Origin of the sequence: Corynebacterium sp. CCUG 65737, from assembly GCF_024454115.1 — a bacterium.
GTDB lineage: Bacteria > Actinomycetota > Actinomycetes > Mycobacteriales > Mycobacteriaceae > Corynebacterium > Corynebacterium genitalium.
Genome location: NZ_JAGPZB010000009.1, coordinates 1 through 57,170 on the forward strand (window position 1 = coordinate 1; position 57,170 = coordinate 57,170).

A 57,170-nucleotide genomic window follows, 5' to 3' on the forward strand; every position below is an offset into this window, starting at 1 on the left:
ACATGGTGGTAGATTACCTTTCTTCCCAGCCCAACCGGGCTGGATATCAGGTGTCCACCAAAAAGGGGTCAGGTCCCAGGGTCTTTGCGTTGTTGCTCACCGACAAAACGAAGACGACCCCCCTCTTCAAGAACACTGAATTTACGAGGAGTGTTTTGATCAAATTCGAAAGAAGTGAGCTCGACGTTGTCCGGAAGATCGATCCACAGATTGGCTTGGGATAAACGCTTTACGGCAACCGTTTTTCCTTGCGCACTCATGACAGTGGGAAAAGCGACTGAACCGGGGTCAATTACGTACTCGAATTCCTCGCCAACCTGCACAGTGTCAGGTGCGGTTGCTTTGAAAGCGAGTGCAAAGTCATTACCGAGATCAAGGGAGGTTCTTGCAAATGCAGCGCTACCCTTCGGTTGAACATAGCAAGCAAGCGGCAGATTAACGTCAGTCGTCGTCGCCTCCTGAGCAACGGCGGAGGGAACAACCAGCGCAGATACCGCGATGGCTCCCGAGGTGAAGCCGGCGAGCGCGCGGCGGAGGTTCATCTTCATTGTGTCTCCATGTGGGAAAAGGCGAACGCCGGGCGCAACGACCGCGTTGAGCGAGGCGAACGGGAAAATGACAGGCAGTCCATAGACAGCGGTTTGACAGTTAACCGCAAGGACTTTCCTGACTATATCACCAACACGGAAACTAAATTGGCCGAGTCGGAAAACCAGGCACATGACACCGAACACACGGGTTCCATGCCTAATAAGTGGGGCCAGCGGGGCTCGAACCCGCGACCAACGGATTATGAGTCCGCGGCTCTAACCGACTGAGCTATAGCCCCTCGCAGCGAGTCAGTATATCCGCGCGCGCTCAGCCCAATGAAACCGGGCACCACACTACCGAACGAAGCCGAAAAGCGCGTACTTACTGGCGATTTGTCACTGTGAACACCTACGGGCTAAAGTAGCAAAACGTTGCACAGCAGCATTCCCGCATAGCTCAGTTGGCAGAGCATTCGACTGTTAATCGAAGGGTCACTGGTTCGAGCCCAGTTGCGGGAGCAGATTAACCCAGCACAGGAATGCGCTGGGTTTCGTCGTTAAGCGAAAGCCTCGCTCTCGACGAACAACTGCGAGCAGGTAGACTCGGGCGCATGATTCAGTTCGTCGTCGGAGCAGCAGCCGGGTACGTGTTTGGCACGAAGGCGGGGCGCAAGCGATACCACCAGATCGTCGACACCACCCAGAAAGTGGTCAATTCGCCTGTGACGCAGCAGGTTGTCCGCTCGACGCGCAAAGCCATCGCGAATCAGCTCGACCCGGAGCCGCGTATGCGCGAGGTGAAGGATCTCAAGCGCGGCAAGAAGAGCACCGGGCCGGAGCTCGAGCACGAGATTTACGAACCCGACGAGGATTAGAGCCTAAACCAGCCCCGCGACAATCCCGTCGAGGATGTCTTTTTCGCTGATCACGAAAGACACGGCTCCGTGCGCTTCGAACGCGGTCATCATCTGCTCGACGATGACAGACCCGGACCCGATGACGTCGGCACGCCCGGGGTGCACCACGGGGTTCGCCGCACGTTCCTTCGCTGTCACTGACCGCAGCCATCCGGTGACTTCCCGCATCCGCGCAAACGGGATGTCGGACATGTGGATCCGCTCGGGATCGTAGGAATCAAGGTCCTGCGCCAGCGCGCTGAGCGTGGTGAATGTTCCCGCGCACCCCACAAACGTCGCAGCCTGCGCGACAGGCACGGTCTCCGCGGCCTCCGCCATTTGCTTATCGACGTACCCCCGCGCCTCACTCGTCTCCTCCCCCGTCGGCGGATCACTGCGCAGGATGCGCTCCGTCAACCTGACGCAGCCCATTTGGGTGGAGTAAGCACCGAGGATCTCCCCCGCTGCGGTACCGACAATGAACTCAGTCGAACCGCCGCCTAAGTCGATGACGCAGAACGGGCCGCGGTCAGAATCAATGTCGAGGGTCGCGCCCGTGAACGACAGGTCCGCTTCCTCTTCCCCGCTGATGACTTCGGCTTGGGCGCCGTCTTGTATGCGGCCGAGAAGCTCGGCGGTCATGCCGAAAAAGTCGTCACGGTTGGACGCATCGCGGGTCGCGGAGGTGGCCACCATACGCACGGCGGATACGCCTTCAGCCTCCATGCGGTCGACGTACGCGGCGAGAGCCTCGCGCGTGCGCTCAATGGCTTCGGGAGCGAGGCGACCGGTGGCGTCCACCCCCTGCCCGAGACGGACGATGGTGTTTTCGCGGGTGATTTCCCGAAGCGCACCGTCCTCCTCGATGGCACCGATAAGCAAACGGATGGAGTTCGTGCCGCAGTCCACAGCCGCGACGGTTTTCCCGGCCGTCATGCCAGGCCCTCCCCTGCTTCCTCGAGCGTGATGCCGAGATCGTCCAATGTCGGCCAGTCTTCCGGGATCGCGGTGCCGCGCATGTTGCCGTGCTCGGCTGCGAGAGCGACCGCTTCCGTGCCCAGGCGGACGCGGCCTGGCCCCTCTGCCAGCGCGTAGGCGATCAGGACGTGCAGGCACTTCACCCGGTCCGGCATGCCACCACCGGAGAAGTCGGTGCCGAGGTCCTCGATGGCGTTGCGTTCGGCCAGGTAGTGCTCGTGGGCGGCACGGTAGTCCGCCTTGAGGTCTGGGTCGGTGCCCAGACGGGATTCCATCCACTTCATCACCTGCGCGACCTCCAGGCGGGAAGCCTCAGCGGTCAGGCGTGGGTCGGTGAGGTAGTACAGGGTGGGGAACGGGGTGCCGTCGTCAAGCTTGGGCGCGGTCTTGACCACAGCCGGTTGGCCGTCGGGCGTGCGGTACGCGATGGCTAGTACGCCGCGCGGCTCGCGCCCGAGCTGGCGGGCGACAATCTCTAGGTCTTCCCTCATGGACGCTATTGTTCCACAGGTGCTTCAGCCGGCTCGGCCGGTGGTTCCTCGGGCGCAGGTGCCGGTGGCTCTTCGGGTGCCGGAGGCTCTTCAGGCGCGCCCTCGGTCTCGGGTTGCTTTCCCGGGATCTCGCGGAGCGAATCCCATATCACGGTGTGCCACGGGGTGTCCGGGTCAATCTCGTCACCGCGCGACGTTGTGATTGCATCCGACTGCATGCGCGGGTCGATGATGCGCCACGCCGTCTCACCGGGCGCCATCATGCCTAGGCGTCGGCGGGCTTCCTGTTCAACGTAAGCGGGATCGTTGTAACGATCGATTTTCTCTTCGAGCTCAGTTTTTTGCTGCTTCTTCGATTCGATCGACGCTTCCAACCGGGCGATCTCTTCGCGGCCGCTGTAGTAGTTGCGCAGGGGCACCGCGATAGCAATCAGCACGATCAGCACCACGGTGATCAGGACGGCCACGCCGACAATGTCGCCTTTGAGCATCTCCATGCGGCGCGGTTTCTTCGCGCGCGCCTTGGCCCGTGCGGCATCACGGCTGGCAACCGGCACCGTCCGTGGTAGACGGTGCGGGGCGCGGCGTGCGCTGCGCTCGTTCGCGCGTTCAGGGGTGCGCTGCGGGTCACGCTGCGTTCTACCGCCGCGTGCGTTACGCTGCGCCGCGTCGCGCCCTGAGTCGCGTGGGGATCGTGTGGCCATAGTGAATACGAAGTGTACTCGCGCCCACCCCACGACCCCGCGCGACGCGCTGCGGGGCAACGCTCAGAACATTGCCCCGGAAACGAACGCTACTTGTTGTAGCGCGGGAAAGCGTTGCGGCCGGCGTACACAGCAGCCGGGCCGAGCTCTTCCTCAATGCGGATGAGGCGGTTGTACTTCGCCACACGCTCAGAGCGGGCCGGAGCACCAGTCTTGATCTGGCCGCAAGACAGCGCGACAGCCAGGTCGGCGATGGTGGTGTCCTCGGTCTCGCCGGAGCGGTGGGACATCATGGTGGCGTAGCGGTTGCGGTGCGCCAGCTCGACAGCGTCGAAGGTCTCGGTCAGGGTGCCGATCTGGTTGACCTTCACCAGCAGAGCGTTCGCAGCGTTCTGCTCAATGCCCTTGGCCAGGCGGTCGGGGTTGGTGACAAAGAAGTCATCGCCAACGATCTGCACCTTGTCGCCCAGCTCCTCGGTGAGCTTGACGTAACCGTCCCAGTCATTCTCATCCAGCGGGTCCTCGATGGAGACGATCGGGTACGCCTCAACGAGCTCAGCGTAGACCTTGGCCATTTCCTCCGCGGAGTGCTGGCCGCCCTCGAAGTTGTAGGAGCCATTCTCGAAGAATTCGGAAGAAGCGACATCGAGAGCCAGGGCGATGTCGGCACCCGGCTTGTAGCCAGCCTTCTCGATCGCTGCGACGATCAGATCGAGAGCGGCGCGGGTGGAGTCGACCGAGGGGGCGAAGCCGCCCTCATCGCCCAGGCCGGTGGACAGGCCCTTGTCCTTGATCACGGACTTCAGAGCGTGGTAGACCTCTGCACCCTGACGCAGCGCCTCGGTGAAGGTGTCGGCACCGATCGGGGCGATCATGAACTCTTGGACATCCACGCCAGAGTCCGCGTGTGCGCCACCGTTGAGGATGTTCATCATCGGCACCGGCAGGACGTGCGCGTTCGGGCCGCCGATGTAGCGGTACAGCGGCAGGCCAGCGGAGTCAGCAGCAGCCTTGGCATTCGCCATGGAGACACCCAGGATCGCGTTAGCACCGAGGTTCTTCTTGTTGTCGGAGCCGTCCAGCTCAATCATGGCCAAGTCAAGGACGCGCTGGTCATCCGCCTCAATGCCGGCAATGGCATCCGCGATGGTTTCGTTGACGTTGGTCACGGCGTTCTGGACGCCCTTGCCGCCGTAGCGGTCGCCGCCGTCGCGAAGCTCGTGCGCCTCGTGCTCACCGGTGGACGCGCCGGAGGGCACCGCAGCAATGCCGTGGGAACCGTCGTCGAGGAAGACCTCAACCTCAACGGTCGGGTTGCCGCGCGAGTCCATGATTTCACGTGCGTACGTCAGCATGATGTCAGCCACTGAAAATCTCCTTCGAATCAGAGGTGGGATTGTCCGCCCCCGATTCTTCCAGAAAAACTGCCCCGCCGTCTGCGCTCGCGACTATCGGTGCGCGGGCTGGTCCAGCGCGTAGTTCGCGGCGGCGTCGCGGACGCGGATGACGTAATCGTTGGAGTGGTTGTACCCCAAGATCGCCGCCTGCCAGTCCTCCGGCGCGGACAGGTCGCGCCCGCCAAAGCAGAGCAGGTTGGCGGCGGTCAGCGCTGCATCGTCGATCTGTTGCGGGTCGGCGTAGCCGTCGCCGTTGGCATCGCGGCTATAGCGGGACCAGGACTCGGGAATAAACTGCATCGGGCCGACCGCACGGTCATACTCAGTGTCGTTGTCGTAGTGGCCACCGTCAGTGTCGTCGATACGCGCGAAGCCTTCGCTACCGTCCAGGGCGGGACCGATGATGGCGGGGTCGGCGACACCGCTCTCGTTCAGCCGGGCCGGGTCGAACATCCGGCCCGTATAGGTGCCATGGCGCGTTTCGACCCAGCCGATACCGGCAAGGGTGTTCCAGTGCAGGTTGCAGCTCGGCCACGACTCACGGGCAATAAGTTCAGCGTTGCCGTAAGCGCGCACTGCCTGGGGGTCGATGCCGGTGGACTCGGCAATCGGGGCGGCCCACTCAGCGAGGAGGTCAGAGGTTCGGCCGGGGCCGTGGACGTCGATAAGCGGCGGCGATTGCGCTGCTGCGGGCGGGAGGTCCGTAGGCACCGGTTGACGTTGCTGCTGGGACACCGGGTTGCCCATGCTGCTGAACAGCCAGAAAACGATCGCGATGATGAGTACAATCGCCATCACCACGCCCAGAACCGCACCGCACCCTCCGGCACGCCCGTTTTGCCGAGTCGGCGGCGGGGATTTCGGGGCGTAGTAGCGGGGCGCAGTCACGATCGAACACTCTACCGCGCGGGCTCACCAATCCTTGCATCCCCAAAGAACTGCCAAGAAAAGTGCCCCTGCAGCAACAGTTTCCTCTTCCGTCACTGCGCGCGACGTCCCTCCAACGGCCGCATTGGTGACCAGCCGCTAGCGCATCGCTTAACGACGGCTACCCCCGCCCGTAATCTCTCGCTTCTTTCCTTCGGCCCACAACCGGACCTGTTCAGCTTTAGCCACGGTGCCGGTGCTGCCGTTGAACAGATAGGGCGCACGGCTCTTCATCTTGTCCACGAACGCCTGCGCGACATCAGCGAAAGAGAAAGCTCCACGCTGGTTTGCGATCTCAGCGTGGAAGAGCACCTGGAGAAGCAGGTCAGAGAGCTCCTTCTTCATCTCCTCGTCACCCTGCTCTGTGCGTACAGCATCCGCGAACTCGGCCGATTCCTGCTCAAGGTACTCCAGCAACGACTCATGGGTTTGGCCCATTTCCCACTCTCCGCGGGTGCGCGCCGCGCGCATGACCCGCTGCGCCTGATACACCGGATCCAACAGCGAGGACACCTGCACGAGTTCCTCGCCCGCCTCCACGCGTTCTTGCACAACGGGATCGTGGAGATCGGTCGTGACCAGCCACCCTTGCCCCTCGGCATCCTCCCCGCGAACGAGGTCACCGAAGTTCCACCGGGCCGCAATGGGCACCTCGTCAGTGAAGATGACAGGACCCTTCACCCGGCCGGCGACACCGATGGAGATCATGTCCGGCCATCGAGGATCCAAAACCAGAACGCTCATAAGGCTATATATTAGCGGGGAGAGACGTTTTCAGACTCATCCGCGGAAGGCGCGGTCGTTGAGCTCCCGGCGCGCTTGCTCCAGCGCGACCAGGTCAGAGAACAAGGCGTTGTACGCCATCTCATCATCGCTCGGCCGCATACGCTGCAGCTGCGACTTCAGCTGCGCGATCTGGTTACCCACCCTGACCTCCTGGAGACGGGAGAGCACAGAGTCGGCGTAAGCGCTCGGGTCCGCCGCATGAATTTCTTCGACCGCGAGCTCAGAGACGAAGTTTCGGCCGGTCACATCGGCCATTTCTGCGGCGACATTCGCGATCCACGCTGGGCCGGCACTCTCTGAAGCGCCAGCATTGGCCGCTCCGCCCACCTTGGCCATGGCGTCGCGGACGGCCCGGTACGCCGGATCGGTGAATGCGTCTGGGTTGATGCCGTCGAAGTAGCTGCCGGCAGCACCCGGATACTGCAGCGCCACCTTGATAGCCTCACGCTGTGCCCACAGGCGCGGGTCCTCCGGGTTAGGCACCTGGAAGGCGGGAGCACCCGGCGCGCCGGAGCCGCCATCGGAAGCTGCGGGGGTCGCGTTCTCCCACGCAGAACGCTTGTTGCCCTTATTCGACGGGTTCTTCGCTTCCTGGCGGACCTGGCGGATCACTTCATTCGGGTCCGGCCAACCGACCCATCCTGCGAGCTGGCGGGCGTACTCGGTTTGTAGTGGGGTGTCGCGGATCTGGGCGACGACGGGGACGGTACGCCGCAAAGCTTGCAGGCGCCCCTCCGGAGTATCCAGCGAGTAGTCCTTGAGCAGCGATTCAATGACGAACTCGAACATGGGAACGCGGCTGGCCACCAGGTTGCGCACCGCGGAATCCCCCTTGGCCATGCGCAGATCGCACGGGTCCATGCCCTCCGGAGCGACGGCGACAAAGGACTGGCCGGTGAACTGTTGGTCGCCCTCGAAGGCGCGCATGGCGGCTTTCTGGCCGGCCTCATCACCGTCGAAGGTGTAGATGAGCTCGCCACGAAAGTAATTGTCGTCCAGCATGAGACGGCGGATGATGCTCATGTGGTCCTTACCGAAGGCCGTGCCGCACGCAGCGACAGCGGTGGTGATGCCGGCGGCGTGCATCGCCATGACATCGGTGTAGCCCTCGACCACGACGCACTGGTGGCCTTGTGCGATGTTCTTTTTCGCTAAATCGAGGCCGAAAAGCACCTTGGACTTGTGATAGAGCATCGTGTCCTGGGTGTTCATGTACTTGCCCATATTGTCGTCATCGAACAACTTGCGGGCACCGAAACCGATGACGTTACCGGCGACATCCTTGATCGGCCACAGCAGGCGGCGGCGGAACTTGTCGATGGGACCGCGGCGCCCCATCGTGGACAAGCCCGCCTCTTGCAACTCCTGGGCGTCAAACCCCTTGCGCAGCAGGTGCTTGGTCAACGTGTCCCAGCCGTCCGGGGCGTAGCCGCATTCGAAGTGGTAAATGGTGTCTTTGTCGAAGCCGCGGTCGAGCAGGAACCGTCGCCCAGGCTCAGCCTCCGGAGTCTCCAACTGCTCGCGGTAGAACTCGTGCGCAGACTTGTTGGCGGCGAGCAAACGTGCGCGGGTACCGGGCTTCACATCGCGCGCACCGGTGGATCCGCCCTGGTAATTGATGTGGTAGCCGATCTCCTCCGCGACCGCCTCGACTGCTTCAGGGAAAGAGAGCTGCTCCATCTCCATCATGAAGGAGAAGACATCGCCGCCTTTGCCCGTGGAGAAACAGTGGTAGTAACCGCGGGCGGGGCGTACATGGAACGACGGGGTCTTCTCATCCTTGAAGGGCGACAAGCCTTTCAGAGAGTCATGCCCGGCAGGCTTGAGCTGAACGTACTCCCCCACGATGTCCGCGATGTTGGCGCGCTCACGGATAGCCTCGATGTCACTATCCGGAATTCTGCCCCTAGCCATGGCGCATATAGTACCTGCGCACCCGGACACGCGGAATAGCGCTGGATTGGGCGGGGCAATGCGCCGTCGTAAAGCATGCGGAGCATCCTGCACACGAGTGCGTAGGACCCATCCCGAACTGAGTCGCACCTGCCGCACTTCTCCCACAAGTTTCAAACGCCTCAAGTGGCGCATGTTGTTGAGTTCGGGATGAACTCTAGCCCTCACTAACCGACACCCCACCTTGCTCAGGATGCGGGCAGGGCGCCTAGCGGAGAGCGGCGTGAACACTCACAATCAATGTATGGGGAACATCGGGGATGAACAGCCGCGCAATCTTCTCGGTTCTGAGCGCGCCGATCGAGCGGCTGAGCTACGCCACCGTCTCTACCAAGAGCTCAGTGCCACGAGTCTCTATTGGTCAGGCAACGGGGCCCATCAAGACGCTGTAGCGAATCGGCCGCTGTCCCTCGTCGCGGATAAAGCACTCGTTGATCAGGCCTGGTTTCGCGGTTTACCAACCCATGAGAAGGAAACCGTGCGCGGCGCCGCTGCTGTTCTGGCGACGCGGAAAGCCGTCTTGGTCGGCCGGTGGGCCGCAGCACAACACGGTATGTGGACTCCGACGCCCGGCGGCGGGCCCGTGGACCTTGTGCTCCCTTCTGGCTCGGTGCCTCCGAAATCCAAATGGCCACAGTTGACCCGCTACCACCAGTTCCCGATCAAAGACGACGACATTGTCGAGCTTGACGGTGTCCGCACAACCACACCTCTACGCACGAGCATTGATCTCCGCCGTCTCGAAGGCCGGGTGGGAGGGTTTCTTGCCGTCACTGCCCTGCTCAATAGCGGCATCCCTCTCAAGGAGATCGTCGCTTACAACCAATCTTTCGAGGATCCCCTCCCCCGAAACCACCACCTCCCTGTCTCCGCAGACTGGGATCCACCGCGGTTCTCCGACTTTGGAACCTGCCTGGCCTACGCGTGGATAGCCGAGGACGGCATGTGGGTGCGGAGCAACGTTGATCTGGGAGAGGGGTGGACCGCGCCCATCGTCGTTGATAGCCGCCTCATTGTGCTTATCGACGACGATCCCCTCCGCATACCCGCCAGCAACTGGACCACAGCTCCAATCCCCTCACCCCAAGAACCCCATTTATGCGCTACCGCACGGGGCTATCGGATCATCTTCTTTACCACCGACCAAGTCACGCGCAGCAAGACAGGGTTTATCAGCCGGATTCGTAGTGAAAAGCTCAGGTACGGAGGTGGCACACCCTAAATGCGATTCGTGGGCAGCCGTAGGCGGGACCAGTGTTAAAGGAGTGATCCAGTTCGGGATGGGTCCTACCGCTGCCCCCCACCGACCCATGCCTAGGTGAAGAAGCCGGCGAGGCCGTCGGCCTTCTTTGCTGTGCGCTCCAAACGCGACTCCGTCATCGAGGCGATCTGGTCGATGATGACGCGCTGGCGCTGCGCATCGGTGGAGGCGTCAGCCCACCAAGCGGCGAACATCGTGTCCAGGGTGCCCGGCGCGCCCGCCAGCAGGTAGTCATAAACGCGGGTGATGCGGTCGCGCTGCCTGTCCTGCCGCGCAATGTGGGCGGGCATATCCATCACGTAGAGCACGGCGACGGTCTTGAGCAGACGGACCTCTGCCTCCGGTTCAGGCGGGATGACCAATTCCCCGTGCATGCGCCCCAGTTTCGCGCCCTCGGGCTTCGCCGCGAGCGTCGCGGAAACCACCGCACCGACATAGCGGCCGACCAGCTCCGATGTCATCCGCTTCAAATTCACGTACCCCTGGAGTGAGTAGTCGAAGTCGGCAGCTTCGCAGACGGTGGGGAGCGATCGGAGGCGGGCTGCGGCGTCGATAAGCTCCTCGGCCGTACCGCCAAACGCCGCCGCGCCCTTCTGCGCGAGCGCGGCCAGCTCCACGAGATCCCACAGCACCTTGAGCGTAATGCGTCCGGACAGAATGCCGTCTTCGACATCGTGGACGCTGTAGGCGATGTCATCGGAGCAGTCCATGACCTGCGCTTCCATCGGCGGGCGGTCGTCGACGTGGCCTTCACGCAGCCACGCGAGGATCTCCGCGTCCTCGTCGTAGGCGCCGTACTTCCTGTTCACGGTGCCGTCCGGGTTTGTCCGCGTGCGCGGGTACTTGCAGGCTGCATCTAGGGCGGCGCGGGTGAGGTTGAGGCCGTGGGATGTGCCGTCGATAAGCAATTTGGGCTCAAGGCGCGTGAGAATGCGCAGCGTTTGTGCGTTGCCCTCAAAACCGCCGCAGCCGTGCGCGAGCGCGTTGAGCGCGACTTCGCCGTTGTGCCCGTACGGCGGGTGGCCGATGTCGTGCGTGAGTCCCGCCATTTCGCACAGGTCTGGGTTGAGGCCCAAGCCGGAGCCGATTCCGCGGGCGATCTGCGCGACTTCAAGCGAGTGCGTCAGCCGGGTACGTGGGGTGTCGCCGTCACGCGGGCCGACAACCTGCGTCTTGTCAGCGAGCCGGCGCAGGGCCGCGGAGTGAAGCACACGGGCCCGGTCCCGCGAGAACGCGTCGCGAGAGTCCACACTCTCGGCGAGCTGCGAGCCTTTCTCCCCCTCCGTGACGCGCCTGGCGGTGTCGGCAGATTCATACTGGTAAGCCATCGCTCACGAGCCTAGACGCGGTCTTACGCTTTCGCGGACGGACAACGGCGTGTCTGGCACCAACCGCGCTACCCTAGTGGGCATGACTCCGCGTAACTTCCCGCGTTCCATCCGCATCGCCCTTGCTGTGCCTGCGCTTGCCGGCGCCGCCGCTTTCTCTGCTGCACCGCTGGCGTACGCTGCGTTCAGCGGTGACGAGCAGGTGCTCGCGCAGACAGCGACTGCGCTGTCCCCGACCGGTTTGTCCGAGAACGTCACTGACGACGCCGGGGTGCTCAGCGGCGCCGAGAAGCAGCAGATCGAATCGGCGATCCAGCAGTTGAAGCAGGACAAGCAGCTCAACGCGTATGTCGTCTACATGGACTCCTTCGGTGGCCAGGACCCCGCCGAGTGGGTGCGCGAAGCCATCACGGACAAGGGCCCGAACACGGCCGTTTTGGCGATCGCCACCGACGGCAAGTTCAACGTCAACGGGGGCAGCCAGTGGGACAGCAGTGATATCGACGCCATGTACGATGCCGCCTACAGCCAGCTCACCAGCAAGAACTACGGCGCGGCCGGTTTGGACGCGATCAATGCCGTGAACGGCTCCTCCGACGGCGAGGGCGCAGCGCTCGTTGCTGGTGGCCTGGGTGCGGCAGCTCTCGCCGGCGGCGGCTTCTACATGTACGGCCGCAACAAGAACAACAAGCGCGACCGGAAGCAGCTTGAGTCCGCTAGGGCCCTGGCCCCGGGCGACACCGAATCGCTCGGCCGCTTACCTACGCACACCCTGGAGGAACTCGCGCACGATGCGCTCGTCCAGACCGACGAGTCCATTCGCTTGGGCAAGGAAGAGCTCGAGATCGCTTCCGCAGAGTTCGGCGCCGACCGTGTTCGCCCCTTCACCTCCGCCATGAACCAGGCCACGTCTGATCTGCAGCGCGCATTCAACACCCACCAGCGGCTTGGCGACGCTATCCCGGAGACCGAGCCGGAAAAGCGCGCGATGCTCATCGACATCATCTCCTCCTGCGGCCAAGCCGAAGAAGCGCTCAAGGCCAAGGCGGAGGAGTTCCAGGAAATGCGCGGCGTGCTCATGAAGGCCAATGAGGAAGTGGACGCGATCTTCCAGCGCGCTGTCGATTTGCGCGCCCGCATTGAGCCGGCCCGTGCGACGCTGAGCGACCTGCAGTCGCGTTACGACGAGCAACTGCTCTCCTCCATCACCCAGAACGTCGACATCGCCCAAGGTTCGATTCAGGAAGCGGAGGGCCAGCTCGAGCAGGCGCGTGGACTTGCCGCGCAGCCTGCCGGCCAGCAAGGCGCGCTCATTGACATTCTCCGCGGCGCCCAGCACGCGGTCGAGGTCGCCGACACCAACCTGCGGGCCATCGAACACGCAGAGGCAAATATCTCCACCGCCCGCACGAACCTGCCCGCACTGATCCAGGAGATCCAAGACGAGCTGCAGGAGATTGAGCGACTCAAGCAGCAGACGAATCAGGGCGCGCGTATCGACGTCCGCGCCCTCGACGCCGTCTCCTCCCGCGCCCGCGAAGCACTCTCCCAGATGGGCAACCGCCCCGAGACAGACCCGTTGGCGCTGTACACCGAGCTCACCCACCTCGACGCCGACATTGACGAGCAGATCGACCAGGCCCGTGGTGTCGCCTCCGACCAGCAGCGCCGCCTGCAGCTTCTGGACCAGCAGCTCCAGGTAGCCAGCGCGCAAATCCAAGGTGCGGAAGACCTGATCAACTCCCGCGGACGCATCATTCGCTCCCGTGCCCGCACCTTGCTTGCGGAGGCAAAGCGCCAGTACGCCGAGGCACTCAACCGCCGCACTCAGGACACGAAGAACGCGATCGAGTTTGCGCGCGCCGCAACCGACTCCGCTCGCCGGGCCGTCAACGCCGCGAACGACGACATCACCTCCTACCGCAACCAGCAGACCACCCAGTCCATGAACACCATGGCCAACGCAATCATCTGGGGGTCCATCCTCGGTGGAGGCGGCGGTGGCGGCTTCGGTGGAGGAGGCTTCGGCGGTGGCGGCGGTGGCTTCTCCGGAGGCGGAGGCGGCGGTTTTGCCGGCGGCATGGGCGGTCGCGGCGGCAGCTTCTAGCTCGCTGCAACGACCGAAGCCGAAGCTTGTACGACAGCCCCGCTTCAGAGCAGGGGCATGGTGAGCGGGGAAGGACTCGGATCCATCCCGAACTCAACCTCACCAGACACTTAGGCCACGCCAGCTGCACGCCCCGTGAAGCGCTAAAAGCCCGGGGCAAGTGTGTCAGGTGGTGCTCTTGTGACTGAGTTCGGGATGAACGCTAGCTTTCGCTGACTCAGTACAGCGTGCGGCGGGCTGGCGTGTCTATCAGCGTCAACGCCCACGTGAGAAACACCAGATCCGCAAACGGCATGTCACGGGTCTGAGTGACGGCGAGGTCGAGGCCATTCTTCGGTGAGGTGGTGGCGCAGGGGGCGCCAGAGACGTCGATAAGCGTGCGGGTTTTAGAGAACGCACCGCCCCGCTCGAGCGTGTACGTGCGTGAACCGCAGCGCGCGGTCAGGGTTCCCACGCCGATACCCCGCGTGCGGACCGAGAACTTCTCCCCCGTGTCGCGCACCTCACCGGTGACCTTCCAGCTCATTGCCCCGGCCGAGTGCTTGACTTCGATGCTGACGTCGTCAGCAGACAAGGTGCCAGTCCCGGGATCGTAGAGGGCCAGGGGCGCACCGGTTTCGCTGAGCAGCGAATCCCCACGCCACGTTGCAGTGATCATGGAATGAGCAGCCAGACTGCGACGACGAAGACGCTCAAGAACACCATGAGCCCGATCAGCGCCGTCGTGTTGACCATTTTCCGATACTCAAGCACCAGGCGCGACACCCATGCCAGCCCGACGATGTGGTCCAGCGGCAAAGCCGTTTGGCTGTCCGGGTCAGCTGGGCTCGACGGGTGGGCAAGTTCGCTCGAGGTGTCGAACTCCAACACCGACCGGCGCACGCCATTGTGATCGGAGGTGAATTGGGCGACCTTGTTGCCGTTTACGTCGTCGATGATCCAGTTCTTCGACGACTCGGCAATGAGCGTGTACGGCTCGCCGCCGATCATCACCGGGATCTGCTTATCGCGCTTGAGCGACGCCGGGGCCGACACGATCTCTTGGCCAGTCTCCGCGACGGTCGCCTTAGCTCCTGCTTCGGGGGTGGAGATGAGGGTCCAGGTGGAGCCGTCGGAAAGCGTGGCGCTGTCGTGCGTGAACTCCGCGAGCGTCTCCGGGCCTGCCTCTGCGAGCAGCTTCGGGGCGTCCCTGTCCGTGCGATCCCAGCTGACGTAGTGCATTAGCACCCCACCAGGCGGGCGGCGAGGTAGCTTTCCAGCTCGTCGAGCGGCACGCGCTCCTGCTCCATCGTGTCGCGCTCGCGCACTGTCACGGCCTTGTCCTCGAGCGAATCGAAGTCGAACGTGACGCAGAACGGGGTACCAATCTCATCTTGACGGCGGTAGCGGCGGCCAATCGCACCGGAGGTGTCGTAATCAATGCTCCAGTGCTGGCGCAGCGCCGCCGCGAGTTCCTCTGCCGGGCCGGAAAGCTCCGGCTTCTTCGACAGCGGCAGCACTGCGACCTTGATCGGCGACAAGCGCCGGTCGAGCTTCAGAACGACACGCTTATCGACGCCGCCCTTCGCGTTCGGTGCCTCATCCTCGTGGTAGGCATCAATCAGGAAGGCCATCATTGCGCGGCCCAAACCAGCAGCGGGCTCGATGCAGTACGGGATCCACCGCTCGCCGGATTCCTGGTCGAAGAAGGACAGGTCTTCGCCCGATGCTTCCGCGTGCGTCTTCAGGTCGTAGTCGGTGCGGTTGGCCACACCTTCAAGCTCGCCCCACTTAGAGCCCTGGAAACCGAATGCGTACTCCAAGTCGACCGTGCGCTTGGAGTAGTGGGACAGCTTCTCCTGCGGGTGCTCGTACAGGCGCAGGTTCTCCGGGTTGATGCCCAGGTCGATGTACCACTGGTGGCGGGTATCGATCCAGTACTGGTGCCACTGCTCGTCTTCGCCCGGTTTGACGAAGAACTCCATCTCCATCTGCTCGAACTCGCGGGTGCGGAAGATGAAGTTGCCCGGGGTGATCTCGTTGCGGAAGGACTTACCCACGTTGGCAATGCCGAACGGCGGCTTCATGCGTGCCGACGTCATGACGTTCTTGAAGTTCACAAAGATGCCCTGAGCTGTCTCTGGGCGCATGTAGTGCAGGCCCTCTTTATCGTCGACGGGTCCAAGGTAGGTCTTCATCAAACCGGAGAACGCGCGCGGCTCCGTCCAGTTGCCGGGCTGGCCCGTCTCCGGATCGTTGATGTCAGCCAGGCCGTTAGCCGGCGGGTGGCCGTGCTTCTCTTCGTAGGCCTCCAGCAAGTGGTCTGCGCGGTAACGCTTGTGCGTGTGCAGCGACTCCACCAACGGGTCCGTGAAGACCTCGACGTGGCCGGAGGCGACCCACACCTGCGGCGGCAGGATGATCGAGGTATCCACGCCGACAACATCCGCGCGAGATTGCACCATCGTCTTCCACCACTGGCGCTTCAGGTTCTCCTTCAGCTCCACGCCGAGCGGACCGTAATCCCAAGCAGAACGGGTACCGCCGTAAATTTCACCGGCCGGATACACCAACCCGCGGCGCTTGCACAGATTGACGACGGTATCGATCGCAGTTGTTGCCATGGGCAGTTCAACTCTCCTCTTACAGGGTGCTTGGAAATATCTGGTCCAAGTGTAGCCGGTGCCCCGAACACCGGACTGGCCCGGTGCAGTAGGGACACGACCATAGGCTAAAGAAGTGAAAATGAGACCATTTTGTTATTAGACTGGAATAAAATAAGGCGTTTGTTGATGTATAAACATAAGGATGTCTTGAAGTCGAGCACGAAAAGGAGGGGTGCACATGGTCGAGCCGCAGCTATTGCCGCAGTGGCCGGAGGACAAGCTGGCCCGCACCTCCGAGGTCATTGGGGCTCTCGATTCGCCGTTGCGGTTGCAGATTATTCTGCTCCTCAATCAGCAGCCCCATGTCGTCCACGAGCTGGTCACCGAACTGGAGAAGTCCCAGCCGTTGGTGAGCCAGCACCTGCGGGTGTTGAAGAACGCTGGCCTGGTCAGTGCGACTCGAACCGGGCGCGAAATGGTCTACCGGCTGGCCATTCCGTCCGTCATGAGCATCATCGAGTCCATTTCCGGTTTGACCGAGCAGGATTCCCGCGACGACCTGGCCGCCCGCCGCGCAGCTCGCAAGGGCCCGGACTTCGTTGATGCCACTGGCAGCGTCGGATCGGCGAGCGCTTTCGGGCCGATCGGCGACCACACCCCTGACGCGGACCCGGGCTTGATTCCTGACGGTCCGTCACCGAGCCTATAGAGCATGAACTCTCGCCCATCCCGCCGCGAACCGGCGCCGAAGATCGGTGCCCGCAACACCCGCCAGCGCAGCGCGGTCATCGACGTACTGCGCGACATCGACCGCTTCGCGTCGGCCCAAGCAATCCACCGAGAGCTCAGCGACCGCGGACAAAAGGTCGGCTTAACGACGGTCTACCGCACCCTGCAAACCCTCGCCGACATCGGCGCCGTCGACGCCCTGAACTCCAACTCCGGCGAAACCCTTTACCGCCACTGCCTCACCGACCGGCACCACCACCACTTGGTGTGCACTTCCTGCGGGCGCAGCGAAGAAATCGAAGGCGGCCCCGTTGAGCAATGGGCCCAGCAAGTGGCCCGCCAGTACGACTTTGAGATCTCGGGGCACGACGCCGAGGTCTTCGGCCTGTGCCCCGCCTGCCGCTAGTTCGCGGCAAAGATCTACGTGCGGCTATTTCCTGCCGCTATTTCGTGCCGCCGAAACGGCGGTCCCGCTTCGCGTACTCCAGCACGGCATCGTAGAGGTCTTCCTTGGTGAAGTCCGGGAAGAGAATGTCCCGGTACACCATCTCCGCATACGCCGACTGCCACAACAGGAAGTTCGACGTCCGCTGCTCCCCCGAGGGGCGGAGGAACATATCCACGTCCGGCATGTCCGGGCGGTACATGAACCCAGCCAGCGTCTCCTCCGAGATCTCCCCCGGTGCGAGTTTTCCTTCGGAGGCGAGCTGGGCGATGGTACGAGTGGCGTCGATAAGCTCGGCTCTACCGCCGTAATTAATGCACATCGCGAGCGTGAGGCCAGTGTTGTTCTTCGTCATTTCCTCCGCAGCCTCAAGCTCGCGGATCACCGAGCGCCACAGGCGCGGGCGGCGGCCAACCCACACAATGCGCACGTTCTTCGCATGCAGCTGGTCGCGCTCGGCGCGCATTACCTCGCGCGAGAACCCCATGAGGAAGCGGACCTCCTCACGCGAGCGGCGCCAATTCTCCGTCGAGAACGTGTACGCCGACAACCACTCGACCCCACCCATCTCAATGCACGCATCGACCATGTCCATGAGAACCTTTTCACCGACGCGGTGGCCCTCCGTGCGGGGCATGCCGCGCTCCTGCGCCCACCGGCCGTTGCCGTCCATGACGAGCGCAATGTGGCGCGGAATGAGTTCTGCCGGGATATCGGGGATGGCGTTCTGAGTCACGGATTCATTATGCCTGCTCCATGATCTTCAACGAAGACACTGCCGCCTCCAGGTGATACTGCAGGTGAGCGGTAGCAAGGCGGTGCGTTTGCGCTGCCGTCGTTTCGGTGAGGCGGTCCGCGGCGGCTGCGTCGTGGCCGTTGGTGAGTAGCCACATGATGTGGAGCGTGTCCTCCTCCACATCGAACGCACCGGGAGGCCGGCAGTTCAAACACGTGGCCCCGCCGAGTGCCGGGTGAAACGCGTGGTGTGGGCCGGGTTTGCCGCAGTTCGCACAGTCGAACAAGCTTAAACCCCAGCCAGCGTGGGCGGTGGCGCGGAGGATGAACGCGTCGAGCACCATCGTCGCCTGCTGCGCATCCTGGAGCCGCTTAATAGCCGTGCTGACCTCCGCGAACAAGGCTGGATCTGCCTCGCCCGCATAAGAGAGTCGTTCCGCCGACTCCAGCACGGCGCAGGCTGCTGTGTACCGGTCGAAATCCTCAATGATGCCGCTGCCGTAATAGGCGACCGTGTCCGCCTGCGTGATCGTGGCGAGGTTGCGGCCCGGGTACAGCTGCACATCAAGATCGACGAACGGTTGCACGCGCGAACCGAAACGGGACTTTGTTTTCCGCACCCCTTTAGCCACGCTGCGGACCAGCCCGTGGTTCTGGGTGAGCAAGACAACCACGCGATCAGCCTCACCGAAATCGTAGGTGCGCACGACGAAGGCGCGGTCGCGGAAACTGGGTTTAGAAGCCAAGGCGCCCCAAATGCTTTGGGTCCGACTGCCAGTTCTTCAACACCTTGATCCTCAGATCGAGGTAGACATTGCGGCCGAGCAGATCAATGATCTGCTTCCGCGATCGCTGGATGATCCCGCTCAGGCGACGGCCGTCACGGCCCTCGATGATCGTCTTCTGGCCAGGGCGCTCAAGGTACATCACCGCGTAGATCATGGCTCGCTTCGGGGTATTGCCGTCGTCGGGGTCCTCGTACATTTCGTCGATCTGGACGGCGACAGAGTGCGGCAGTTCGTCGCGCAGTCCCTTCAGAGCCTCTTCCCTGATGAGCTCTGCGATACGGGTCTCGGTGTCCTCATCCGTGACGTGGCCCTCCGGGTAGAAGCGCGGGCCTTCGGGGAGGTGCTTCGTCAGGACGTCCATCAGCACATCCAACTGAATCTGTTCCGTCGCGGACACTGGGACAACGTCAACGTCGTCACGGCCAGTGACCTCGGTGAGCAGGTCGTGGAGTTTCAACAGCTGCTCGCCGACCTGATCCTTGCCCGCCGCATCGAGCTTGGTCACGATCCCGACAATCGGCGTGTTCGGCTTCGTCTCCTTCACCGCGTCCAAGATCCAGCGGTCGCCCGGGCCGATTTTCTCGTTCGCCGGGACTGTCAGGCCGACCACGTCTACGTCCGCGAACGTGTCCTTGACCACGTCATTGAGACGCTCACCCAGCAGCGTGCGCGGGCGGTGCAGCCCGGGAGTATCTACCAGCACGATCTGCGCGTCCGGCCTATTCACGATGCCGCGGATCGGATGACGCGTCGTTTCCGGCTGATCCGCCATAATGGCGATCTTCTCCCCCACCAGCGCATTCGTCAGCGTCGACTTGCCCGTATTCGGGCGGCCCACAAAGCTGACGAACCCGGAGCGGAAACCCTCGGGCGTGTCCGTGAACTCGTTCGGCAGCGCGTCGACTTCTGCTTCTGCTGCCGGACCTGTTTCTGGCCCAGTGATCGCTTGATCGAAGAAGTCCGCCGGGTCGTGCTGGTTGTCAGTGGGCTGGGAGGTCATATTTTCCAATCGTACGGGCCGGCAGGGGGTTCACCGGTTAGGGCGCGGTTTGGCCGCCACGCGTCGGCGCGGGGGGCTTCGGGCTCGGGCTAGATACTTTTTCAGTATCGCCTTTCGCGCTTCGCCCGCAGCGTTTTCGCAGGTGGGATTTCGACGGGATGGCTAGAAGGCGATACTGAGAATCTAGATCTTCCCCCAGAACTGGATTTCGGTGACCTCGAACTGTAGACGCGGGTTGGCGTAAGCTTCCTGGGACTCGATCAAGAGGAGCTCAGGCGAGTCTGCCTTGTAGGTGTTCTCCAGCAGATCGAAAACGGAAGAAGCCGTCTTGGCCAGGGCCTGCTTCGCAGCGTCAGGCGCGCCTGCAGCCTCAATGTAGTGGCCGGTGAACAGCGCGCAGGTGACGTCACCGGAACCATTGCGCTTGAACGGCAGACGCGGAGTCTGCACCAGCCAGCGCCCGTGGTTGTCCACGACGAGCATTTCGATGGTGTTTTCCGGCTGGTCGGGCCGGTTGACCGAGGTAACCAGGACGGTGTCAGGCCCCATAGCGCGGGCGGCTTCGACGGCGTCGAGTGTGGAATCGATGTCTGAAGCCTCTTTACCGGTCAGGTAGCCCAGCTCGAACTGGTTCGGGGTGATGATGTCCGCCACCGGAACCACCTTGTCCCGCAGCAGTGGCGGGATGATGTCGGAGACGAAGCATCCGGACTTCTCGTTGCCCATCACCGGGTCGCAGGAGTAGACCGCGTTGGGGTTCAGGGCTTTGACGCGAGCGACGGTGTCGACGATCACGTCGGCGATATCGTCACCACCCTGGTAGCCGGACAGCACGGCGTCGACACGGGCAAGGGCACCACGGGCTTCGATGCCGTCGACGATGGAGCGGACCTCCTCCGCGGGAATCATCGGGCCTTTCCACTCGCCATAACCGGTGTGGTTGGAGAAGTTGACGGTGTAGACCGGCCAGACCTCATGGCCGATGCGCTGGAGCGGGAACACCGCAGCGGAGTTGCCAACGTGGCCGTAGGAAACCGCAGACTGGATCGACAAAATGTTCTTCATGCGTTCCATTGTGCGCGCCGAGGTAGCTGCTACACAAAAGCGAACAATCCGGCCTTCTTCTCCGCTACTCCCCCGGTGCGGGACGGTAGGTACGCGAGGTGCCTGAGTTACTCAGTTCGGGATGGTCCTGACGCTCGTCGGACTCAGTGTCCTCACGCTCCGGGATGAGCCGTTCAGGAACCTCGATCAGCACGGTGCGTACCTTGATGCGGCCACGACGGTCGCGTCCGCCTTCGGCGGTGAAGAGCAGGTCCGAAACCTCAACGGAAGAACCGGGCAGGGGGACACGGCCGAGCTCATAGGACAGCAGACCGGCGACCGTTTCGACGTTGTCTGTGATTTCCTCGGTGAATTCAAGCGTGAAGCCGAGCTCGTCGGAAAAGTAATCCACAAGGTCGTCGAGCGGGAGGCGTGCTTGGGCGCGGAAAGCCCGCGACGTAGCGGCCACCTGGGCGAGGGTGTCCCGCGGGTCCGTGATCAGGGTGGACCCTTCGACTTCCGTGGTGTCGGCAAGTTCTTCCGAGTCGACCGGCTCGATGGGTGCTTCCTCATCCTCGTCGTACTCGTCAGCGATCTCACCGACAATCTCCTCGAGAATGTCTTCCATGGTGATCAGGCCGGCGATGCCGCCGTATTCGTCGACAAGCACTGCAATGTGAGTCTGCTCCTGCTGCATCTCTTGAAGCAGGTCGTCGAGCGGCTTGGAATCCGGCAAGAACATCGGCTCGCGCATCAGATCAGTCACGGGCACGCCGGTACCGCTATCGGTGCGGTTGTAGGTCTTCTCGATGACGTCTTTGAGGTAGATGATGCCCACAATGTCGTCGACGCTCTCCCCGATCACCGGGACGCGTGAGTGGCCGGAGCGGATCAGCAGGTTTGCAGCCTGGCCGGCGGACTTCTCCGACTCGATCCACACGATGTCCGGGCGCGGCACCATGACTTGGCGCGCATGGGTGTCTGCCAGGTCGAAGATGTTCTGGATCATGCGCCGCTCGGTCGTTTCCACCACGCCTTGCTCTTGGGCGATGTCGACGGCTTCGCGCAGTTCCACATCGGTGGCGTAGGGGTTCTCTAGGTCCTCGTCGCCAGGGGTGATCACGTTGCTCACCCAGATGAGCAGCTTCGACAGCGGGCCGAGCACTGTGTAGACAACGGTGAGGATTTGCGCTGCCCGCAGCGAGATCGCGTACGGATTGAGTTTGCCGGCACGGCGGGCATTCATGCCGACGATGCCGAAGCGCAGCAACGTCACCGCGAGGATGGCGGCAGCAATGGCCCAGCCGCGCGACGGAATGAGCTCAAAGGCCGCCAACAAAGCGAACACGGCGGCGACCGTGTCCAGCACCATCTGGATCAGCGCCAACAGACTCAAGTGATTCGATTTCGAATCGACCACCCGCAACAGGGCCGCGGAACCGGAGACGTCGTCCTTGGCCATCGTCTCCACGCGGGCGCGCGAAATGGGCACCAGGGCAGACTCGAGCATCTTGATTACGCCCGCTGCCAGCAGCGAGATGATCGAAATCAGGCCGAAAATGATCCAGGAATTCACAGGTGGTTACTGCTCCCCGCCGCGGTTGTTGTCCTGTTCCTCGACAAGCCCGTCCAGCTCTTGCCGGTCCGCTCCCGAGGGGAAGGCATGCCGGCCGTCAGGTTTGGGCTGGTACTCGATACCGCGGGCTGATAGGTCGTCGTACCAGTCGGCGAGGATCTCGTTCTGCAGGCCGAACATTTCCCGCTCGTCGGCGGGTGTCGCGTGGTCGTATCCGAGCAGGTGCAACACTCCGTGGACAGTGAGCAGCGCCATTTCGTGGCCCAGCGGGTGGCCCGCAGCCTCGGCTTGTTTCCGGTCGTAGTCCGGGCAGAGGATAATGTCGCCGAGCATCGCCGGGCCGATCGCGGCTGCGTCGGGGCGCCCGGAGCCGGGGCTGAGCTCGTCCATCGGGAAGCTCATCACGTCGGTGGGGCCGGGCAAATCCATCCAGCGCATGTGCAGATCCGCCATGGTCGATGAGTCGACGCAGGTGATGGTCACCTCGGTGTCGGGGTGGACGTCAAGGGCGGTGAGGGCGAAGGATGCGACGTCGACAAGCATTTCCTCGTTGACGTCGGTCTCACCGGATTCGTTGAGGACTTCGATGCTCATTCCTTTTCCTCCTTCTCCTGCCGCGGCCCCGGCGAGGCGGCAGCAGCATGCTTGCCAGTCGGCCCGGCGGATGCTGCAGCCTCGGCATCCCAGCGCTTAGCGCGCTGCGCGTCGTACGAGTCGTAGGCGGCGACGATGCGCCCGACCAGCTGGTGGCGCACCACGTCGTTGGCGCCGAACTCCTGGAAGTGGATCTCTTTGATCCCGCGGAGGATCTGGCGCACAACCCGCAGGCCGGAGACCACGCCGCGGGGCAGGTCAACCTGGGAAATGTCGCCGGTGACCACCATTTTGGACCCGAAGCCCAAGCGGGTGAGGAACATTTTCATCTGAGCAGGGGTGGTGTTTTGCGCCTCGTCGAGGATGACAAAAGCGTCGTTAAGCGTGCGTCCGCGCATGTACGCAAGCGGGGCGACCTCGATGATGCCGGCTTCCATGAGTTTCGGGATCATCTCGGGGTCGAGCATGTCGCGCAACGCGTCGTACAGCGGCCGCAGGTACGGGTCGATTTTGTCGTTCAGGGTGCCGGGCAAAAAGCCCAGCTTCTCCCCTGCCTCCACAGCGGGGCGGGTGAGGATGATGCGTTTGACCTGCTTGGATTGCAGCGCCTGCACTGCCTTCGCCACCGCCAGGTAGGTCTTACCGGAACCAGCGGGGCCGATACCGAACACGATCGTGTTCTCGTCGATCGCATCGACGTACTCGCGCTGACCTGCGGTCTTGGGGCGAATCACCTTGCCGCGCCGGGCAATGATCTCCTGGCCGAGAATGTCCGCGACGGACTCCGGCGCATCCGAGGCCATGATGTCCACTGCGTGCGTCACCGCGTCGACTGTGATGACGATGCCGCGGCGCGCCATCGCCTCCACCTCATCCAACACGCGGGCAGCGTAGGCGACATCCTCGACCGGCCCGCGCAGCGTGACGTTCGTGCCGCGCGCGAAAACGTCCGCACCAAGCAGGTCGTTGAGGGTGCGCAGGTTCTCATCATTAACGCCCAAGATCGCCTGGGCGTGTTCAGGGTCGAGCTCGTGCGAGCGTGTGACCAGTTCTGCCATGCGGTTCACACTACCAGCGGTGCGTCAACGCACCGATCGCGCTCAACGCGGCCAGCGCGGCACTCGCGGTGCGCAGTACTTCCGGCCCCATGCTTATCGACGCCGCAGGGATCCCCGCAAGTTCCTTCTGCCCGATCCCGCCTTCAGGACCGACAATGAGATACAGGTGGTCGACGTCAAGGTCTATGTCTTTGATGCTGGTGGATGCATCTTCGTGCAGGACGTAGGCGGCGTGGCCGCGTACGAGTTCCGCGAGCTGGTTCGTGGTCACCGGCTCACGGACCTCCGGCACCCAGGCGCGGCGGGACTGCTTGGCCGCCTCCCGGGCAGTGGCCTGCCACTTCTCTACGTTCTTGGCCACCTTCGGGCCCTGCCACCGTGCGATGGTGCGGTGGGAGATCCACGGGATGATCTCGTCTGCTCCACCCTGGACGGCCAGATCGACGGCGAGTTCGGCGCGTTCCGATTTCGGAATGGCCTGCACCACCGTCACCTGCGGCCGCGGCTGTGGAACGTCGTCCACCCGCAGGACCTCTCCCACCAGAGAATCCTTGCCAGTGATCTCGGTGACGGAGATTTCGGCGGTGCGGCCGGAGCCGTCGATAAGCATGATGTGCTCGCCGGTTTCAATGCGTTTGACCGTGACGGCGTGGCGTCCTTCTGGGCCGTCGAGGCGGCCCGCGGCCGGGTCGTCGCAGAGAAAGTACGGCAGGCTCATAGCTTAGCGGCGGAAACGGTCCCGGAGCCGGCCGAAGAAGCTCTCCTCACCGGGAGCTTCCTCTTGGACGTGGGCGGATTCCTTGCACCCGGCGCGCAGATCCTCGAGCGCGCGGCGCTCATCCTTGGTCAGCGTCTCCGGCACGACGACCTCGACGTGGGCGATCAAGTCGCCGGCGCCCTCGGCGCGCAGACGCGGCATGCCCTCGCCCTCGAGGACGATCTGCTCATTCGGCTGCGTGCCTGCCGGGATCTCGATCGTGGTGGTCTCCCCAGCGAGATCCTCGACCTCGAGGCTCGTGCCCAAAGCGGCGTCATACATCGGCATGGAGACCTTCAAGTGCAAGTTCTCCCCGTCGCGGACGAACACCGGGTGGTCCTCGGTGGCGACCTCCACGTACAGGTCGCCGGCAGCGCCGCCGCCATGGCCGACCTCACCCTGGCCCGCCATACGGATGCGCATTCCGGAGACAATGCCGGCTGGAATATTCACCGTGATGTCGCGGCGGGAACGCACGCGCCCCTGACCGCCGCACTTCTGGCACGGGTCGGTGATGATCTCGCCGAAGCCCTGGCACTTAGGGCAGCTCGATGTTGTCATGATGTTGCCCAGGAAGGACTGCTGCACCTGCTGAACCTGGCCTTGCCCGCCACAGTTATCACAGGTGACGGGCTTGGATTCAGACTCGGATCCAGTGCCGCGGCAGTGCTCGCACACCACTGCGGTGTCGACGGTGACGTCCTTGCGGGTTCCGGAGTACGCCTCCGCCAGCGAAATGCTGGTGCGCAACAGTGCGTCGTTTCCGGGCTGAACGCGCGAGCGCGGGCCGCGGCCGCCGCCTGCGCCAGCGTCACCGAAGAACGCCTCGAAAATGTCACCGAAGCCGAAGCCGCCACCGCCCGGCGCGGCGGCCCCCTGCTCCATCGGGTCCCCGCCACGGTCGACGATCGCCCGCTTCTGCGGATCCAGCAGCACCTCCTGCGCCACGGAGATTTCGCGGAACTTCTCCGCGGCTTCATCCGTGTCGTTCACGTCGGGGTGGTACTTGCGTGCGAGACGTCGATAAGCTTTCTTGATCTCCGCATCCGACGCGTTCTGGTCAACCCCGAGGATGCCGTAGTAATCGCGGGCCATCTAAATCCTTTCCTCTCCGGCGAGAATGTGGCTAATGTACTGCGCCACCGCCGCAACCTTTTGAATCGTACCGGGGTAGTCCATGTACGTCGGGCCGAGGACCCCCAGACCACCCAGCGTCTCGCCCGCCGCACCGTAACCCGTGGTCACGATGCTGGCCTTGCTCAGCTCCTCATCCTCATTCTCCTGCCCGATCACCACCGACACATTGCCCAGCTCAGGCAGGTTTGCCAGTAGCTTGAGCACGACAACCTGCTCCTCGAGTGCCTCGACCACGCTAAGCAGATCCGTGGTCATCGGGACAAGGTTCGCTGCGCCTGCGATAAGCACACGGTCGCTTGGCTTTTCGACGAGCGTATCAATCACCACAGCAATCGCCCTGGTCACATGATCCGGGGCGTCTTGGGCAATCGTCGCCAGGGCAGTCGACGCATCCGACATCGTCTTGCCCTCCAAGACGCGGTTGAGTAGATCCCGCAGCTGCGCGGTCTCCTCATCACTGATCGGACCGGCGAGCTCGACGTTGCGCTGGTCCACGCGGCCGGTGTCAGTAATGAGCACGAGCAGCAACCTCGTGGGGGTGAGTGCCACGACCTCGCAGTGCTTCACTCGGGAGACACTGAGGGTCGGCAGCTGCACCACGGCGGCCTGGCGGGTCAGCTGCGCGAGCAGGTGGGCCGAACGGCGCATGATGTCCTCCAAGTCCACAGAGGACTCGAGGAAGTCGGAGATCGCGCGGCGCTCCGGCAGCGAGAGGGGCTTGACGTCGTTAATGGCATCCACGAAGGCGCGGTAGCCCTTCTCCGTGGGTACACGCCCCGAGCTCGCGTGCGGCTGGGCGATGAAGCCCTCCGCCTCCAGCACCGCCATGTCGTTGCGGATCGTGGCGGAACTGACGTTCAGTTTGTGCCGCTCCACCAGGGTCTTCGACCCGACCGGCTCCTGCGACGCGATGTAGTCCGCGACGATCGCGCGCAGCACCGCCTGCCTACGGTCGCGTGCGGGACCCGCCATGTTTAGCACTCTCCTTTGTTGACTGCTAAACCGAGTGTAGCGCTGACTTACTCGGCGGCCAAGATGTCGGTGACGATGCCGTCGGCAAGCAAACGGCCCTTATCCGTGACCGCAATGCGCTCACCTGTCGTGAGAAGACCGGCGTCACGGTGCTTGCGGAGCACCGCTTCAGCGCCTGGCTGGATCCAGCTGCGCGGGATGCCCTCTTTGAGGCGGAGGCCGAGCATGATCTGCTCGAAGTGGTGCTCGGCATCCGTGATGGTTTCCTCACTGGCGATGGGCAGCTGACCCGTCGCCAGTTTCTGGTTGTATGTTTCCGGCCGCTTGACGTTCATGAACCGCGTCCGGCCGACATACCCGTGCGCGCCCGGGCCGGCACCCCACCAGTTCCCGCCGCGCCAATAGATCAAGTTGTGCTGGCACTCCCCGCCCGGCTTAGCCCAGTTGGACACCTCGTACCAGCCGAACCCAGCTTCTTCCAGCGTGCTGGCGATGAGTTCGTAGCGGTCCGCGTAGGTATCCTCGTCCGGGGCCGGCAGCTGGCCCTTGTTGATCTTCCGGGCCATCGCGGTGCCGTCCTCCACAATGAGTGAGTAGGCGGACACGTGATCCACCCCGGCGTCGAGGACGTGGTCGAGGCTCTTCTTCACATCATCTTCCGTCTCTGTCGGGGTGCCGTAGATCAGGTCGAGATTGACGTGTTCAAACCCGGCCCGTTGCGCATCCTTTGCCGCGGCGACAGCACGGCCGGGGGTGTGCTGGCGGTCCAGGATCTTCAGCACCGGCGTGCTTGCAGACTGCATCCCCAACGACACCCGCGTGAACCCCGCCCTTTTGAGACCCTCGAAATATTCCGGGCTTGTCGACTCCGGATTCGACTCCGTAGTCACCTCCGCATCCGGTTTCAACCCGAAGGTTCTTTTGATAGTGTCCAGGATCCTGCCCAGCCCGTCCGCCCCTAGCAGCGACGGCGTGCCGCCGCCGATGAAGACCGTGTCGACCCCACCGGTGAGGTCTGTACTGGCCGCGCCCATTTCCAACTCACGCTCCAACGCGTCCAGGTAGGCCGCGTAGGAAGTCTCCGTTTCCGACGGTGTATAGGTGTTGAAGTCGCAGTACCCGCACCGTGTCGCACAGAACGGGACGTGGACGTACACGCCGGACCCGGCCGAGTGGTCCCTGTCCGCGCCGCGCCCACCGTCCGCGCCCATCACCTCTGGGACGCGCACAGCGTTCGCGCCCCTGCCGCGGCTGGAAGTAGAACCATCAGAATTGGCCATGGGGTCAACTCTAAAGCCCGCCAAGATATCGTTTGCATCCTTGCCGGTTCAAGCTCTAAAAACGCAGGTCAGATTTAGCTTCCCCGACAAGGATGCAAACTATATCTGGAGGCGGGCCAGGACGGTGCCCATGGGCGGTTCTGGCGGGGCCAGTGAAGCAGACTGGAGCCAGTGGGGTTGGTGGGGTTAGTGAGGTTGAGTTCGGGTTGAGCTCTAGCGCCGCGGCGCGCCCTACGCGCGCCCTGTGGGGCCTACGCGCCGCGGCGGGAACGCTTCGCCGCGACCTTGGCGACGATCGCGTCGACACGCGCGCGCTCCTCCAGGAACGCCGGCGGGTTACAGCCGCGCATGGCACGGGTGAAACCCGGGTGCTCAGCCACGACGGAGTCGAGCCAGCCGTCGACGGCAGACTCAACGAGTTCACCGACACGGAAGTAAAGCTGCGGCAGGGACACCGCCGCGAGGTTCTGGGCGACCATGTCCGTCTGCTCGAGGGTGTACTCGACGACTTCACCCAGGTGCTGGACGATCAGGTCGGTGCGCTGGGTGCACGCCTCAGACATGTCTTTGACCGGGGCGGGCGAGCTGAGCGGGAACAGCTCGTACAGCGCGGAGGCGTCGAGAGTTTCCGGCTCCGGGATGCGCTCCTCCAGCGGCAGTGCGGCGGAGATAGAGCCCGCCCGCACACCGGAAACGAGCGCCTGGCGCAGGCCGATCAACTCACCGACCACGCGGCGCGCATCGGTGCGGGCGTCGTCGACGATCTCGGCGAATTCGGCGAGGCAGTCGTCGGTCAGTTCGCCGTCGTAGTCGGCGATCGCCTCGGCGATGTGCTCGATATATTCGACCACTTCATCGCCGATATTGTAGACCTCTTGAGTGAGCTCGCGGTGGCGTAGCGTCGCAGCAGTCCGGTGCACACTCGCCTCCTTCTGGCTTCCCTGGCTGACACACCGTCAGTGTCGGTGGTTGACTCTATGCCAGAAGTTCACAGGTACCCGTACGGCACGCCGAGAAGTTATCCGTAGAGCTTCCGCATCTGGTGCGCGAAGCTCTCCAACACGGCCGGACGCTTGACTTTCAGGGACGGGGTGAGCTCGCCGTCTGCTTCGGTGAGATCGCGCGGGAGAATGCGGAATTTCTTGATCGCCTCAGCCTTCGAAACAGCGTGGTTGGTGCGGTTGACGGCGTCTTGGATTTCCATGCGCAGGTCGTTGCGTTTCGCCAGCTTGTAGGTGGGGGTGTCTGGGTCGATGCCGCGGGCTTCCTTCCAGGATGTCAGGGCGTCCTCGTCGAGCGCGATGAGCGCACCGATGAAGGGCTTTCCGTCCCCGACGACGACTGCCTGGGAGATCAGCGGATCCTGGCGCAGCAGTTCCTCGAGCGGCTGCGGGGCGACGTTCTTGCCGCCGGACGTGACCAGCAGATCCTTCTTGCGGCCGGTGATCGAAATGTTTCCCTTCTCGTCGATTTCGCCGAGGTCGCCGGTGTGAAAGTAGCCGTCGATAAGCGCTTCTTTCGTGGCCTCCTCATTGCCCCAGTACCCGGTGAACACGCCCGGGCCGGCGAAGCAGATCTCGCCCTCGTCGCTGATTTTCGCCGTGTAGCCCATCATCGGTTTGCCGACGGATCCGATTTTGCGGTCGTCGCCGAAGCTCAAGGCGGCGGCGGAGGAGGTTTCGGTCAGGCCGTAGCCCTCGTACACCGGCAGGCCAGCGCCGCGGTAGAAGTGGCCGAGCGGCACGCCGAGTGCGGAACCGCCGGAGATGCCGTATTCCATCTTGCCGCCGAGCGCCTCGCGGATTTTGGAGTAGACCAGCTTGTCAAAGACGGCGCGCTTGAGCTTGAGCCCCAGTGACGGCCCGCCCGCATCGAGCGATTCGGAGTATGCGATGGCGGTCTTTTCGGCCTCGGCGAAGATCTTCGCGCCGATCGCGGAGCCATCAGATGCTTTACGACGAGCAGCATCGCGCACCTTCTCATACACGCGCGGGACGCCTAGAACCAGATCGGGCTTGACCCGCTGGAACTCGGCCGCGATGGTGGACACGTCCTGCCAGTGGGATTGGGTGGTCTCGCCGAGGGTGGCGGCGAGGTGGACCGAGCGCGCCATGACGTGGGCGAGCGGAAGGTAAGTGACCACCTTGTTGCCGCGGCGGGCTACCTGGCCGGCCGGGTGAGCCAACAGACCGCGGACCTGGAAGATCCAGTTCAGGTGGGTGATCATGCACCCCTTGGCGCGGCCGGTGGTGCCGGAGGTGTAGACGAGGGAGGCGATGTCATCGTGGGAGATGCCCGCGATGCGCTCGTCGAGTTCCTCGTCAGAAACGGAGCGGCCGGCTTCTTTGAGCTTGTCCATGCCGCCGTCGTCGAAAAGCAGGATTTCGCGCAGATGAGAGTTGGTGACGTGCTCGAAGAGCACACCGTGGTCGTGGGTCTCGCCAAGGGCGATGACCGCGCCGGAGTCTTCGACGATCCACTGCACCTGCTCGAGCGAACTGGACGGGTAGATCGCTGCGGTGGTCAGCCCGGCGGCCATGATGGCGAAGTCAGCGACCGGCCACTCGTAGCGCGCGCCGGACAGCAGCGCGATGCGGTCGCCCTTCTGGGCACCGAGGGCAATGAGACCCTTGGCCGCTTCACGGACCTCCGCGACGAACTCGGCGGCGGTCACGTCCACCCACTCGTGGGCTTCGGGCTTGGTGAACAAGACAATGTCCGGCCGCTTCTCAGCATTAGCTACTAATGCCGAAAAGCAGTTTTCGTCGGGGGCGACGGTGAACGGGGCATCAACAGTGAAGGTCTTCAAGGTCATGGGGAGCTCCTTTGGCACTCCTAGGCCATAAGTTTGGCCACACAAACAGTTTTGTGTGGCCAAAATAACAGGAATCTGTTCCCCGTGTGAAGTTTTAGCGGTAAAGTCTATCGATCTGCTTCTTGTACCGCTCGAAGACGACGTTGCGCTTGATCTTCATCGTGGCTGTCATCTCGCCGGACTCCTCGGTCAGATCCTGGTCGAGGATCCGGAACTTCTTGATTTGCTCTGCCTGGCTAACACTGCGGTTGACCTCGTTGACGGCGTCCTGGACTTCAGCGCGCAACTCGGCACTCTTCCTCACCAGCTCGCCGATTTCCATGTCCTCGGGGATGCTGTGCTCCTTCTTCCAGCGCGCCACCTCTTGGTCGTCGAGGGTGACCAGCACACCGACGAAGGGCTTGCCGTCGCCGACCACAAGCGCCTGGGAGATCAGCGGGTGGGAACGCAGGATATCCTCCATCGGTCCGGGGGAGACGTTCTTGCCGCCGGCGGTGACAATCAGGTCCTTCTTGCGCCCGGTGATCTTCACGTATCCGTCTTCGTCGATCTCGCCGAGGTCACCGGTGACAAACCAGCCGTCGATAATCGCTTCGTCGGTGGCTTTCTGGTTGTTCCAGTAGCCCTTGATCACGCCGTCACCCTTGAAGCAGATCTCACCGTCTTCATTGATCTTGACGGAGTAGCCGTTGTTGGGCTGGCCCACAGTGCCAATACGGATGTGCTCCGGGTTGTTCACCGTCGCAGCAGCGGCGGTCTCGGTCAGGCCGTAGCCTTCGTAGATGGTCAAGCCCAGGCCGCGGAAGAAGTGCAGCAGCTGCGCAGAAATCGCGGAGCCGCCGGAAATGGTGATCACGGCCTTGCCGCCGACAGCGTCGCGCAGCTTCTTGTACACGAGCTTGTCAAAGACCTTGTGCTTCGCCTCCTGCAGCTTGGACGGCCCCTCGGGGGTGTCCATGGCCTTGGAGTATGCGATCGCAGCCTTTTCCGCCTGCAGGAAGAGACGAGCGGCGATCGGCGAGGAATCCGCCGCCTTGTTGTACGCGCCATCGCGGACTTTTTCGTACACGCGCGGGACAGCGAGAATCATGTACGGCTCGAACCGCTGCAGCGCCATCGGAATGGTGCGGGTGTCGGACCAGTGCGTCTGGTGGGCGCCGCCGATGGTGGCGGCAAGGTGCACGGCACGCGCGAGAACGTGCGCCAGCGGGAGGATGGTCACGTAGCGGGTGCCCGGCTTCGCGGCCAGTCCGGAGCCGATCGGATTGTGCAACAGGGCCATTGCCTGGGATGCCCACACCAGGTGGGTCAGCAGGCAGCCCTTCGGGCGGCCGGTGGTGCCCGAGGTGTACACGATGGACATCAGGTCGTCGTGGGAGATGTTGGCAATGCGCTCGTCAATGACGTCATCGCCGACGCCTCGGCCGTCCTCGACGAGCAGGCCCACACCGCCGGTAGCGAAGGCAAGCGAGCGCTTCAGCTGCGTCGGGGAATCGACCAGCGGGGCCGTACCGTCTTCACGCAGCACGAGGTTGTTGTACAGCGCACGGTTCGCTTCCGTGTCGCAGACTACGATTTTCGCGCCCGAGTCCTCGACAATCCACTGCACCTGGCTTGCCGACGACGACGGGTACACCGGAACACTCACCGCTCCGGCCGCCATGATGGCGAAGTCCATCAGCGCCCATTCGTAGCTGGAGTCTGCCATGAGGACCACGCGGTCACCCTGCTCAACGCCGTTCGCCACCAGGCCCTTCGCCACGGCGCGGAACTGGGCGATGAACTCTTTACCGCTCACTTCCTGCCAGTCATGCCCAGCGGGGCGGGAGAAAATCGCCGCGCTGGGACGCTTCTCAATGGTCTTGACGGCCAGGGTCAGGCAGTTGTCGTCCGGCGCCAGTTCGAAACCGGCCGGGGTGCTGTAGATTTTGGTCTCGGGAGAAGTCATAGTCACACAATACTCCCACTGTGACCTGCGACAATTCTTTCCCAGCCAAAAATTGCGTTCTTTGGCAGAATAGCTCAGTGTGGCTAACACGGAACTCCTCGAGAAACTAGCAACCGCCTATGGTTTCGGCCTGACCTACCGGGGCATGAACAACGAAATCGTGTCTTCGCCCCATTCATCCATGGTGAAATTGCTGCGCGCGCTCGACGTTCCGCTTTCCGACGATCCTGCAGACGAGGAACTCCACGAAGCCCTCGGTGCGTGGCGTGTGCACTGGGATACCCGCCCCCTACCTCCCGTTGTCATCGCCCGCGAGGGCGAAGAGACCCACTTCAACGTGCACGTGCCGGAGGGCGCTCCGGCCGATGTGTGGATCACCCTGGAAGACGGCTCCACCTCCGAGGTCTACCAGGACGAGAACTGGGCAGCTCCGACGTTCCGTGACGGCGTGAACTGGGGCGAGGCGACATTCCACACGCGCGGGGATGTGCCGATGGGGTGGCATACAATCCATTTGTCGTCGAAAAGCGATGAGCGCGAGATTGAGGAAACCTGCACGCTGGTGGTGACTCCGCGTGTGCTGACGACCAACCTGGAGCTGCTGAAGGACCCGGTGTGGGGTGTAATGGCGCAGCTGTACTCCGTGCGCTCGGAGAATTCGTGGGGAATCGGCGATTTCCACGATCTGGCTGAGCTCGCGGAGGTCGTCGCGGCGCAAGGCGCGGACTACCTGTTGATCAACCCGGTGCACGCCGCAGAACCGTTCCCGCCGGTGGAGGATTCACCGTATCTGCCCACCTCACGGCGCTTTGTCAACCCGATCTACATCGCGGTGGAAGACGTGCCTGAGTTCGCGCAGCTGGATGAGGAGACCCGCGAGGAGATCGCTGAGCTCTCGGCTGAGCTGCGCGCGGTGAACCGCTCGCCGGAGTTCATTGACCGCGACACGATCTTCGACACTAAACTGGCCATCCTCAACGAAATGTTCTACATCTTCGAGGAATCTGACCAATCAGCCTTCGACGAGTATGTGGAGAACCAGGGCGAGGGCCTGGTCAACTTCGCCCGCTGGTGCGCCTACACCGAGCTGACCCGTGAGGACGAGCGGCGCCACGCGGTCATCATCACCGAGGAGTACGACGACCTCGCACAGTTCTACATGTGGCTGCAGTTCCTCGCCGACACTCAGCTGGCGCAGGCGCAGCGTCGCGCCAAGGATGCCGGGATGCGCATCGGCATCATGACAGACCTGGCTGTCGGTGTTCACCCTGGCGGCGCAGACGCCAACACGTTGGCCGACGTGCTTGTCCAGGACGTGTCCGTGGGTGCCCCGCCGGACGGGTACTCCCAGCAGGGCCAGGACTGGTCCCAGCCGCCGTGGCACCCCTTCAAGCTGGCCGAAGCGGGATACAAGCCGTGGCGTGACCTGCTGCGGACCGTGCTGAAGAACTCCGGCGGCATTCGCGTCGACCACATTCTCGGCCTGTTCCGCCTGTTCTGGATTCCGAGGATGGAGTCCCCGCTGGACGGCGTGTACATGAACTACGACCACGAGGCGATGCTGGGCATTCTCGCCCTTGAGGCGGAGCGCGCCGGGGCCGTCGTGGTCGGTGAGGACCTGGGCACCTTCGAGCCGTGGGTGCAGGACGTGCTGCGTGACCGCGGCGTGCTGGGCACGTCTGTGATCTGGTTCGAGCACTCCCCCGCCGGCGATCGCCCGATGAACCCGGAGGAGTACCGCAACCTGTCGATGAGCTCCGTCGGCACGCACGACCTGCCGCCGACCGCCGGCTACCTCAAGGGCGCGCACAACGAGCTGCGCGACGCCCTCGGCATTGTTGAGGACTCCTTTGAAGAGCTCGACGCGAAGGATGTCGCCTGGCAGGGCCACGTCTTGGCAAACGCCCGCGATCACGGTGCGTTTGAGGGCACCCCGCTGGCCGACTACGACTTCGACAACCTCGGCCGCGACGAGCGCGGCGACGCCGAAGAGCTCGTGCTCGGCCTGACGCGCTTCATCGCCGGTACCGGGTCGGCTTTGACCTGCACCAACCTCGTGGACATGGTGGGTGATGTGCGGATCCAGAACCAGCCGGGCACCAATGCCGAACAGTACAAGAACTGGTGCGTCCCGCTCTCCAACTCCGACGGCGAACCGGTGCTGATCGAGGACCTCACCAGCATCGACCTGTTCGCCCGGGTGGCGGAGGCATCTGCGCGGCGCTAACCCGGGCTAGAGCAACGGGTTAGAACAACCCGACGATCCCCGCCACGAGCACCAGGGCAATGAGGATCCACAGCGCCTGCGTGACGCGGCTGCGGGGGTACTTCCTGCGCTCCTTAGGCAGACGCATGTCCTCTTTGCGCAGGTCTTCCGGGTTGGCCATAGCGCCTTAATCTACCTTCGGTTCCTTATCGCCCAAAACTGCTGCCACCCAGTCCACCGCGCGCACCATTCCCACCGCCGCGATGCCGGCAGCGGGCAGCGCGAACGCCAGCACCATGGGCACCTGCACCCATGGGCTGGACTGCGTCAAGCTGAACCCGATGTCAATCATTGATCACTAAGCTTAGACCGCATGAGCAACCCTGTTGAGGTGACCTGCCCCGCCGGGACGATCATCGGCCGCGTCGACGGCCGCATCGCCCACTTCCATTCGATTGAGTACTCGCACATTCCGGCCCCCTTCGACGATGCGGAACCAGCGCCAACGGGCAAGCTTATCGACGCATCTACGCCCCACCCCGAACGCACCGCCCTGACCATCACGGCCCCGCTCGGGGCAACAGACACTGATGACCTGCCCGTGGTGGTCCACATTCATGGTGGCCGCTTTGAAATGGGCAACCATGAGGATGCAGCAACTCCCGGTGACGCCTTGGCCTCAAACGGCGTGATCCTGGTCCGGATCGGATACCGCCTGAAATTGGAGGGGCTGGTCCCCTTCCACGACGACAGGGTCGCGCACTTCCGCGCCGTCGACGACGTGTCCCTGGGACTGGAATGGGTGCAGAAGAACATTGAGGCGTTCGGTGGTGACCCTACTAACGTGACGCTGACCGGCCAGTCCGCCGGCGCGAATGTGGTGCTGTGGCTGATGCGGCGCGACCATTACCGCGGCGCGTTTCGGCGCGCTGTGGCCCTCTCCCCTGCCTTCCCCCGCCTGACCTTCGAGCAGCGGAAGAAGTTCATTCGTGCCGGTGCGGGGATCCCTCTGACCCGCGGTTCCCTCAACGCTGCGAGCCCGAAGCAGCTCAGGCGCGGATACAACGCAGTGCGCACCCGGTATATCACCGATATGGCGCTTGGTCCCGCTCCACTGGATACCGCAGAGATGGCCGAGGTGGACTTGGTGATCTCCTCCGTCGATGAGGAGATGTTCAATTCCAGTGCCATCCACGACACCTTGAAGACCGCGCGGCTCAACATGGCTGTGCCCGGCATCGGCATGGGCCTCAAACGGGAGCAGTACGTCCCTTTCTTTAAAGCGCTCAAAGCCCGCAACCCGAAGCACATCAACGGGGAGTTCTTTTCCGCCAACCTGATCCGCCGCTGGGTCGACCAGGTTGCCGAGGGTGCGCCGGGCCGAGTGTGGCAGGCCGAGCTGACCTCCGACGCCCGCACCCGTGCCCGCCACTCCGCCGATTTGGCACCGCTGTTCGGCGCCCCGCCGTACCGTGCGGGCGAAGGCCTCAATGGCTGGCTCATCCGCTACGCCCACACCGGCGAGCCTGGCTGGCCGGAGTACAAACCCGACCGGACCGTCCTGCGGGTTGACCTCTCTGGGGAGAACGCGGAGCTGGTCACCGACCCGCTCGGCTACCTGCGCGGCGTGTTCCGGGAGGTCTAGCCCGCCAACCCCAGTGTGCGGACTACTGCCCCTCGAGCACTGCACGCAGTTCGGGGCGGGCCAGTTCTTCCACCAACCACGGGGAGAAGACCGCCGGCATCGCCTCAGCGGCGGTGATGAGATCGGCGGGGTTCACCCCCTTAGTGCTGTCCACCTCATCGGGATTCGGGGCAGCTTCGGCACCGCCGGCAAGGCGCACGACATAGACGGGGCAGATCTCGTGCTCGACGATCCCAGAGGAGTCGACAGCCCGGTAGCGGAAGTCCGGCAGAACGCAGCGCAGATCGGCCAGAGCGGACGCCGGCAGGCCGAGCTCTTGCTGGGCGCGGCGGACAACGGCATCCTCGGTAGCTTCGCCTGGGGCGGGGTGACCGCAGAAGCTGTTCGTCCACACACCCGGCCAGGTTTTCTTCCCTAACGCGCGGCGGGAGATGAGGAGGTGGCCGGAGGCGTCGAAAAGCCAAGCGGAAAACGCCAAATGCAACGGCGTGTCCGTCGTGTGGACCTCGAATTTGTCGGCGGTGCCGGTGGGGCGGCCGTCATCGTCGCACAGAACTACCTGCTCCATTAGTTGTTCAGGTTCCCGGTGAAGACGACGTTGCCGATCTGGAATTCAGCATCGTAGAGGTTGCCTGTGCTCACGTCGAACGCGAACTGGAGATTGGCGGTGGCGCCCTTGCCCAGCGGCATGTCCAGGCCTTCAATCTCAATGCCGGCTTCCTCGGCGCTGAGGCGGCTGGCGTTGTCACCGGAGTACGTCAAACGGGGCTCACCGAGTGCCTCGGGGGGCATGATCGCGTCGGCAGTGTTCGTCACAGCGATGGTGACCACGGTGCCACCGTTCGGGGCGGACTTGGTGCCCTGCCACTTGTAATGGACGCTCATGCCGGGATCTTCCACGATTTCACCGCTGATCTCGTCAGTCTCCTCCGGTGAGACGTCGTTGGTTTCAAACGCCTCCGGCTCTTCGGTCGGCGTGGCCACACCCGTCGTCGGGGTCAGGGTGCCTTCCTGGTCCACGATGCCTTCGTCGTCGACGCAGGCGACGAGCGCAAGAGAGCTCGCCGCGAGGACAGCGGCAATGCGTAGTGGGGTACGGGCCATGGGGCGCCTTTCTGCGAAAAGTTTCAAACCAACAGGTCCCCTCACTGTACAGCGCCGACAGCACGGATCCGAACACACGCGCACCCAGGTGTATGTTGTGGACACGTGCAACCTCTTTTCCGCGTCATGAAGAGCGCCTCCGCCCTGTGGCCGTACTACCTCGGCATCGTGGTGATTTCCTCACTGACGGTCGCGCTGAACTTGCTCACCCCATTCATTCTTCGCGAAGCGACGGACACCATTGTCGACGGTGGAAGCTTAACGACGCTCACGTGGCTGGCCGCCGCCCTCCTGTTGACCCAATCGTTGTGGACGTTAGGCCGCAACATCGGCGGTTATTTGGGCGATGTCGTTTCCGCGCGCATCCGGCAGGTGCTGTCCACCCGCTACTACGCCAAACTGTTGTCGCTGCCGCAAAGCTACTTCGACGGCCAGGTGACAGGAACGATCATCGCGCGGCTGGACCGCTCGATCATGAACATCACGCAGACGATCCAGAGCTTCTCCAACTCTCTGCTGCCGATGTTCCTCCAGCTCATTGCGATTCTGTGCATCACGGCCTTCTACTACTGGCCGCTGACCGTGCTGCTGCTCATGCTCTTCCCGATCTACTTGGTGCTTACGGCGTTGACCTCAAAACGTTGGCAGAAGTTCGAGCAGGCCAAGAACGAAGAGATCGACCTGGCCAACGGCCGCTTCGCGGAGGTCGTTGGCCAGGTGAAGGTGACCAAGTCTTTCGTTGCGGAGGCCCGGGAGCTGGATTCCTTTGGCACCCGCTACGGCGAGACGATCAACCTGACCCGGCCGCAGTCCCGTTGGTGGCATTCAATGGACGTCGGGCGCAGCATGGCCATGAACGTCATCTTCTTCTTCATCTATCTTGTGCTGTTCCGCGAGACCTTGAACGGCCGCTTTTCCATCGGCGACATGGTCATGCTGGTCCAGATGGTCACGATGGCCCAGCAGCCGGTGCAAATGATGAGCTTCCTGGTGGACTCCGCTCAGCGCGCCATCGCCGGCTCCCGCGACTACTTCAAGGTGATGGACGAGCCGACCGAGGAAGCCGCCAACTCCCAGATCGTCGCTGCCACAGAGGCATCCGATGTTCCGGAGGTGGACACCGCCGCCGTGCCCGCCCTGCAGGAGGGCGAGCCGATGGTCGCCTTCGACAACGTTTCCTTCGCTTACACGCCCGGTGAGCCTGTGCTCGAGGACGTCAGCTTCACAGCCCGCCACGGGGAGAAGATCGCGCTCGTTGGAGAATCCGGCGGTGGCAAGTCCACGCTGGTCAACCTACTGCTGGGCCTATACCCCATTACGCAGGGCCGCTTGAAAGTCTGCGGCAAAGACATCGACACCGCCGATATTGAGCGCGTCCGCGCTTCCACAGGCGTGGTCTTTCAGGAACCGGCGTTGTTCTCCGGCACAATCCGGGAAAACATCGCGTACGGCAAGCCCGATGCCAGCGATGCCGAGATTGAAGACGTGGCTAAGCGCGCCAACGCGCACGGCTTCATCTCGTCCTTCAAGGACGGCTACGACACGGTCATCGGCGAGCGCGGTTTGCGTCTGTCCGGCGGCCAAAAGCAGCGCGTTGCGGTCGCCCGCGCGATGCTCAAGGACGCGCCAGTGCTGGTGCTCGACGAGGCGACATCGGCGTTGGACACCAAATCCGAGCGCGCCGTTCAAGCGGGCCTGGACGAGTTGATGAAGGATCGCACCACCATCATGATCGCCCACCGCTTATCGACGATCGCCGACGTCGACACCATCATCACCTTCAAGGACGGACGGATCGACGAGATGGGCTCACCCGCCGAGCTGGCAGCCTCCGGGGGCATTTACTCGGAGCTACTGGCACTCACTGCGTCCAGCTCGGCCGCTGACAGGGAGCGGCTCAAGGCGTTCGGGTTTCAAGATGCCGCCGACACAGATGACACTGACGACGCAGACGGCGCCGACGACTAGCCATTACTGCATCTCGAAGGTGTCCACCCACTCCTGAGCTTGTGCAGCCTCCTGCGGCCGCTGCTTGGTGAACACGATGGTGTGCCCGTCTGGGTCGGTGGCGGTGACATCGGTGGTGTACCACGGAGTGTCTACCGGTCCCTCCACGGCGGCTCCGGTCGCCCGGATTGCCTCGGCGATGGCACCTAGGTCATCGTCGTGGGCGGCGAACGTCACCGAGGATGAGCCCGGCGTGATGTCACCGGAGGGGACTGCGAGGATGTCTTGGTAGCGCTGGCGCCGGAAGTGGATCAGAGCCGGGCTGCCGTCCTCACCTGGAATGGTGGCCAGGGAAATGAAGCCGGCGGCGTGGTAGAACTCCTCCGCAGCACCGAGATCAGTCACAGGTAAGGTCACGAACATGGGCATCGGGTAGATAGAACGATCAATCATGTCCGCGAGAATAAAGTTTGCCGTTAGGGCAAGGTCAAGCGCTAGCGTGGAAGCTATGAAATTCCCTAGCCTTGAGACCCTCCGCACCCGCGGTACCCGCAAGTGGACCCAGTTCGGTGAGATCTGAGCCCGATTCAGCGCGTTTTTCGAGGGTCCTGGGAGTTGACTTGCCGGATACGGCTCCCTTCCATAACCCACGCTGGAAGGTCCGGATTGATCTCACCCAACACGGACAACAGGTCGTTGACGCGACGTCGAACGTCTACGTGGAGTAAGTGCTCGTGATGGGAGATCCTGTTTCTCAATTTAGCAATGCGAGCATATCTTGCCCCGAGGCTTCTCCTCCGCCCCGGATCGGCAATGTTCACGCTCCCTGCGTTCGGAAAAGCCACGTGCAGATGTTCCACCCAGATGTCCTCCGATGTCTGCTTCGCGGCAGCATCTTGCTTCGCACCTGCCCCAAGAAGCTTGACCCACGTTCCCATAGTCAGCTGGGCGAGCACGTCGTCATGAGTAATGGCCGCATTCCTTCGAGGATGTCCAACTTCGCGGTCTGAGGCTTGCTGTCGTGCCCACACACGCGCACGGCCCAGATCCTTGCCAATAAGCGAGTACAAGCGGGGTGCTGTTTGATCGTCTAAAGCCCAGTCGAATACGTTGAGGTATCCGGGTTGTCGGCTGTTCCACACGCGTAATGCTGAGTTCAGGGAATTACGGGTAAGGACCTCGAAATGTGCGAGCTGAGGTACGAAAGCTCCAGCCAGGGCAGTACTCCACTGATAGAGTTCGATCGCCCTGTGAGTATCTTCACCTGCCTCGGACATGTAAGTGTGAAATCGTGCTTCACCAAGAAGTTGGCCCCAAGCCGGCAACTCACCCACAATTCCCCCTTGCAGTAGTTCGTGGCGAGTATATAGAATTGGGGCCGCGGGCGGCGATGTAGATCGTCGCATCTTCTCACAACCCGGTCCTCGTGACCGGGTTGTTGTATTTCCAGCCAATGTTGGAAGGCGTAAGTTGGACCTTATGAAATTCCCTAGCCTTGAGACCCTCCGCACCCGCGGGACCCGCAAGTGGACCCAGTTCGGCGAGGACGTTTTGCCGCTGTGGGTGGCGGAATCCGACTTCCCCACCGCTGAGCCGGTCAAGCGCGCAATCCAGGACGCCGTGGAGCACGAGACCCTTGGTTACACCCCGGCACACCACAGGCTCGGCGACGCGTTGAGCGACTTCTACGCTGCACGCTACGGCTGGCGGCCTGACCCGGCGCGGGTCTTTCCAGTTGCCGATGTTGTGCGTGGGATGCTGCTGGGTGTTCAGTACTTCACCAAGCCGGACTCTCCCGTCATCGTTCCAGTTCCCTCCTACCCGCCGTTTCTGGAGATCCCGGCGACGGCCGGCCGCGAAATGGTCGAGGTCGGTGCGAAGGGCGGTTTGGACTTCATGGAGATCGACGCGGCGTTCCGCAATGGCGCAGGCTCGATCCTGCTAGCAGCCCCGAACAACCCGTGGGGCTACACGTTCGACGAAGAAGAGCTCACCCAGCTGTGCGCCATCGCGGATAAGTACGGCGCGCGAGTGCTTGTCGACGAGATCCACGCCCCCATCGTTTACCCCGGCCACTCCCACGTCTGCGCCGCCGGCATCAACGAGACCACAGCGAACGTCTGTATCACTGTGACGGCCACATCGAAGGCGTGGAACATTGCCGGCCTGAAGTGCGCCCAGATGATCTTCTCCAACGACGAGGACGTGAAAACCTGGCACAGCCTGACCGGTGTGGCCAAGGACGGCACCGGCACGCTCGGCATCGTCGCAGCGGAGGCATGCTACCGCCTCGGCACGCCCGCGCTGGAGGACCAACTCGCTGCGCTTGAGCACAACCGCGACTGGCTCATCGAGACTCTTCCCGAGGCCATCCCGGGCATTGAGTTCACCCGACCAGAAGCGACGTATCTCATGTTCCTAGACTTCGCGGGCACGGCGATTGGGGATGAGAAGGAGCCGGCGGGCTGGTTGCGTCGAAAAGCGAAGGTGGCGCTCAATGAAGGCGCGACGTTCGGCTCCGGCGGCGAGCACCACGCGCGCCTCAACTTTGCCACCAGCCCGGAGATCCTCGCCGAGGCCGTTGATCGCATGTCTGCAGCGATCCGCTCCTGACGCTAACCTCGGAGCTCATGGACGAACAGATGGACGCCCAGGGGTACCTCATTGAAACTGATGCCAGCGAGTACGCCTCGCCGGCTCCCGCTCCCGGAAACGAGCCGTGGCAGCGGCCGGACCCGGAGTGGTACAAGGACGCAGTGTTCTATGAGGTGCTCGTGCGCGCCTTTTATGACCCGGATAACTCGGGTTCGGGCACGCTGCGCGGTGTCGAGGAGAAGCTCGACTACCTGCAGTGGCTCGGCGTGGACTGCCTGTGGCTGCCGCCGTTCTATGATTCTCCGCTACGTGACGGCGGCTACGACATCCGCGACTTCCGCAAGGTGCTGCCGGAGTTCGGCACGGTGGACGATTTCGTCTCGCTTGTCGACGCTGCACATAAACGCGGCATCCGCATCATCACCGACTTCCCCATCAACCACACCTCCGATACCCACCCGTGGTTCCAGGAGTCCCGCCGCGACCCAGACGGGCCCTACGGCGACTTCTTCGTGTGGACGGATGACCCGGAGAAGTACAACGAAGCCCGCATCATCTTCATCGACACCGAAGAATCCAACTGGACCTACGACCCGGTGCGCGGGCAGTACTTCTGGCACCGTTTCTTCTCCCACCAACCGGACCTGAACTACGACAACCCGGCGGTGCAGGATGCTGTCATCGACGTGATCCGCTTTTGGCTGGATCTGGGCATGGACGGCATCCGCCTGGACGCCATCCCCTACCTCTACGAGCGCGAGGGCACGAACTGCGAGAACCTGCCGGAGACCCACCAGTTCATCAAACGCGTCCGCAAGATTTTCGACGAGGAATACCCGGGACGTTTCCTCCTCGCCGAAGCCAACCAGATGCCGAACGAAGTGGTGCAGTATTTCGGTTCCGGCGAGGACAGCACAGGTGACGAGTGCCAGATGGCGTTCCACTTCCCCGTCATGCCGCGCATCTTCATGGGCATCAGGCAAGAGCGGGCCCAACCGATCATCGACATCCTGCGCGAAACCCCGGACATTCCCGAGACCGCTCAGTGGGGCATCTTCCTGCGCAACCACGACGAGCTCACCCTCGAGATGGTCAGCGACGACGAGCGCGACTTCATGTACACCAACTTCGCCACCGACCCGCGCATGCGCGCCAACGTGGGCATTCGCCGTCGCCTCGCCCCGCTGTTGGGCGGCCACCGCGACCGCCTCGAGCTGGCGCATGCCCTGTTACTGTCACTGCCGGGCTCGCCGTTCCTGTACTACGGCGATGAAATCGGCATGGGCGATAACATTTGGCTGCCTGACCGCGACGGCGTGCGCACCCCCATGCAATGGAACGCTGACCGCAACGGCGGCTTTTCCCGCGCCGATCCGGAGCGTCTCTACCTACCTGCGATCCGCAACGACACCTACGGCTACCAAGCCATCAACGTTGAATCCCAGATGGGCCGCGAGAACTCGCTGCTGCACTGGGTGCGCGACCACGTGCACATCCGCAAGCAGTACCGGGCTTTCGGCCGCGGCGACTACCAGGAGGTCCAGCACGACAACGAGCAGGTCCTCGCCTTCATCCGCGAATACAACGATGAGACCGGCCGCAACGAGCGCATCCTGTGCGTGAACAACTTGAGTTCCCGCCCGCAGCCAGTGGAAATGCGCCTGTCGCATCTCAACGGTGTGGTGCCGCGCGAGCTGTCCGGCAACGTCGAGTTCCCCGCGATCGGTGAACTCCCCTGGCTGGTCACCCTCGCCCCGCACGGCCACTTCTGGTTCGACGTCTCCTGGAGGTAGTTGCATGGACTTGCACGCGGCCCGTTTCTACGGCGCGAAATCGGAACCAATCGATTCCCAGACCGTCTCCGCCTCGGTGCCTTTGGGCTCTTACGAGTGGCAGATCCTGGACGTTCAGCACGGCGCCACCACGGACTTCTACCAGGTCCTCGTGGCCGATGACGAGGACGCGTTGCACACCGACGCCGGTGCACAGGCGTACCTCGAAGGGCTCGCCGAGTTCGGCGAGGTCCACGGCGACATGTCCGGCAGCTCCGCCCGCCCGCTCGGCGCGGACCAGTCCAATACGTCGCTCGTGGTCGACGAGCGCTGGATCCTCAAAGTCTTCCGCAAACTCGAAGACGGCCTCAACCCCGATGTCGAGTTGCTCACCGGCATCGCGGACTGCCCGCACGTCGCCGGGGTGCGCGGCCACCTCGTGCGCGACGGTCGCACGCTAGCCATGACGCAGGAGCTTATCGACGGCGGACGCGACGGCTTCCAACTCGCCACCACCAACGGACTCAGCGACTCGGACGCCCACGCCCTTGGCGCGGCGATCCGCACCGTGCACGACGCTCTCGCATCGGCCTTCGCCGTGGACAACGTCCCGGCCAGCCAGATTCGGGACTCCCTTAACGCGCACCTCGACGAGCTGGTCGACCAGGCCGAACAGCTCCGCGCGCACGAGGGAACGCTGCGTGAGATCTACTCCCGCATTCCCGACGGTGACCTGCCCGTCCAACGCATCCACGGCGACCTTCACCTCGGCCAGACACTGTACGTTCCTGCCTCGGAGCCGGATACCGGCACCGGGCACTGGTACCTCATCGACTTCGAAGGCGAGCCCGCTCGCCCTTTGGAGCAGCGCCGCCAACCGGACCACGCGTTGCGCGACGTGGCGGGAATGGTGCGCTCCTTCGGGTACGCGAAGCTTGGAAACACGGACAATCTCCTCGCGGGGTACGGCACGGACATGGACGCGCTGCTGGCTGCCTACGTGGCCGATAAAGCTGCATACGAGGTCGTCTACGAGGCCAACAACCGCCCCGACTGGGTGGATATCCCGCTGAAGGCGATCAGGGAGCTGGGTTAGCCGGAGGCGTCGAAAAGCATTAGCTCAGTCATTTTCGCGCCGTCCACGTGTCAAGTAACTGGTTTCACCTGCGTCACATTTGACCTGGGGTAACGGAACGCGGTTTTCAACGGCACGAAAAAGCGATCTTTCGCATGTGTGAGAACGGGTACGAACAGGGGCACCCACGACGATTTTCATGCAATAGGATATTGATCCCAGCAGACGGAATGCTAGGGTAACCCCTACTAATTCGTTCATTTTCCCCCGGGAGGCTTCATGTCTACTGCTGTTACCGGCACAGCGAAGGGCTCAGAACAGGGCGGTGCTTCGAAGACCGCTGTTGTGGTCACCGCGCTGGCGCTGTTCTCCATGTTCTTCGGTGCGGGCAACCTGATTTTCCCGCCAATGCTGGCCGTTCAGGCCGGCGATAATTTCTGGCCGGCGATCCTCGGCTTCCTCACCACCGGCGCTCTCCTGCCGGTGCTGGCCGTGATCGCCATTGCCGTGTCCGGCTCAAACGTCCGTGACTTCGCGCAACGAGCAGGCACATTCTTCGGCATCATCTTCCCGATCCTGGCCTACCTGTCCATCGGCGCCTTTTACGCTCTGCCGCGTACCGGTGCCGTCTCTTTCGAGGTGGCCATGACGCCGGTATTCGGCTGGGAGGGCACTGTTCCGCGTGCGCTGTTCAACATCGTGTTCTTCGGCATCGCTCTGGCATTGTCCTGGAACCCCACCCGGATCACCGACACTCTGGGCAAGTTCCTCACCCCGGCGCTGGTGATCCTGCTGATCATCATGATCGGCACCGCGATCTTCACCATGACCAACCAGGGTTACACTCCGAGCGAGGATTACGCGAATAACGCCTACACCACCGGTGTCCTCGAGGGCTACCTGACGATGGACTCCATCGCTGCCCTGGCGTTTTCCATCGTGATCATCTCCTCCCTGCGCTTCAAGGGCCTGGGCGAGGGCAAGCCGCTGGTCCGCGGCACCATCTTCGCAGGTCTCGGCGCCGGCATTATGCTCGCGCTCATTTACCTCGGCCTGGGTCTGATCGGCCGCGCAATGCCGAACGCCGAGCAGTACGACAACGGCGCACCACTGCTTTCTGACGCCGCCCTGCAGATAATGGGCAAGCCCGGCCAGATCATCTTCGCCCTGATCGTTGTGCTGGCCTGCATGACCACCGCGATCGGCCTGATCACCGCCACCGCAGAGTACTTCTCCGAGCAGGTCGCTGGCTCCTACCGCACCTGGGCCATCATCTTCGCTGTCGCCTCTGCAGTCATGGCCACCCAAGGCCTGAACTTCGTCATGGCTGTCGCGGCTCCGGTGATCGGGTTCCTCTACCCGCCTGCCATTGCGCTGATCTTCGTGACGCTCATCGAGCCGCTCTTCCGCTCCCGCACGCGCTTGCACTGGGGCTTCTTCCTGCCCATCTGGGTTGCTGTCGCGTGGTCACTCATCTCTACCTTCATCAGCTTGGGCTGGGGTGCTGACGCCCTGACCCCGCTGGTCAGCTGGTCCCCGATGCAGGCGTACGACCTCGGCTGGCTGCTGGCGACCGCTGTCGCATTCGTCATCGGCGTGATCATCGACCTGGCACGCCCGGCTGCTCCAATGGAGATCGGCACGCAGCGCACCGTCGACGGTGACGAGCCGTACGCGGTGACTGAGTCCGCAGACGCAGAGCGCGTTTAGCGAACCCACTCTTCGTCGGCCGGCATCTTCGTCAGATGTCGGCCGATTGAATCTTCCGATGACCGCTACCTCTTTGACAAAGCTCGTTTCGCGGTCACCACTTCGCGCAGCAACCCAGTTCCACTGTCCATGCTCAGCACAGAATTCCCCTGATCGGTCACCTCCGCTCACCTCTAGACTCGCCTCGAAACTGACCGGAAGGCCGGGAATTATCGGTCGCGCACAGCGTTGTACCAAGCATGGATCAGTCAACTTCTTCTTCCACGCGAGCAACCCTGTCCCTCCTCGACTTTTGCACCGTGCGCGACAACGAGACCGCAGGTGAATCCATGCAGCGGTCGGTCGAATTGGCCCAGACGGGTGAACGGTTGGGCTTTGACCGTGTCTGGTACTCCGAGCACCACAACATGCCGTCGATCGCCTCGTCCTCTCCGGCAGTGCTGATCTCCCACATCGCTGCTAAGACGGAGAAGATCCGGCTCGGCGCTGGCGGTGTCATGCTGCCGAATCACTCGCCGTACGTCATTGCAGAACAGTTCGGCACCCTCGCCGAGCTCTACCCGGACCGCATTGACCTTGGCCTGGGCCGCGCGCCCGGCACGGATCAGCAGACGCTGGGCGCTGCTTTGCGGCGTGACCCTCGCGCCGCCGACAACTTCCCCAACGACGTCTTGGAGCTGCAGGGTTACTTGGCCGGCAAACCCGTCATCCCGGGGGTGACAGCAGTTCCGGGCGCCGGGACGAACGTGCCGCTGTACATTCTCGGCTCATCGATGTTCGGTGCCTCGTTGGCGGCGAAGATCGGTCTGCCCTACTCGTTCGCTTCGCACTTTGCGCCGACCCACCTGGTGGAGGCGACGAAGTACTACCGCGAGAACTTCCAACCCTCCGAGTACTGCGAGGAGCCGTATGTGATTGCGGCGGTGAACGTGACGGCGTCGGACAGCGAAGAGGACGCTGCGCGGCAAACGGAGTTAGTGCATCGTGCTCGTGTCCGCGCGCTGCTGGGTCGCCAGGGGCGCGTGCTGAGCGAGGAACAGCTTGACGCTGTGATGAACGCGCCGCAGGGCCAGCAGATCGTGGGCATGCTGCGCTACACGGCCCAGGGCACAAGCGAGCAGATCACCGATTATCTGGAGCAGTTCCAGGAGCTTTCTGGAGCCGATGAGCTGATGATTTCCCTGCAGTCCCCCACCCACGAAGAGTCGCTGCGCTCGATGGAGATCCTCTCGGATGCGTGGGCTTAGCGGGCACTGACCCTGTCGACAACGCTCATGGGCAGTTCATTAAAGTAAAGGCCGCTGAACACATTCGGATGAACGCATATCAAGAGGAGTGGGGATCATTTCACGCCGGCAGCAGCACGAGGAAATCGCCGAGTACCTCCAAGATTTGATCCAAAGCGGCGAACTTGCCCCCGGCGATCCGCTTCCCTCCGAAGCTGAGCTGTGCGAGAAGTTCGATTCTTCCCGCGGCCCGGTGCGCCAAGCGGTGGCCACGTTGCGTGCCGACGGCCTGATCTCCTCCGGCCGCGGACGCCGCTCCATTGTTCTGCTCGCGCCGTCGACAAGCAGCTTCGACGCTCTCCTATCCGCCTCTGCCCTGATGAAGGAGCAAGGCCGCACATCCGGCGGGAAAATCCTGCGGATCGCACGCGAACCGGCTGATGACCGTACAGCTCGGGCCCTCCAGCTTGAGCAGGGCGACCCGGTTGTCGAGGTCGAACGGGTGCGTTCCGCAGACGGCGTACCAGCGGTGATTGAGCGCCTAGTGTTCCCGTTCAAGATCGGTGAGCGACTGCTCGCGATGTCTAAGGACAATGAATCCGTCCACACGCTCTTGGAAGAGCAGGGCGTTCATGCTGACAACGCTGTGCGCATTGGGCAGATCACCACAGCGACTGCGGAGCAGGCAACGTTGCTGGAAATCGAAGAAGGCGCTCCGCTGTGGCACGTGGAACTGCGGGCGTCGACGTTTCAGGGCGAGCACATCGAGTACGCGGAGTATGACTTCCGCGGCGACATGATGCGCTTGGTCATGTCGAATGTCCGCGGCGGCCCTGTGCCGGTGAAGTTCAGCATCATCGATCCGGGCACGCAGCCTGGTGACTACGGTGAATATAACAATTAGCCGAACAAGACCCCCTGTTAACTTTTTGGTAACCTCAGCGCCTATGAAACCAGTCATGTGCGCTGCTGCTCTTGCCCTAGCAGGGGCACTAGCAGGGTGTTCCGCAGGCAGCACAGCCACAAACGTGGGGCGGATCGAGCCCGGCAGCGTCGTCGTGGGCACCACGTCCGCGCCCGAGTCGCTCGATTTCACCACTACATCAGGCGCGGCGATTCCGCAGGCGCTCATGAACAATGTCTACGAAACGCTCGTGCGTATCGACGAATCCGGCAACCCCGCCCCGTTCCTCGCCGAGAGCTGGGACATCAGCGATGACCGAACCGAGTACACCTTCCACCTCAAAGAGGGCGTGACCTTTTCCAACGGGGACGAGTTCACTGCTGAAACGGCCGCGTTCTCCATCAACTACGTCAAGGACTCCTGGACCAACGGTTTGAAGGCGCAGATGGACCCGGTGGTGGGGGCAGAGGCTGCGGATAAGCACACGCTGAAGGTGACACTCGACGCGCCGTCGAATAGCTGGCTGTGGTCCATGGGCACGCTCACGGGCGCCATGATGACGCCGAGCGGTGTTGACGCGCTGGCCACGACACCTGTAGGCACGGGCCCGTACACCGTGAAGCACTTCGCGGTGGGCGAGTCGATCTCCTTCGACGCGCGCGAAGACTACTGGGGTGAAGGCGCACAGCAGGACGCTGCGATCAGGTACTTCTCCGACGCGGTCTCCTCGGTCAACGCACTGCGCGTCGGCGATGTGGATGTGGTGTGGTCGCTGCAGGCCCCTGAGCTGCTGCAGACGCTTCCCGACGATTTCGATGTTCAGGTGGGCACCACCAACGGCGAAGTAGTACTGAGCCTCAACAACCGGCGCGCCCCCTTCGACGACCCGGCTGTGCGCCGCGCGGTAGCCTACGCGATCGATCGACGCGCACTCAATGACGTCGTCTGGTCGGGAATGGCCACCGACACCGGCGGAGCACCCGTACCGCCGACCGACCCGTGGTTCACGGGGCAGGATTACTATCCCTTCGATCCGGACAAAGCCCGCGAGCTTCTTGCCGGCCGCGAACCCGAGATCACACTGACCATCCCCTCGCTGCCCTACGCTCAGGACGCGGCGGAGCTGGTTTTCTCGCAGCTATCCGATGTCGGTTTCCACGTGAAGCTGGAGACCGTCGAGTTCCCCGCCGTGTGGTTGGGTCAAGTGCTCAAGCAGGCGGATTACCAGGCCTCGCTCATCGCGCACGTGGAGCCGCGGGACATGCAGAACTTGTTCGGCAACCCGGAGTATTACCTCGGCTACGACTCTGAAAAGGTCCGCGAGGATTTCGCGCGCGCCGATGCCGGTGACCAGCAAGAGCAGGTGGCAGGGATGCAGGCAGCGGTGGACACCATTATGGCGGACGTGGGCGCCCTGACGTTGGCCAATGCCCCGAACATCGTGGTCACTGCACCCGGAGTGACCGGCGTGGACCCGAACGTGGTCACTGACGGTCTCGACCTAGCGGGGGTGAAAAAGAAATGAAGCAGATCGGACTCGCCCTGTTGCGGTTCGTGCTCATGCTGTTCGCCGCCAGCGTGATCATCTTCGTGCTGCTGCGCGCAGTTCCGGGCGACCCGGCGCGCATCGCGCTCGGCGTGACCGCAACGGACGAGGATGTCGCGGCGTTGGCGGCGCAGCTCGGCACCGACCGGCCGCTTGTGGTGCAGTACTTCGACTGGATCGGCGGCCTGCTCACCGGTGACTTCGGCGTTTCGCTGTCCAGCCAGCAGGAGATCACTCCCCTGGTGTGGGACCGGGTGCAGGTCTCGCTGATCCTGACGGTATCCGCCATGGTGCTCTCTTTGCTCATCGCTATCCCGCTGGGCACACTGTTGGCGCGTCGAAACTCGGCGATGCTCGGGGCTCTGACGCAGATTGGCATTGCTGTGCCCAGCTTCCTTGCCGGCATCCTCGCCATTGCGGTGTTTTCCGTGTGGCTCGGTTGGCTCCCGGCGAACGGCTGGTCGCCGCCGAATGCGGGATTCGGGAAATTCCTCTCCCACCTCGTGCTGCCAGTGGTGTCTTTGACGCTCGTGCAAGCGGCCATCCTCACCCGATACGTCCGCTCTGCCGTCGCAGAAGAAATGGATAAAGACTACGTGCGCACGGCGCGTTCCATCGGGTTGTCCACGCGCGAAGCGCTTTACCGGCACGCACTGAAAAACGCGCTCTTGCCGGTGCTCACCGTCGCTGGTCTCCAGATGAGCACGCTCATTGTGGGCGCTGTCGTCATTGAAAGAGTCTTTGTCATTCCCGGTGTCGGCTCGATGCTTCTCGACGCTGTAGCCACCCGCGACCTGACCACCGTCCAGACCATCATGATGCTGCTGGTCGTGTTCACCCTGGCCGTCACTCTCTTGGTGGACCTGCTCTACCGGCTGGTCGACCCGCGTTTGAGGAGGCAAGCATGAGACGTTTCCCTGCGACCTTCTGGGTGGGCGCGGTGCTGGTCGGCATCGTGGTCACGCTGGGGCTCATCGCGCTGGTGTGGACGCCGTACAACCCTGTCCAAGCGAACCCCGAACAGCGACTGGAGGCGTTTTCCGCCACCCATTGGATGGGCACGGACCAGTACGGCCGCGACATGCTCAGCCGCATCATGGACGGTGCCCGCATCTCGCTGCTGGTCGCGTTCGGCTCGGTCGCGTTGTCAGCACTGATCGGAGTGCCGCTGGGCATGTGGGCGGGCATGTCCCGCGGCTGGATTGAGACACTCATCATGCGCTCCAACGACCTGCTGTTGGCCTTCCCCGCTTTGCTGTTGGCCATCGTGTTCACCGCGGTGTTCGGCGCGTCAATGTGGATCGTGGTGCTGGCGATCGGCATCGCGGGCATCCCCGGCTTCGCACGCGTGGCGCGGGTAGGCACACTGCAGGTCATGGCGCAGGACTACATTCTCTCCGCCCGGGTCTCTCGCGTGCCCGGCCCGGTCATCGCGTGGCGGCACGTGCTGCCCAATATCGCTGCGATCCTCATTGTTCAGGTCTCCGTCGCGCTCGCGCTGGCCATCCTCGCTGAGGCCGGTTTGTCCTTCCTCGGATTGGGCACGCCCGCCCCGTACGCTTCCTGGGGCAGGATGCTGCAGGCTTCCCAGGCCTATCTGGCCACCGCACCCCACCTCGCGCTGTGGCCTGGGCTGGCTATCGCGGCGACAGTACTTGGGTTCAATCTGCTGAGCGACGGCCTCCAGACCGCCTGGAAGGTGAAACGATGACAACTCCCTTGGTGCAGGTAGAAAGCCTCGCGATCCCCCGGATCCTGGAGGACATTTCCTTCGACATCTCCCCCGGTGAGCGCGTGGGCCTGATCGGTGAGTCCGGCTCCGGCAAATCCATGACCGCCATGTCCATCATGGGCTTGGTCGACCCGCGGCTGAAGGTCTCCGGTTCGATCACCGTGCATGGCCAAGAAGTGACCCGCAGCATGCGCGGCACCACCGTGGCCATGGTCTTCCAGGAACCGATGACCGCACTTGACCCGCTCATGACGGTCGAGCGCCAAGTCGCTGAGGCCAGCTCGCTAGATCGCGCGCGCGAACTCCTGCGCGAGGTCGGCATTAAGCGCACCGCCGCCTATCCGCACGAGCTCTCCGGCGGCCAGCGCCAGCGCGTGCTCATCGCCCTAGCTATTGCCGGCGACCCGGACCTGCTCATTTGCGACGAGCCAACCACAGCCCTCGACGTGACCGTTCAGGCGCAGATCCTCGATCTGCTCGACCGCCTGGTCCGGGAGCGCAACATGGCGCTGCTGTTCATCACCCACGACCTTGGCGTCATCTCCCGGATGACGGACCGGATCATCGTGCTCAAGGACGGGCGCATCGTTGACCCCGACGCGGACCTGAAGAATCCGCAGGTGGACTACACAGCACAGTTGGTCGCGGCGTCGCGGCCGGGGGAACCGGCGCTGGTGCGCGACGCGGATAAGCCGATCGTTGAACTTGACCACGTCACCTGGCGCCGCGGTGACACGCTCGCGCTTGATGACGTCTCTTTGACCGTCCGCAAAGGCGAGCGCCTCGGCATCGTCGGTGGATCGGGCTCGGGCAAGACTTCGTTGCTGCGACTCATCGCAGGTCTAGGTGAGCCAGATAGTGGCACCGTGCGTGTCGACGGCGGCTTGCAGATGGTCTTCCAAGACCCCTACTCCTCGCTGAATCCGCGCCGGAAAGTGCGCGATTCGATCCGTGAATCCGGCACCGATAAGCAACGCGCGGATGAGGTGCTGGCCCAAGTCGGCCTGGAGGGCACGGGCGATCGTCTTCCCAACGAGTTCTCCGGCGGGCAGCGCCAACGCATCTCCATTGCGCGCGCCGCTGCCCCGCACCCGGAAATCCTCATTGCCGACGAGCCAGTTTCGGCGCTCGACGTGTCAGTGCGGGCTCAGGTGCTCGAGCTTCTCGACGACCTTGTGGTCCACGACAAACTCACCCTCATCTTCGTTTCCCACGACCTGTCCGTCGTAAGGCAGGTGTGCCCCACGATCGCGGTGCTGCACAAGGGCCGCATCGTGGAGACCGGCCCGACCGAAGACGTGTGGGCGAACCCGCAGCACGAGTACACGCGCAAGCTGCTGGCCTCCATCCCTGCGTTCGAGTATTAGCGCTCAAACGCAGGAAGGAGATCGCCGCTAACGCAGAACGGTGACCGATCCGTCCTGGTTGACGTTGACCTTCGCAGACGTCGCCGCGGCCAGGTTGACGCGCTGCCAGGAACCGCCCTCCGCTTGCCAGTCCAGCGGGTTGCCCGGCGCGGTGGCGGTCTGCGCAATGACCTGCGCGCGCTGGTGGTAGTTGAGCTCGGGGAAGCTCGCCGCGATGAGCGTCGGCGCTGCCTGCGGGACGATCATCGGGGCGTCGGTGCGGTAGATCGGCTTGAAGTCGTAGGTGTTCCACTTCGTGGTCTGCTCCACGGCCGTCGCGGTGGGCACATACGGTTTATCGGATGCCACCAGCTCCGGAATGGACTTGCCGGTGCGCCACTGCATCTCGGCGCGCAGCTCAGCGGCAGCCTGGTCGAACGCGTTGCGCATCTTCGGGTCATTCAGACGATCCGCAGCAGCAGCCTGGCCGGACATGCGCCCGCCGATGACATCGAGCGGGTAGTGCACCCCCAGCACGATCCGGCTGTGACCGGCTTCAGCACCACGGTAGTGGAGCTGCGGGGCAGCCTCCGGGACCATGTACGCCAGCAGCGAAGTGACCAGCGCAGCCTGGTTGGTGTGGCCGGACGGGAAAGACTTCGAGGTCAGGTACAGGTCCTCCCCCGGCGGGTTGTAGCGCTTGATGCGATCCGGGGCGACCACGTGCGGGCGGTTGTAGTTGAAGATCTGCTTCTCGGCGAAGGTGGAGCTGGCGATGCCGCCGGAGCGGGCCAGGTAGCCGTTACCCAGCAGGTACTGCGTCTTGGGTAGGCGGCCTTCGCGCAGGGCGTCGCGGAACTGCTTGCCGAATTCCTCGCCAAGACCCTCCGACAGCGTCACCAGCAGCTCGTCGGAGGAGGCGACAGCGTCGACCTGAGCGCGGCGCACCAGCTCCGGGTCGGAGGATGCAGCATTGTTGATGGCGATGACCTGCTGCAGGTTGGAGTCCATCACGTCGGGGCGGTTGTCGCGCAGGGGCGGGAAGAGGCGGTTGACCTCGGCGTAAATGCCGTACTGGTAAGGCGAGATATCGGAAATGTAGCCGGCCAGGTAATCCGGGCTGAACGGCACCGGTTGCGGGGCGCCGCTGGCCTCGCGGGGAACCTGTCCGGTCGAGGATCCGGTGTTCGGATCGCGCAGCTGCGGCACTGTGACCTTGGAGTTCGGCGGGAGGTTGAAGTTCACGTGACCCAACGGCTGAGCGTGAGCCGGGGCGGCGGTGAGCGAAACAGCAGGAACGGCAACGGCCAGTGCGGTGGAGAAAATGGCAGGGAGGAGACGCTTCATGCGATGAGAGTAACCCGGCCCCGCACACCCTGCAGTACTTCCCTACCCTGGGGGTATGGCAGAGATTGTTGTGGTCGGTTCCATCAACGCAGACCTGACCGTGGGTGTCGCGCGCCACCCCCATCCGGGCGAGACTCTTCTGGGCACTGGCGGGGGCATCTCCGCTGGCGGCAAGGGCGCGAACCAGGCCGTTGCCGCCGCGCGGCTGGGCAGTTCCGTCGCCATGGTCGGCGCTGTCGGCGACGACACCAACGCCGAGGACGCGACCGCTCTACTGAAAGAAGCGGGGGTAGATCTCAGTGGAGTTATCATCGGCACGGAAGTCACTGGCTTAGCCGTGATCACCGTCGCTGAGGACGGAGAGAACACGATCATCGTGGTGCCGGGGGCGAATGGGGAGATGGGGGCTGGTGCCGTCGAGAAGCAAAAAGCTCTCATCGAGACAGCGGAACTTGTCCTGCTGCAAGGCGAAATCCCTGCTGACGGTTTCAAGCGCTCGGTCGAGCTGAGCCGTGGGCGCGTGGTGATCAATCTAGCGCCGGTCATCGACGTCGACCAAGACGTTCTCCTGCGGGCCGATCCGCTCGTGGTGAACGAGCATGAGGCTGCCGGCGTGCTGGAGATGCTCGGCCACGCCTCCCCAGACGACCCGCAGAAGCAGCTGGACGCGTTGATGCAGGCTGGCTTTGCTTCCGTGGTGATCACGCTCGGCGCAGACGGTGCACTCGTCGCAGCCGACGGCATGAGCGAGAAGATCGACTCTCCGCGTGTGCAGGCGGTGGACACGGTCGGGGCGGGCGACGCGTTCACGGGTGCGCTGTGCCACCAGCTCGTCCACGGCGCAGACATCGTGGACGCCGCGCGCTTCGCCGCGAAGGTCGGCGCATTCTCCGTGACCCGGCACGGAGCCCAAGCCTCCTACCCGCTAGCAGGAGAGCTCTAGCAAGCCCCGGCTAGCGGCAGATGTAGAACAACAGCGCGGGGTCGAGGACGTGCTCTTCGGTGTACTCAAACATGGCATCCAAAGTCTCGAACATGGTGTCCATGCCGGATAGTTTAACCCTGCGAAGCACCCTCGCCGTGCATTGCGTCATAAATCCCACGGAACAGTTCTGCGCCGTGGGCATAGATCGCGTCATGGGCCCAATCGGGGTGCGACCAGACCTTCATGTTCCCAATCTTCGCTGCGTTCTCGCAGGCCATCTCGAAGGGAATGAACATATCTTGCTCGTATAGAGCAACTACTGCCGGGACCTCGTTGACGTAGAGCTGCTCCTCGTTGAACACCCGGGAGAAGTCCGTCTTCTGCGCGAGCTTGTGCACCTCTTCGCGGAACGGGATCAGTGCCGGATCTTCGTCGAAGTGGTGTTTGAAGAAGTAGTTGCCCAGCAGGTAGTACGGCTCGTCCAGGTTCGTCGGGTCTGCGTCAAGCCGAAAGCCCGGCCGTCCGGCCATCGTGCGTTCCGCCGCCCAGTTCGGCGCCTGCCCCGGCCCGCCAAAGAGCGTTTCGTGCAGCACCGCCCACAGCGGGTTGCGTTCCAGCGAGACAAAGTCATTGACCATCGCCAGGAAGTCTTTGCGCAACCGCTTGTCCGCGTGACGACGGTCAAACGGCTCCTCCAACAAAATCGCCAACGAATGAAAACCCTGCTCCTCGCCGAGCGCAACACCTACGAAACGGAAACGGTTCGCGGTGAGCCGCTCACCCGTGGGCAGGAATTCCTCGACGTTGTTCAAATGGTCGCAGATCTCCCGGACGCGCTCTTGCGCATTCGGCACCGTGGCGTAGAAGTCCTCGATGCGCGCGTGGAAAAGGCCGAGTGTGACCTCGTTGTACACCTCGGGCGACCAGCCCAGCTGCGGCAGCGCCCCGGTGAGATACGCGTGGCCGATGCCGCCCGGTGCCCACGAGAGGTAACTTCCAGTGCACAGCGCGCCGAACGAGTTGCCCAGCACGTCCCACTTCGCAAACCCCAGGTGCCGGCGCAAATCCTCCGCGTCAGCGACGACATCGGGACAGCGGAGTTTGGACAAGATGCGTTCGTCGATAAGCTCCGGCGTGCCGCGGTCGATCTTGCCGGAACGACCCGTGCCGCGTTCATCCATGAGGAAGATGCGGTAGTGCTGCAACGCCTCCGGAATCCAGCCCTGCATGAAGCGCGGAGCCGGGTTGCCGGGGCCGCCTTGGAGAAAC

At 63.3% G+C, this 57,170-nt stretch carries 52 protein-coding genes and 2 tRNA genes (1 of these 54 running past the window's edge); 20 read left to right on the forward strand and 34 right to left on the reverse strand.

All coding sequences use genetic code 11. The annotated features are described in order from the left end of the window. Positions 1–68: 68 nt before the first annotated feature. Both KBX17_RS07950 and KBX17_RS07955 read right to left on the reverse strand, forming a co-directional pair. Positions 69–548 (reverse strand): hypothetical protein, encoded by a 480-nt coding sequence (locus KBX17_RS07950; RefSeq protein ID WP_256019289.1) that lies wholly within the window; start codon positions 546–548, stop codon positions 69–71. A gap of 207 nt (positions 549–755) precedes the next feature. Then, positions 756–829: transfer RNA gene (locus tag KBX17_RS07955), tRNA-Ile, on the reverse strand. Between the two features lie 147 nt (positions 830–976). Here KBX17_RS07955 and KBX17_RS07960 point away from each other — a divergent pair. Together KBX17_RS07960 and KBX17_RS07965 are read left to right on the forward strand one after the other, a co-directional pair. Further along, positions 977–1,049: transfer RNA gene (locus KBX17_RS07960), tRNA-Asn, on the forward strand. A 92-nt stretch (positions 1,050–1,141) separates the two neighbouring features. Then, complete coding sequence (locus KBX17_RS07965; protein ID WP_005289379.1) at positions 1,142–1,405, forward strand: integrase domain-containing protein; 264 nt, start codon at positions 1,142–1,144, stop codon at positions 1,403–1,405. A 3-nt stretch (positions 1,406–1,408) separates the two neighbouring features. On the opposite strand, the gene KBX17_RS07970 is transcribed toward KBX17_RS07965, so the two are convergent. From KBX17_RS07970 to dnaG, 7 genes are all read right to left on the reverse strand, one after another. Beyond that, positions 1,409–2,362: a Ppx/GppA phosphatase family protein gene (locus KBX17_RS07970; RefSeq protein ID WP_005289377.1), complete on the reverse strand. Its 954-nt coding sequence runs from the start codon at positions 2,360–2,362 to the stop codon at positions 1,409–1,411. Next, positions 2,359–2,895 carry a DUF501 domain-containing protein gene (locus KBX17_RS07975; protein WP_005289375.1) on the reverse strand — a complete coding sequence of 179 codons (537 nt, stop codon included), beginning with the start codon at positions 2,893–2,895 and terminating at the stop codon, positions 2,359–2,361. Before KBX17_RS07975 ends, KBX17_RS07970 begins: the two co-directional genes overlap by 4 nt. Before the next feature lie 5 nt (positions 2,896–2,900). Further along, complete coding sequence (locus tag KBX17_RS07980) at positions 2,901–3,599, reverse strand: septum formation initiator family protein (RefSeq protein WP_256019290.1); 699 nt, start codon at positions 3,597–3,599, stop codon at positions 2,901–2,903. An 89-nt stretch (positions 3,600–3,688) separates the two neighbouring features. After that, a complete protein-coding gene (eno, locus tag KBX17_RS07985; protein WP_255995579.1) occupies positions 3,689–4,966 on the reverse strand; it encodes a phosphopyruvate hydratase in 1,278 nt (425 codons plus the stop codon). Positions 4,967–5,047: 81 nt separating this feature from the next. Next, positions 5,048–5,791 carry a lytic transglycosylase domain-containing protein gene (locus KBX17_RS07990; protein WP_255995586.1) on the reverse strand — a complete coding sequence of 248 codons (744 nt, stop codon included), beginning with the start codon at positions 5,789–5,791 and terminating at the stop codon, positions 5,048–5,050. Positions 5,792–6,034: 243 nt separating this feature from the next. Beyond that, positions 6,035–6,667, reverse strand: a complete 633-nt coding sequence (locus KBX17_RS07995; RefSeq protein WP_005289368.1) for a MazG nucleotide pyrophosphohydrolase domain-containing protein — start codon at positions 6,665–6,667, stop codon at positions 6,035–6,037. Between the two features lie 36 nt (positions 6,668–6,703). Continuing rightward, positions 6,704–8,623 carry a DNA primase gene (gene dnaG, locus KBX17_RS08000; RefSeq protein WP_255998265.1) on the reverse strand — a complete coding sequence of 640 codons (1,920 nt, stop codon included), beginning with the start codon at positions 8,621–8,623 and terminating at the stop codon, positions 6,704–6,706. Positions 8,624–8,906: 283 nt separating this feature from the next. On the opposite strand from dnaG, the gene KBX17_RS08005 reads away from it, so the two are divergent. Beyond that, positions 8,907–9,884: a hypothetical protein gene (locus tag KBX17_RS08005; protein ID WP_256019292.1), complete on the forward strand. Its 978-nt coding sequence runs from the start codon at positions 8,907–8,909 to the stop codon at positions 9,882–9,884. 92 nt (positions 9,885–9,976) lie between these two features. Here the strand turns inward: KBX17_RS08005 and KBX17_RS08010 are convergent, their stop codons facing one another. Continuing rightward, positions 9,977–11,251, reverse strand: a complete 1,275-nt coding sequence (locus tag KBX17_RS08010) for a deoxyguanosinetriphosphate triphosphohydrolase (RefSeq protein WP_005289361.1) — start codon at positions 11,249–11,251, stop codon at positions 9,977–9,979. Between the two features lie 82 nt (positions 11,252–11,333). Here KBX17_RS08010 and KBX17_RS08015 point away from each other — a divergent pair, with 82 nt between their 5' ends. After that, on the forward strand, positions 11,334–13,358 hold the full coding sequence (locus KBX17_RS08015; protein ID WP_256019294.1) for a TPM domain-containing protein: 2,025 nt from the start codon (positions 11,334–11,336) through the stop codon (positions 13,356–13,358). A 217-nt stretch (positions 13,359–13,575) separates the two neighbouring features. On the opposite strand, the gene KBX17_RS08020 is transcribed toward KBX17_RS08015, so the two are convergent. Genes KBX17_RS08020 through KBX17_RS08030 form a run of 3 tightly spaced genes read right to left on the reverse strand, consistent with a single transcriptional unit; the run spans position 13,576 to position 15,961 of the window. Beyond that, on the reverse strand, positions 13,576–14,016 hold the full coding sequence (locus tag KBX17_RS08020; RefSeq protein ID WP_256019295.1) for a hypothetical protein: 441 nt from the start codon (positions 14,014–14,016) through the stop codon (positions 13,576–13,578). Next, positions 14,013–14,579 carry a hypothetical protein gene (locus KBX17_RS08025; RefSeq protein WP_256019297.1) on the reverse strand — a complete coding sequence of 189 codons (567 nt, stop codon included), beginning with the start codon at positions 14,577–14,579 and terminating at the stop codon, positions 14,013–14,015. Before KBX17_RS08025 ends, KBX17_RS08020 begins: the two co-directional genes overlap by 4 nt. Next, positions 14,579–15,961: a glycine--tRNA ligase gene (locus KBX17_RS08030; protein ID WP_256019298.1), complete on the reverse strand. Its 1,383-nt coding sequence runs from the start codon at positions 15,959–15,961 to the stop codon at positions 14,579–14,581. The genes KBX17_RS08025 and KBX17_RS08030 overlap by 1 nt, the downstream gene beginning before the upstream one ends. Before the next feature lie 220 nt (positions 15,962–16,181). On the opposite strand from KBX17_RS08030, the gene KBX17_RS08035 reads away from it, so the two are divergent. Together KBX17_RS08035 and KBX17_RS08040 are read left to right on the forward strand one after the other, a co-directional pair. Continuing rightward, positions 16,182–16,652: a helix-turn-helix transcriptional regulator gene (locus tag KBX17_RS08035; protein ID WP_005289352.1), complete on the forward strand. Its 471-nt coding sequence runs from the start codon at positions 16,182–16,184 to the stop codon at positions 16,650–16,652. 3 nt (positions 16,653–16,655) lie between these two features. Further along, positions 16,656–17,078: a Fur family transcriptional regulator gene (locus tag KBX17_RS08040; RefSeq protein ID WP_255998254.1), complete on the forward strand. Its 423-nt coding sequence runs from the start codon at positions 16,656–16,658 to the stop codon at positions 17,076–17,078. 37 nt (positions 17,079–17,115) lie between these two features. Here KBX17_RS08040 and KBX17_RS08045 read toward each other — a convergent pair whose 3' ends face one another. From KBX17_RS08045 to KBX17_RS08110, 14 genes are all read right to left on the reverse strand, one after another. Further along, positions 17,116–17,853, reverse strand: coding sequence for an isoprenyl transferase (locus KBX17_RS08045; RefSeq protein ID WP_255998252.1), 738 nt, complete (start codon positions 17,851–17,853; stop codon positions 17,116–17,118). A 7-nt stretch (positions 17,854–17,860) separates the two neighbouring features. Further along, positions 17,861–18,598 carry a DNA repair protein RecO gene (gene recO, locus KBX17_RS08050; protein WP_256019300.1) on the reverse strand — a complete coding sequence of 246 codons (738 nt, stop codon included), beginning with the start codon at positions 18,596–18,598 and terminating at the stop codon, positions 17,861–17,863. Then, entirely contained in the window at positions 18,588–19,640 is a 1,053-nt protein-coding gene (gene era / locus KBX17_RS08055) for a GTPase Era (RefSeq protein WP_255995567.1), read from the reverse strand. The genes recO and era overlap by 11 nt, the downstream gene beginning before the upstream one ends. A 183-nt stretch (positions 19,641–19,823) precedes the next feature. Beyond that, positions 19,824–20,714: a pyridoxal kinase PdxY gene (gene pdxY / locus KBX17_RS08060; protein ID WP_256019301.1), complete on the reverse strand. Its 891-nt coding sequence runs from the start codon at positions 20,712–20,714 to the stop codon at positions 19,824–19,826. Between the two features lie 55 nt (positions 20,715–20,769). Next, a complete protein-coding gene (locus KBX17_RS08065) occupies positions 20,770–22,260 on the reverse strand; it encodes a hemolysin family protein (RefSeq protein ID WP_256019304.1) in 1,491 nt (496 codons plus the stop codon). Between the two features lie 6 nt (positions 22,261–22,266). Beyond that, positions 22,267–22,854 (reverse strand): rRNA maturation RNase YbeY, encoded by a 588-nt coding sequence (gene ybeY, locus KBX17_RS08070; protein ID WP_256003049.1) that lies wholly within the window; start codon positions 22,852–22,854, stop codon positions 22,267–22,269. Continuing rightward, the gene (locus tag KBX17_RS08075; protein WP_256019306.1) at positions 22,851–23,912 is read right to left on the reverse strand and encodes a PhoH family protein; all 1,062 of its coding nucleotides are present in this window, start codon (positions 23,910–23,912) and stop codon (positions 22,851–22,853) included. The genes ybeY and KBX17_RS08075 overlap by 4 nt, the downstream gene beginning before the upstream one ends. 10 nt (positions 23,913–23,922) lie before the next feature. Continuing rightward, complete coding sequence (locus KBX17_RS08080; protein WP_255998241.1) at positions 23,923–24,630, reverse strand: 16S rRNA (uracil(1498)-N(3))-methyltransferase; 708 nt, start codon at positions 24,628–24,630, stop codon at positions 23,923–23,925. A 3-nt stretch (positions 24,631–24,633) separates the two neighbouring features. After that, positions 24,634–25,764 carry a molecular chaperone DnaJ gene (gene dnaJ, locus KBX17_RS08085; protein ID WP_256019307.1) on the reverse strand — a complete coding sequence of 377 codons (1,131 nt, stop codon included), beginning with the start codon at positions 25,762–25,764 and terminating at the stop codon, positions 24,634–24,636. Then, positions 25,765–26,778: a heat-inducible transcriptional repressor HrcA gene (gene hrcA, locus KBX17_RS08090; RefSeq protein ID WP_005289329.1), complete on the reverse strand. Its 1,014-nt coding sequence runs from the start codon at positions 26,776–26,778 to the stop codon at positions 25,765–25,767. 47 nt (positions 26,779–26,825) lie between these two features. Further along, complete coding sequence (hemW, locus tag KBX17_RS08095) at positions 26,826–27,989, reverse strand: radical SAM family heme chaperone HemW (RefSeq protein ID WP_255998281.1); 1,164 nt, start codon at positions 27,987–27,989, stop codon at positions 26,826–26,828. Positions 27,990–28,309: 320 nt separating this feature from the next. Beyond that, positions 28,310–28,978 (reverse strand): hypothetical protein, encoded by a 669-nt coding sequence (locus KBX17_RS08100; RefSeq protein WP_005289323.1) that lies wholly within the window; start codon positions 28,976–28,978, stop codon positions 28,310–28,312. Between the two features lie 98 nt (positions 28,979–29,076). After that, the gene (locus KBX17_RS08105) at positions 29,077–30,873 is read right to left on the reverse strand and encodes a long-chain fatty acid--CoA ligase (RefSeq protein WP_256019309.1); all 1,797 of its coding nucleotides are present in this window, start codon (positions 30,871–30,873) and stop codon (positions 29,077–29,079) included. Positions 30,874–30,967: 94 nt separating this feature from the next. Next, a complete protein-coding gene (locus KBX17_RS08110) occupies positions 30,968–32,821 on the reverse strand; it encodes a long-chain fatty acid--CoA ligase (protein ID WP_256003057.1) in 1,854 nt (617 codons plus the stop codon). Between the two features lie 79 nt (positions 32,822–32,900). Here KBX17_RS08110 and malQ point away from each other — a divergent pair, with 79 nt between their 5' ends. Further along, on the forward strand, positions 32,901–35,048 hold the full coding sequence (gene malQ / locus KBX17_RS08115; protein WP_256019311.1) for a 4-alpha-glucanotransferase: 2,148 nt from the start codon (positions 32,901–32,903) through the stop codon (positions 35,046–35,048). A gap of 19 nt (positions 35,049–35,067) precedes the next feature. On the opposite strand, the gene KBX17_RS08120 is transcribed toward malQ, so the two are convergent. Both KBX17_RS08120 and KBX17_RS08125 read right to left on the reverse strand, forming a co-directional pair. After that, entirely contained in the window at positions 35,068–35,208 is a 141-nt protein-coding gene (locus tag KBX17_RS08120; protein WP_005289314.1) for a hypothetical protein, read from the reverse strand. 6 nt (positions 35,209–35,214) lie between these two features. Further along, positions 35,215–35,379: a hypothetical protein gene (locus tag KBX17_RS08125; protein ID WP_005289311.1), complete on the reverse strand. Its 165-nt coding sequence runs from the start codon at positions 35,377–35,379 to the stop codon at positions 35,215–35,217. Positions 35,380–35,400: 21 nt separating this feature from the next. On the opposite strand from KBX17_RS08125, the gene KBX17_RS08130 reads away from it, so the two are divergent. Beyond that, the gene (locus tag KBX17_RS08130; protein ID WP_256003060.1) at positions 35,401–36,672 is read left to right on the forward strand and encodes a carboxylesterase family protein; all 1,272 of its coding nucleotides are present in this window, start codon (positions 35,401–35,403) and stop codon (positions 36,670–36,672) included. Positions 36,673–36,694: 22 nt separating this feature from the next. Here KBX17_RS08130 and idi read toward each other — a convergent pair whose 3' ends face one another. Both idi and KBX17_RS08140 read right to left on the reverse strand, forming a co-directional pair. Then, positions 36,695–37,240: an isopentenyl-diphosphate Delta-isomerase gene (gene idi, locus KBX17_RS08135; RefSeq protein WP_005289304.1), complete on the reverse strand. Its 546-nt coding sequence runs from the start codon at positions 37,238–37,240 to the stop codon at positions 36,695–36,697. After that, the gene (locus tag KBX17_RS08140; RefSeq protein WP_005289302.1) at positions 37,240–37,776 is read right to left on the reverse strand and encodes a hypothetical protein; all 537 of its coding nucleotides are present in this window, start codon (positions 37,774–37,776) and stop codon (positions 37,240–37,242) included. Before KBX17_RS08140 ends, idi begins: the two co-directional genes overlap by 1 nt. A gap of 105 nt (positions 37,777–37,881) precedes the next feature. On the opposite strand from KBX17_RS08140, the gene KBX17_RS08145 reads away from it, so the two are divergent. Then, positions 37,882–39,744, forward strand: a complete 1,863-nt coding sequence (locus KBX17_RS08145; protein ID WP_005289299.1) for an ABC transporter ATP-binding protein — start codon at positions 37,882–37,884, stop codon at positions 39,742–39,744. Positions 39,745–39,747: 3 nt separating this feature from the next. Here the strand turns inward: KBX17_RS08145 and KBX17_RS08150 are convergent, their stop codons facing one another. After that, positions 39,748–40,176 carry a VOC family protein gene (locus tag KBX17_RS08150; RefSeq protein WP_256003062.1) on the reverse strand — a complete coding sequence of 143 codons (429 nt, stop codon included), beginning with the start codon at positions 40,174–40,176 and terminating at the stop codon, positions 39,748–39,750. Positions 40,177–41,202: 1,026 nt separating this feature from the next. Here KBX17_RS08150 and KBX17_RS08155 point away from each other — a divergent pair. From KBX17_RS08155 to KBX17_RS08200, 10 genes are all read left to right on the forward strand, one after another. Further along, entirely contained in the window at positions 41,203–42,336 is a 1,134-nt protein-coding gene (locus KBX17_RS08155) for a MalY/PatB family protein (protein ID WP_256019313.1), read from the forward strand. A gap of 17 nt (positions 42,337–42,353) precedes the next feature. Then, positions 42,354–44,111, forward strand: coding sequence for a maltose alpha-D-glucosyltransferase (gene treS / locus KBX17_RS08160; RefSeq protein WP_256019315.1), 1,758 nt, complete (start codon positions 42,354–42,356; stop codon positions 44,109–44,111). Positions 44,112–44,115: 4 nt separating this feature from the next. Next, positions 44,116–45,186, forward strand: coding sequence for a phosphotransferase (locus tag KBX17_RS08165; RefSeq protein WP_256019316.1), 1,071 nt, complete (start codon positions 44,116–44,118; stop codon positions 45,184–45,186). 258 nt (positions 45,187–45,444) lie between these two features. Then, positions 45,445–46,875, forward strand: coding sequence for a branched-chain amino acid transport system II carrier protein (brnQ, locus tag KBX17_RS08170; protein ID WP_256019319.1), 1,431 nt, complete (start codon positions 45,445–45,447; stop codon positions 46,873–46,875). A gap of 239 nt (positions 46,876–47,114) precedes the next feature. Next, positions 47,115–48,122: an LLM class flavin-dependent oxidoreductase gene (locus KBX17_RS08175; RefSeq protein WP_255995548.1), complete on the forward strand. Its 1,008-nt coding sequence runs from the start codon at positions 47,115–47,117 to the stop codon at positions 48,120–48,122. A gap of 88 nt (positions 48,123–48,210) precedes the next feature. Then, positions 48,211–49,005 (forward strand): GntR family transcriptional regulator, encoded by a 795-nt coding sequence (locus KBX17_RS08180; protein WP_256019320.1) that lies wholly within the window; start codon positions 48,211–48,213, stop codon positions 49,003–49,005. 43 nt (positions 49,006–49,048) lie between these two features. Then, entirely contained in the window at positions 49,049–50,530 is a 1,482-nt protein-coding gene (locus KBX17_RS08185; protein ID WP_305086239.1) for an ABC transporter substrate-binding protein, read from the forward strand. Next, positions 50,527–51,459 carry an ABC transporter permease gene (locus KBX17_RS08190; protein WP_256019324.1) on the forward strand — a complete coding sequence of 311 codons (933 nt, stop codon included), beginning with the start codon at positions 50,527–50,529 and terminating at the stop codon, positions 51,457–51,459. Before KBX17_RS08185 ends, KBX17_RS08190 begins: the two co-directional genes overlap by 4 nt. Then, the gene (locus tag KBX17_RS08195; protein WP_256019325.1) at positions 51,456–52,262 is read left to right on the forward strand and encodes an ABC transporter permease; all 807 of its coding nucleotides are present in this window, start codon (positions 51,456–51,458) and stop codon (positions 52,260–52,262) included. Before KBX17_RS08190 ends, KBX17_RS08195 begins: the two co-directional genes overlap by 4 nt. After that, positions 52,259–53,650 carry an ABC transporter ATP-binding protein gene (locus KBX17_RS08200; protein WP_256019327.1) on the forward strand — a complete coding sequence of 464 codons (1,392 nt, stop codon included), beginning with the start codon at positions 52,259–52,261 and terminating at the stop codon, positions 53,648–53,650. The genes KBX17_RS08195 and KBX17_RS08200 overlap by 4 nt, the downstream gene beginning before the upstream one ends. 27 nt (positions 53,651–53,677) lie before the next feature. Here the strand turns inward: KBX17_RS08200 and KBX17_RS08205 are convergent, their stop codons facing one another. Continuing rightward, positions 53,678–54,976 carry a phosphatase PAP2 family protein gene (locus KBX17_RS08205; protein ID WP_256019329.1) on the reverse strand — a complete coding sequence of 433 codons (1,299 nt, stop codon included), beginning with the start codon at positions 54,974–54,976 and terminating at the stop codon, positions 53,678–53,680. A 55-nt stretch (positions 54,977–55,031) separates the two neighbouring features. On the opposite strand from KBX17_RS08205, the gene KBX17_RS08210 reads away from it, so the two are divergent. Then, complete coding sequence (locus KBX17_RS08210) at positions 55,032–55,919, forward strand: ribokinase (RefSeq protein WP_005289255.1); 888 nt, start codon at positions 55,032–55,034, stop codon at positions 55,917–55,919. A gap of 113 nt (positions 55,920–56,032) precedes the next feature. On the opposite strand, the gene KBX17_RS08215 is transcribed toward KBX17_RS08210, so the two are convergent. Next, positions 56,033–57,170, reverse strand: partial view of an alpha/beta fold hydrolase gene (locus KBX17_RS08215; protein ID WP_256019331.1) — the 3' portion only. 152 nt of this gene lie beyond the right edge of the window; the window shows 1,138 of its 1,290 coding nt (coding positions 153–1,290); its start codon lies off the right edge, out of view; its stop codon occupies positions 56,033–56,035.

Bases quoted from the DNA above. Each gene is read 5' to 3' on its own strand.
- KBX17_RS07950 (WP_256019289.1), bottom strand. From the start codon at position 548: ATGAAGATGAACCTCCGCCGCGCGCTCGCCGGCTTCACCTCGGGAGCC.
- KBX17_RS07965 (WP_005289379.1), top strand. From the start codon at position 1,142: ATGATTCAGTTCGTCGTCGGAGCAGCAGCCGGGTACGTGTTTGGCACG.
- KBX17_RS07970 (WP_005289377.1), bottom strand. From the start codon at position 2,362: ATGACGGCCGGGAAAACCGTCGCGGCTGTGGACTGCGGCACGAACTCC.
- KBX17_RS07975 (WP_005289375.1), bottom strand. From the start codon at position 2,895: ATGAGGGAAGACCTAGAGATTGTCGCCCGCCAGCTCGGGCGCGAGCCG.
- KBX17_RS07980 (WP_256019290.1), bottom strand. From the start codon at position 3,599: ATGGCCACACGATCCCCACGCGACTCAGGGCGCGACGCGGCGCAGCGT.
- KBX17_RS07990 (WP_255995586.1), bottom strand. From the start codon at position 5,791: ATGGCGATTGTACTCATCATCGCGATCGTTTTCTGGCTGTTCAGCAGC.
- KBX17_RS07995 (WP_005289368.1), bottom strand. From the start codon at position 6,667: ATGAGCGTTCTGGTTTTGGATCCTCGATGGCCGGACATGATCTCCATC.
- dnaG (WP_255998265.1), bottom strand. From the start codon at position 8,623: ATGGCTAGGGGCAGAATTCCGGATAGTGACATCGAGGCTATCCGTGAG.
- KBX17_RS08005 (WP_256019292.1), top strand. From the start codon at position 8,907: ATGGGGAACATCGGGGATGAACAGCCGCGCAATCTTCTCGGTTCTGAG.
- KBX17_RS08010 (WP_005289361.1), bottom strand. From the start codon at position 11,251: ATGGCTTACCAGTATGAATCTGCCGACACCGCCAGGCGCGTCACGGAG.
- KBX17_RS08015 (WP_256019294.1), top strand. From the start codon at position 11,334: ATGACTCCGCGTAACTTCCCGCGTTCCATCCGCATCGCCCTTGCTGTG.
- KBX17_RS08020 (WP_256019295.1), bottom strand. From the start codon at position 14,016: ATGATCACTGCAACGTGGCGTGGGGATTCGCTGCTCAGCGAAACCGGT.
- KBX17_RS08025 (WP_256019297.1), bottom strand. From the start codon at position 14,579: ATGCACTACGTCAGCTGGGATCGCACGGACAGGGACGCCCCGAAGCTG.
- KBX17_RS08030 (WP_256019298.1), bottom strand. From the start codon at position 15,961: ATGGCAACAACTGCGATCGATACCGTCGTCAATCTGTGCAAGCGCCGC.
- KBX17_RS08035 (WP_005289352.1), top strand. From the start codon at position 16,182: ATGGTCGAGCCGCAGCTATTGCCGCAGTGGCCGGAGGACAAGCTGGCC.
- KBX17_RS08040 (WP_255998254.1), top strand. From the start codon at position 16,656: ATGAACTCTCGCCCATCCCGCCGCGAACCGGCGCCGAAGATCGGTGCC.
- era (WP_255995567.1), bottom strand. From the start codon at position 19,640: ATGACCTCCCAGCCCACTGACAACCAGCACGACCCGGCGGACTTCTTC.
- pdxY (WP_256019301.1), bottom strand. From the start codon at position 20,714: ATGGAACGCATGAAGAACATTTTGTCGATCCAGTCTGCGGTTTCCTAC.
- ybeY (WP_256003049.1), bottom strand. From the start codon at position 22,854: ATGAGCATCGAAGTCCTCAACGAATCCGGTGAGACCGACGTCAACGAG.
- KBX17_RS08075 (WP_256019306.1), bottom strand. From the start codon at position 23,912: ATGGCAGAACTGGTCACACGCTCGCACGAGCTCGACCCTGAACACGCC.
- KBX17_RS08080 (WP_255998241.1), bottom strand. From the start codon at position 24,630: ATGAGCCTGCCGTACTTTCTCTGCGACGACCCGGCCGCGGGCCGCCTC.
- dnaJ (WP_256019307.1), bottom strand. From the start codon at position 25,764: ATGGCCCGCGATTACTACGGCATCCTCGGGGTTGACCAGAACGCGTCG.
- hrcA (WP_005289329.1), bottom strand. From the start codon at position 26,778: ATGGCGGGTCCCGCACGCGACCGTAGGCAGGCGGTGCTGCGCGCGATC.
- hemW (WP_255998281.1), bottom strand. From the start codon at position 27,989: ATGGGCGCGGACGGTGGGCGCGGCGCGGACAGGGACCACTCGGCCGGG.
- KBX17_RS08105 (WP_256019309.1), bottom strand. From the start codon at position 30,873: ATGACCTTGAAGACCTTCACTGTTGATGCCCCGTTCACCGTCGCCCCC.
- KBX17_RS08110 (WP_256003057.1), bottom strand. From the start codon at position 32,821: ATGACTTCTCCCGAGACCAAAATCTACAGCACCCCGGCCGGTTTCGAA.
- KBX17_RS08120 (WP_005289314.1), bottom strand. From the start codon at position 35,208: ATGGCCAACCCGGAAGACCTGCGCAAAGAGGACATGCGTCTGCCTAAG.
- KBX17_RS08125 (WP_005289311.1), bottom strand. From the start codon at position 35,379: ATGATTGACATCGGGTTCAGCTTGACGCAGTCCAGCCCATGGGTGCAG.
- KBX17_RS08130 (WP_256003060.1), top strand. From the start codon at position 35,401: ATGAGCAACCCTGTTGAGGTGACCTGCCCCGCCGGGACGATCATCGGC.
- idi (WP_005289304.1), bottom strand. From the start codon at position 37,240: ATGGAGCAGGTAGTTCTGTGCGACGATGACGGCCGCCCCACCGGCACC.
- KBX17_RS08140 (WP_005289302.1), bottom strand. From the start codon at position 37,776: ATGGCCCGTACCCCACTACGCATTGCCGCTGTCCTCGCGGCGAGCTCT.
- KBX17_RS08150 (WP_256003062.1), bottom strand. From the start codon at position 40,176: ATGATTGATCGTTCTATCTACCCGATGCCCATGTTCGTGACCTTACCT.
- KBX17_RS08155 (WP_256019313.1), top strand. From the start codon at position 41,203: ATGAAATTCCCTAGCCTTGAGACCCTCCGCACCCGCGGGACCCGCAAG.
- treS (WP_256019315.1), top strand. From the start codon at position 42,354: ATGGACGAACAGATGGACGCCCAGGGGTACCTCATTGAAACTGATGCC.
- KBX17_RS08165 (WP_256019316.1), top strand. From the start codon at position 44,116: ATGGACTTGCACGCGGCCCGTTTCTACGGCGCGAAATCGGAACCAATC.
- brnQ (WP_256019319.1), top strand. From the start codon at position 45,445: ATGTCTACTGCTGTTACCGGCACAGCGAAGGGCTCAGAACAGGGCGGT.
- KBX17_RS08175 (WP_255995548.1), top strand. From the start codon at position 47,115: ATGGATCAGTCAACTTCTTCTTCCACGCGAGCAACCCTGTCCCTCCTC.
- KBX17_RS08185 (WP_305086239.1), top strand. From the start codon at position 49,049: ATGAAACCAGTCATGTGCGCTGCTGCTCTTGCCCTAGCAGGGGCACTA.
- KBX17_RS08190 (WP_256019324.1), top strand. From the start codon at position 50,527: ATGAAGCAGATCGGACTCGCCCTGTTGCGGTTCGTGCTCATGCTGTTC.
- KBX17_RS08195 (WP_256019325.1), top strand. From the start codon at position 51,456: ATGAGACGTTTCCCTGCGACCTTCTGGGTGGGCGCGGTGCTGGTCGGC.
- KBX17_RS08200 (WP_256019327.1), top strand. From the start codon at position 52,259: ATGACAACTCCCTTGGTGCAGGTAGAAAGCCTCGCGATCCCCCGGATC.
- KBX17_RS08205 (WP_256019329.1), bottom strand. From the start codon at position 54,976: ATGAAGCGTCTCCTCCCTGCCATTTTCTCCACCGCACTGGCCGTTGCC.
- KBX17_RS08210 (WP_005289255.1), top strand. From the start codon at position 55,032: ATGGCAGAGATTGTTGTGGTCGGTTCCATCAACGCAGACCTGACCGTG.